Raw genomic sequence first — 56483 nt, forward strand, 5'->3', positions numbered from 1 at the left:
CATGCCCACCGGGCTCAACAACCAGGGGAGCATTGTGAGTGTTGTGTTCCACACGAAATGACGAAGGACCCCGGGCAGCTCAATGGGCCTGTGCTGGGCCTGTACGGCGGGGCGGACACGGGCATTCCGCTGGACACCGTGGAGCAGATGAAGACCGCCCTGAGCGCAGGCAATGCCGCAGCCAAGGCATCGCAGTTCGTGGTCTACCCCGATGCGCCCCATGCCTTCCATGCCGACTACCGGCCCAGCTTCCGCAAGGAGGCGGCCGAAGACGGCTGGAAGCGTTGCCTGGCCTGGTTCGCACAGCACGGCGTGGCCTGATCCAGTGTCCGGGATCGGGTAAAGTCGGGTTTTCCCCGACTGCCCTTTCCCCAATGACTCTCCTCGCAATTCTTGCCGGCACCGTGATGGCAGGTGTCGGCAGCGTCTGGCTGGCCGCCGCACTTGGCCTGGGTGTGCTGGCACGCTACACACAGCACATGCTCAGCCTGGCGGCAGGCGCTTTGCTGGCCACCGCGTTCATGCACCTGCTGCCCGAGGCGTTTGAGAGCGAGGCGAGTGCCCACGAGCTCTTCACGCTGCTGCTTGTAGGCGTGGTGTTCTTCTTTCTGCTGGACAAGGCGGAACTCTGGCACCACGGCCACGAGCATCACCAGGAGGAGCACCCATCCCACGGGCACCACCATCATGGGCATGCGAGCGCTCATGCACATGCAGGGCATCACCACCATCACCATGGCCACGAGCACGGCGCGTTGCGCAGCGGCGGCTGGAGCGTGCTGGCGGGTGACAGCGTGCATGCGTTTGGTGATGGCGTCCTGATCGCGTCAGCCTTTCTGGCGGATGTGCGTCTGGGGGTGGTTGCGTCGCTTGCCGTGCTGGCACACGAGGTGCCGCACCATATGGGGGATCTTGTGGTCCTGCGCGAAACCTCGGGCACCCGCCGCGCCGCGCTCATCAAGGTGTCGCTGGCGGGCACGGTCACGGCGCTGGGCGGTCTGGTGGGCTACGCCCTCGTGACCAGTCTGCAGGACTACATTCCCTACTTTCTGGTGGCTGCGTCCAGCAGTTTTGTCTACGTGGCGCTGGCCGACCTGATTCCCCAGCTCCAGCGCAAACTCAGCCTGCGCCAGACGGTGGCGCAGATCCTCTGGCTGCTCATCGGCATTGGCATGGTGACCCTGGTCAGCGGGGTGGCTCACGCCCACTGAAGCCCGTGCACCGGGTTTGCCGCAGTTCTTTGGGTGTTGCTATAGTTCAAGCAGCGCCTGGGCTCCACAATAGGGTGGCCCGTGCGATCCACAAACCGCACTGCACGCCTTGATGCAAAGACGTCATCTCATGCTGGCTGGAGCTGCCGCCACCGGGTTGGGCTGGTCGGGCTGTTCGCCGCGCTTTGCTCCGCTCACGGTCAGTGCGCATGCCTGGATCGGCTATGAGCCCCTGTTCTACGCCCGGCAAAAAGGGTGGACGGCGGACATCCTGGCGCGCTTGACGGAGGTGCCTGACGCGTCCAGTTCCATGCACGCGCTCGTGGCTGGCCTGGCCGAGTGCGCCGCCCTGACTCTTGACGAAGTCATGCGGGTGCGGGAGTCCGGAGTGGACATGCGGGTGGTCCTGGTGTTCAACGTCTCCGAGGGTGCGGACGTGGTCCTAGTCAAGCCCCACATCACCCGGGCAAGCGACCTGATAGGCCGCACCATCGCCGTTGAAAACGGCGCCCTGGGCGCCCTCATGCTTGCCGAATGCCTCAAGTTCCTGGGCCTTGATGCGGCGCAGGTGCGCGTGCAGACGGTGGGTTACGACGGACATGTGGATGCTTGGGCGATGCCCCAAGTGGATGCGCTGGTGACCTACCAGCCGGTGGCCGCCCGTCTCAATCGCCTTGGTGCAAGAACCATTTTCGACAGCAGCCGCATTCCGGGCCGCATCGTGGATGTCCTGGGTGTGACGGAGCAGGCCCTGCGCCAGCGCCGCGATGACGTTTCGGCGCTGGTGGCGCTGTACTTCAGGGTTGCCGAACTTTGGCGGTCAAACCCGGGTGACGCGATGGCCTGGCTGTCGAAGCGGCTGCACATGGAGCAGGCGGACATTGAGCTGGTGCTCAAAGGCCTCAACCTGCCGGATCTGGGCGGTAACCGCAGACTGCTCGGTGGCAGCGGTGCCGGCCTGCAGCCGCAGGCCCGTTCCCTGGCCGAATTCATGCACGCCAGCGGTTTGCTCAGCAGCCCGCATGACGTGAGCAACCTGTTCGATGATTCCGCCCTGCCGTCGTCTGGGAGCGCCGCATGAAGGGCCGCTGGTCTGCGCTCACTTGGCGCCTGCCCCTGCTGGTGTTGCTGGCGATGGCCTTGACCTTGGTGTTTTCGGTGGGCGTGGGCTGGTGGCAGCAGCGTACCGAGCTGATGACGGAAGCCAGGGTCTACGCGCGTCAGGATGCCGCGCGGCTGGTCCGTACCGCCGAGAAGCTGTGGCCTTCGGACACCACCTACCTGCAGCGTGAGCTGATGTTGTCATCGGCCGAGCGTTCGCATGGCGTGACCCTGCTGCTGGACGCTGACGGCATCGTGCTGTTTGCCGATCGCAGCGAATGGGTGGGGCAGCAGGCAGCCGGGCTGGTGCCCGGTCTTGGTGTGGAGCGCCTGCAGCGCGCGCAGCGCTCGGCCGTGGCGGACGTGCAAGACCTCGATGCAGGTCTGGTGACCGTGCTCATGCCTTTTCAGTTGCCTGCTGCGCCGGGGCAGATCGTCAACCTCAGGCGCGGGGCGGTTTACCTGGAGGTGGACCGGCGTTGGCAACTTTCCGAAATGTTTTGGCGGGAGCTGCTCCTGCGCTGGCCGTCGGCGGTGTTCGGCCTGCTTGCTTCCGTTGCGCTGGCGCTCTGGCTGGGCCTGCGGGTGGGGCGTCCGTTGGCATACCTCTCGCGCGTGGCCCGGCGCGTTGGCAAGGACCAGTACGCGCCAGCCTTGTTCGTCAAGCAGTCTGAATCGCTGCCCCCCGAAATCCGCGAGCTGGCACGCAGCCTGCAGGACATGACCGACCAGTTGCGAGAGACGTCCCACGATCTGGAGACCATGCTGAACACAGGGCACACCCTGATCTGGCTGGCCGACCCGCAAGGGATGGTGACATTCTTCAACACCGCGTGGCTGTCCTTCACCGGGCGCAGCCTGGAGCAGGAACTGGGAGAGGGCTGGATGGACGGGGTGCACCCGGACGACCTGGCCAAGGTTCGCGAGAGTTATTCCCAGGCCATTGCCGCGCGCCAGCCGTTCACGCTCGACTACCGGCTGCGGCACGTCAGCGGCGAGTACCGCTGGGTGCAGGACGATGGCAAACCCCGCTACAACAGCCTGGGCGAGTTCATCGGCTACCTGGGCAACTCCTGGGATGTTTCCGAGAGGAAGCAGACCGAGATGCGGCTGCGCCAGCTTTCCCAGGCGGTGGAGCAAAGCCCGGAGAGCATCGTCATCACCGGACGGGACGGCCGGATCGAATACGTCAACGATTTCTTCGTACAGAACAGTGGTTACTCCCGCGACGAACTGATCGGTCGCAGCCCGGCCATGCTGAGCGCGGACCGCATGGCGCTGATGGCCTACGAAGAGCTTGGGGCCGCCCTGGGCCGCGGCGACATCTGGGAGGGGGAGCTTGTCAACCGGCGCAAGGATGGCACCGAGTACGTGCAACACGCCATCATCAGCCCCATCCGTGACGGCCAGGGCAACGTCACCCACTACCTGGGCGTGCAGCAGGACATCACCGAGCGCAAGAAGACCGAGGCCCGCATCCACACGCTTGCCTATTTCGACAGTCTCACCGGGTTGCCCAACCGCACCTACCTGCTGGAGCAGCTGGAGCAAGTCCTGACCCATGGGGCACCGCACCGCCGGGGGGCGCTGGTGCTGCTCAACATCGACCGCTTCAAGCACGTGAACGATGCGCGCGGCCAGGCCTTTGGCGATGCCCTGCTGATGGCCGTGGGGCAGCGCCTGCAAGCCCTGGCGCCTGCCGACACCGTGCTTGGCCGCCTCTCGGCCGACGAGTTTGGCTTTGTCTGGCCCTGGCCGGTCAAGAGCGTAGCGCCCGCGGTGGACGCCTGGGTGCAGGATCTGCTTGATGCGTTCCACCAGGAGCTGGACGTTCAGGGTGACCATGTGCAGGTCAGTATCAGCGTGGGCGTCAGCTACTTCGATTCCGCCTACGCGGAACAGGTGCTGGACGTGCTGCGCCAGGCCGATACCGCTTTGCACCAGGTGAAGCGAGCGGGGGGCAACGGTCATGCCTTCTACGAGGCGCACATGGCTGAACTCGCCCGCCAGCGCTTCGAGTTGCAGCGGGATCTGCAGCAATGCGTGGAGCGCGGGGAGCTGGCACTGTACCTTCAGCCGCAGGTGGATGCGCAAGGCAAGATCGTTGCCGCCGAGGCCCTTCTGCGCTGGAATCACCCCGAGCGGGGCATCGTCCCGCCCAACCTTTTCATCCCTATCGCAGAGGAAACCGGCCAGATCGTGTCCATGGGCGCTTGGGCGTTGCGCGAGGCGGCACGCCTGATACACGCGTTCGAACGCGCTGGCACGCCGTTGCGCGTGGCTGTGAACGTGAGTCCGCGCCAGTTCTCACACAGCGGTTTTGTAGACATGGTGCGTGAGATGCTGGCGCGTGAGGGAGCGCAGCCGTCCTTGCTGATGATCGAGGTGACCGAAAGCCTCATGATCGGTGAAATGCAGCAGATCGTGGCCAAGATGAACGCTCTGGCAGCGCTCGGGGTCCAGTTCTCGGTGGACGATTTCGGCACCGGGTATTCCAACCTGTCCTACCTGAAGCAGCTGCCCTTGACGGAGCTGAAGGTGGACAAGAGTTTTGTGCAGGACCTCACCACCAACCCGAACGATGCGGCGTTGATCGAGACCATCATCGAGATGTCGCACCACCTCGAATTGAGTGTCGTGGCCGAGGGCGTGGAGACCCAGGCCCAGGCGGAATTCCTTCGCGCGCACGGTTGCGACCTGCTGCAGGGCTACCGTTTCGGTCGACCTACACCGGCGCAGGACTGGTTGCGCTGCGTGCAGGAGGAGGGCGTGTTCCCCGCGCAGGCGGTCAAGGCCTGACGCGAGGCGTCAGCCCCGAGCGCAGGGCATGCCAGCGGTGTTGCACCACTCGCTCCAGCTCCCTGGGAACAGCGTGGTGCGGCCCAGTCCGGCAATCTCCATGGCCAGCAGGTTGGGCACGGCCGTCACGCCGCTGCCGCACTGGTGCACCACGCTTTGCGGCGCCCGTCCGGCCAGCAGTGCGCTGAATTCTGCACGCAGCTGGTCGGCAGGCTTGAAGCGCCCGTCGGGCTGGAAGTTCTCGGTGAACGGGCGGTTCAGCGCGCCAGGAATGTGGCCCGCCACGGGGTCGAGCGGTTCCACGTCGCCACGGAAGCGGGGTGTGGCACGCGCGTCCAGCACCGTCTGGGTTGGGGCACCCAGGCGTTCGCGCACCTGCTGTGCCGACGCCGTCGGGGCCTTGGGCTCCAGGGGGTGAAAATTCCCGGCAGCCGGTGCCGTTGCGGGTTGTCCGCTTTCCAGCGGGGCGCCGCTGGCCGTCCAGGCGGGCAGACCGCCATCAAGCACGGCCACCGCCTCGTGTCCGCACCACTTCAGCATCCACCACAGGCGCCCGCAGACGTTTGCCCCCTGCCGGTCATAGACCACCACCTGCATGTTCTGGTTCAGGCCCAGGGCACGCATCCGGCTGGCAAAGGCGTCGCGGCTGGGCAGGGGGTGGCGGCCACCCGACGCGGCACCGTCTGCCCCGGGGGCAGCGCTCAGGTCGCGGTCCAGGTGCACGTAGATGGCGCCAGGAATGTGCCCCAGGCCATACAGGGTCTCACCGGCGCCAGGGTTGGTCAGGTCGAAGCTGCAGTCGAACACCGCCACAGGAGTGCCACTGGCACGCAGGTGCTGCAACTGCTCGGCGGTGATCAGGGTGGAGTAGGTGGGTTGGGTCATGCGTGCTCCTCGGCAGGCAGCTTGGGGATGGCGCGTTCGCGCAGGAAGGTGGCGGCAACGCCGCTGGCCACGATCAGGGCCATGCCCAGCCAGCCAGCCGCTGGCAGGACGTCGCCAAAGACGGTTATGCTGTAGATGCCCGCGAACGCGATGCCGAAGTACTGCAGGTTGGCCACCACCAGCGTGGCGCCACTGGCGTAGGCGCGCGTCATGCAAAGCTGGCCGAACACCGCCAAAAGACCAATGGGCAGCAGCCACAGGGCCGAAGGCCAGTGCCATGCGCTGGCGCCAACCACGGCCATTCCCGCAAAGCCGACCAGGCTGGCGCCGATGGAGAAGTAGAACACCGTGCGGCTTTCCGGTTCACCCACGCGTGAGAGCGCCGCCACCTGCAAATAGGCGAAGGCCGAGAACAGGCCTGACATCAAACCTGCCAGCCCGCCCGCGACCTGGTTGTCATCGAAGGTGGGGCGCAGCACCAGGGCCACGCCCGCGAAGCCCGCCAGCACCGTCAGGAACAACGGCCCCTGCTGGCGCAACTGAGCCTGACTGCGCTGCAGCAGCAAGCCGCCGCCCAGCAGGAAGGCCGCAATCCAGATGCTGCTCATGTAGTTCAGCGTCATGGAGGTGGCCAGGGGCAGGCTGGCGATCGCATAGAACCAGGTGACCAGCGCGATCACGCCGACCATGCTGCGCCAGACGTGCATCATCGGCACGCTGGTGGCCAGCGAAACGCCACGCGCCCGCGTGAGGCCGACCAGGAATACCGCCCCGATCAGGCCGCGGTAGGCCACGATCTCGAAACTGTTGAAGTGTGCCGAGGCAAACTTGATGCACACCCCCATGCTGGCGAACAGGAAGCCGGCCAGCACCATCCAGAGCGCCTGGATGGTGCGGACTTCGGCAGGCCGGTGGGTGTGTGCCGAGGCGATGGCTCAGCCCTTCAGGTGTTCGCCCAGCCTGGCGCGGTACCACTCGTGGAAGTGCTGCATGCCGTCTTCCATGGGGCTCTGGTAGGGGCCGACCTCGTTAGCGCCACGCTCCAGAAGGGCCTTGCGGCCAGCATCCATGCGCTCGGCGATCTCGTCATCCTCGATGCAGGTCTCCATGTAGGCGGCGCGCTGCGCCTCAATGAATTCCGGCTCGAAGGCCACGATGTCTTCGGGGTAGTAGAACTCCACCATGTTCAGCGTCTTGTCCACGCTGATGGGGTGCAGGGTGGACACGGTGAGCACATGCGGGTACCACTCCACCATGATGTGGGGGTAGTAGGTCAGCCACACGGCACCCTGCTCGGGCAGTTCGCCGTTGCGGTACTGCATCAGCACGTCGTGCCACTTCTGGTACACGGGGCTGCCGCTCTTGCCCATCAGGTTCTGCACGCCCACGGTCTGCACCGAGTACTCGGGCTTGAACTCCCACTTCAGGTCGTCGCAGGTCACGAAGTTGCCCAGTCCGGGGTGGAAGGGCACAACGTGGTAGTCCTCCAGGTAGACCTCGATGAAGGTCTTCCAGTTGTAGTTGCACTCGTGCAGCTCCACGTGGCCCAGCACCATGCCGTCGAAGTTGAGCGTGCTGCGCGGGCCCATGTTGGCCAGATCGGCCTCGATGTCACGGCCGTTGTCTTCGAACAGCATGCCGTTCCACTCGCGCAGCGGGTAGCGCTGCAGGTTCAGGCAGGGGTCTTGCGCAAAATGCGGCGCGCCGATCAGTTCGCCAACGTTACCCATGGCAGAGCCGCCGGAATACGTCCAGCGGTGCAGGGGGCAGACGATGTTGCCGCCCGCGTGGCCGCTCTTGTTTTCGCCAAGGTTGCCGCGGCCCTTGAGCATGACGGCCTGGCGGTGGCGGCAGACGTTGCTGACGAGTTCCACGCCATTGGCGGTGCGCACGAGTGCGCGGCCCTCGCCCTCCTGGGGCAGGGCAAAGTAGTCACCCACGTTGGGTACGGCGTTCATGTGCCCCACATAGCGGGGCCCGCGCTGAAAGATGGTCTCCAGTTCGCGCTGGAACAGCGCCTGGTCGAAGTAACTGGAAACGGGCAATTGGCTTGCGGCCTGCTGCAATTGAAGACTCAAATCAGACATGGTGGTCCTGACCTAAAGACTCCCCCTATGAAGGGGCAGGGAAGCGCTTTAATTGATACGAATGAACGGATCAGCGCGGGAAGGGTGAAACAACTCCCATCGAGTTGAAAAGGGGACCGGGATTGTACCCCGGGGGTGCCAAGACCGCCGGCGGTCCGTGCTAAAGCTTCAGGCGATGCGGTTGAACCACCACAAGGACAACGTCGCCGAGCACAGGGCGAGCAGTGCGCCCAGCAGGGCCAGCAGGCCAGAGACCTCGGTCTCTTTCGTCTCCACGGTCAGGCGCGAGCCCAGCGACTCGTAGACCTGGCGCAGGTTTTCTGCGGTGCCCGCGTAGAAGTATTCGCCCAGCGTGCGCTGGGCAACCTCCTTGAGGGTTTCCTCGTCCAGGCGAACGCGCATGGACCAGCCTTCAAAGCCGATCGTCTCGCCTTCCACGGTACCCACACCCACCGTGTAGATGCGCACGCCGCGTTCGGCGGCCATCTGGGCAGCCTCCAGTGTGTCCACCCCCGTGGTGCGCTGCCCATCGGTGAGCAGGATGATGGCGGCCGAGTTGTAGGAGCCGGGCGGCACCGGCGTGTGCGCCGGGCGGTCGGTGCGCTGGCTGTCGATGGACCTGCCGCGCTGGCTGCTGTTGCCGTACATCATCTCGGACAGGTCTATGCCCGCATCTGGAAACAGTTCGGCCAGCGACACCACGATGGCGCTGCCGATGGCGGTGGCGCGTTGCATCTGGAAGCGGTCGATGGCTGCGACCAGGTCCTCACGGCTCAGGGTGGGCGGCTGCACCACCTGGGCGGTCCCGGCAAAGGCGACGATCCCGACCTTCACATGGCGCGGCAGTTCGGCCAGGAAAGCCTTGGCGGCGTTTTGCGATGCCACCAGGCGGTTGGGTTCCACATCGGTGGCGCGCATGCTGCCCGACACGTCCATGGCCAGGATGATGGTCTGCTGTGTGTTGGGCAGCGTGAGCGTGGCGTAGGGCCGGGCGGCCGCCACCAGCATGCTGGTGATGGCAAGCAGCAGCAGCACCGCTGGCACGTGCCGCCTCCATGCGCTGGTGCCCATGGCCTCCTTCACCAGCGACAGGCTGGCGTAACGCACGGCCATCTGCCGCTTGCGCCGCAGCATCCACAGGTAGACCGCCACGAGCAGTGGAATGGCCAGCAGCAGCCACAGCAGCTGGGGCCACAAAAAGGTCATCAGCGGTTTCATGCCTGTCCTCCCATGGCGCTGAGCGTGCCGGGGGTGCCGGGCGGGCGGCGGCGCCGCATGGCAGCCAGGCGCAGCAGGGCTTCACCGAGGTCGTCTTCCGTGGAAAGCTCCAGCGTGTCCACCCCGGCCAGTGCCAGTCCAGCGCGCAGTGCTGTCTCGCGTTCGGCCGCAAGGCGTGCAAAGCGCTTGCGGAACCCCGCATCGTGGGTGTCCACCCACACCCTTTCGCCGCTTTCCGCATCGCGCAAGGGCAGCATGCCCAGGTCCGGCAGGTCCAGCTCCAGCGGGTCGAACAGCCGCAGCGCCAGCACGTCGTGCTTCAAGGCCAGCTGGCCCAGCGGGTGCTCCCAGCCTGGTGCACTGATGAAGTCGGACACGAGAAACACCGCAGAGCGCCGCTTGCACACCTGTGCGGAAGAGCGCAACCAGTCGGTCAGGCGCGTTTCGGTGGGGGCGTTTTCCTGTTGGGGGGCCTGTCCCGCGTCAATGGCGTGCAACAGGCGCAGCACCTGCTGGCGGCCGCTGCCCGGCGCAATGACGCGCTGGGGCCCGTTGCCATACACCAGTGCCCCCACCCGGTTGCCGTGCCGGGTGAGCAGCCGCGCCAGGACGGCCACGAATTCGACCATCACCTGGTGTTTGCTGCGCGTGGCGGCCCCGAAGGACAGCGACGGGCTGCAGTCCAGAATGAACCAGGCGACCAGGTCACGGTCTTCCAGGAACAGACGAACATGGGGTTGCTGCAGTCTGGCGGTCACGTTCCAGTCGATGCGCCGCACGTCGTCGTGGGGTTGGTATTCGCGCAGGTCTGCCAAGTCCAGGCCGCCACCACGCATGTAGGTGCGGTGGTCGCCCTGCACCAGCCCGTCCAGCCGTCGCAACACCGTCCATTCCAGGCGCCGCAGCAGGGCATCGGCCCCCTCGGCCGCGTACGAAGGCTGCGCTGGTGTCTCCGGCGGGTCGTTGGCGGCAACACGGCGTTTCCACCACATGGCTGTCTCCGGTGTCAGGCGGCCAAGGCCGTGGGTGCGGCCTGTGCTTCGTGTGCCAGGGGTTTTGGCGGCGCGGCAACCCGGGCCATGATCTTCTGCACGACTGCGTCGGCGGTCAGACCTTCCGACAGGCCCTCGTAAGACAGCACCAACCGGTGCCGCAGAACGTCGGGCACCAGATCGGTCATGTCCTCGGGCAAGGCGTATGAGCGCCCTCGAAGCAGGGCCAGCGCGCGCGCGCCTTCAGTGAGCGAAATGGTGGCCCTCGGGCTGGCGCCGAAGGTGATGAACCGCTGGAGTTCGGTCAGGCCATGCTGTGCTGGTCTGCGCGTGGCCGACACCAGCTTCACCGCGTACTGGACCAGCGCCGGGTCCACATACACCTCGCGGCAGCGCGCCTGCAGGGCGGCCAGTTGTTCGGTGCTCGCCACCGGTACCACGTCGATGCGGGGGCCGGTGACCCGCTCCACGATCACAGCTTCCTCCTCGTCGGTGGGGTAGTCCACCAGTACCTTCATCATGAAGCGGTCCACCTGGGCTTCCGGCAGGGGGTAGGTGCCTTCCGTCTCGATGGGGTTCTGCGTCGCCATCACGAGGAAAGGGTCGGGCACGCGGTGCGTCTCTCCGGCGATGGTCACCTGCCGCTCCTGCATGACCTCCAGCAATGCGCTCTGCACCTTGGCTGGCGCACGGTTGATTTCGTCGGCCAGCAGCAGGTTGGTGAACACCGGGCCCAGCGTGGTCCCGAATTCGGCGGTCTTCTGGTTGTAGATGCGCGTGCCCACAAGGTCTGCCGGCACCAGATCGGGGGTGAACTGGATGCGTTTGAACTGCCCGTGCATGGCCTGTGCCAGCGTCTTGATCGTCAAGGTCTTGGCCAGCCCTGGCACGCCCTCCACCAGCAGGTGTCCCTGGGCCAGCATGGCCACCATCACCCGTTCCAGGAAGCGGTCCTGCCCAACCACCACACGTTTCACTTCGTAAAGGATGTGCTCCATCAACTGGGCGGTATCTGCGGGCGGTGTGAACGGGTTCATGGCTTGCCTTTCATGCCTGAAGGGTCAGAACGGTGGGAGGCCAACGGCAGACGCCGCGCTTTCGATCGGCACGGCAAAGCCTATGCCCACAAAGGTGCGTTGCCGGTTTGGGTTGTAGATGGCGGTGACGATCCCGACCACCTCGCCACCCATGGTCACCAGCGGCCCCCCCGAATTGCCTGGGTTGGCTGCCGCGTCGAACTGGATCAGGTTGTCCATCGACTGCTTGCCATCGGGCGACTCGAACGACCGCTGCAGCCCGGAGACCACGCCAGCCGATACCGATGGCCCGATACCGAAGGGAAATCCCACGGCTGCCACGTGGTCGCCGGGGCGAAGGTCGCCTGTGGAGATCAGTGTAGCGGGCAGGAGATCGTCCGGGACTTCGTGTGCCTGCAGCACGGCAAGATCGTGCTCGGGCTGCGCGCCGATCAGGCTCGCCGTCGTTTCCATGCCTTCGTGAAACGTCACCTTCAGCGTCTGCGCACCCGCTGCCACATGGAGGTTGGTCAGGATCACACCCCTGTCGACGATGACCACGCCAGTTCCCACGCCATGCTCGATCTGTTCGCCGCTCTTGGGGTCGGTCACGTAGCCCGTCACCCGCACGACCGACGGCAGCACGGTTTCATAGGCCCGTGCAACCGCTGACGGCAACACCTGTTCGCTCAAGGTGTGAATCACCGCGTCGTCAATCATTCGCTGGGTGACGGCGCGTCCGGTCAATGGCTCGCGCCACAGGTTGAGGAGCAGCAACACCCCCAGCAGTGCCATGCCCGCCCACAGGCTGGCGGGTCGGCCCGCCAGACTCGCGATGCGGTCGCGCCAATGCGGCGTCTGGGTGACCGTGCCTGCCTCAGGCGCGCCCGCCACGGTGGATGATGGCGCGTGCCGTCCGCTGTAAATCGCTGCGCGTCTCATGGCTCGCTGGCCAGAGGGGGGGTGGTCATGCCGCACTCCTCCTGAGGATGGTCGAATGCCCATTGTGGCAGGACGCCCGCAAAATGCCAGTGTCTTTCTCTGGCATGCACGCACTGCAAGCGGGGGCGGCGCGCACGGGCGGGTCAAGCCCGCAGGGAAAAGCCTAAAATCGAACGTTTTCCGACTTTCATCCAGACATGCCCAAGACATCTGCGTCGTCCGGCGCCTTGCCACTGCCCGATACCTACGAAGCTGCCTTGCAGGAGCTGGAGAGTCTGGTTGCCCGCCTGGACGCCGGCCAGCTGCCGCTGGACGAGTTGTTGACGCAGTACCAGCGCGGCGCGGCGCTGCTGCAATTCTGCCGCGCCAAGCTGGACGCTGTCGAGCAGCAGATCCAGGTGCTGGACAACGGCGAGTTCAAGAACTGGACCGGAGGCGCATGATGCAGGCAACGCAGGCAGCGCTCGATTTCCCGGTCTGGGCAGAAGCGCAACTGGCCCGAGTGGAACGGGCGCTGGATGGCTGGGTTCCCGCCGATGCGCCAGCAGGCCTGGGAGACGCCATGCGCTACGCCGTGCTCGACGGCGGCAAGCGCTTGCGTCCGCTGCTCGTGCTGGCAGCGGCGGAGGCCGTTCACGGCAGTTCCCTTCAGGGCAAGGCCGAGTCCGCGGCCTTGCGTGCCGCGTGCGCCCTGGAACTGGTTCACGCCTACTCGCTCGTGCACGACGACATGCCTTGCATGGACAACGACGTGCTGCGCCGAGGCAAACCCACGGTTCACGTGAAGTTCGGCGAGGCCCAGGCCCTGCTGGCAGGTGACGCGCTGCAGGCCCTGGCCTTCGAGTTGCTGACGCCAGCGGATGGCAGCCTTGACGACGCGCAGATGGCCAGTCTGTGCAGGCAGCTGGCGCTGGCCGCCGGGCACCATGGCATGGCCGGTGGCCAGGCCATCGACCTTGCGGGTGTTGGCCAGGTGCTGAGCCAGGCGCAGCTGGAAGAAATGCACCGGCGCAAGACCGGGGCGCTGCTACTGGCCAGTGTGACCATGGGGGCCACCGCCGCAGGCGCGCGTGCCGACACGTTGCCAGCGCTTGCGGCATACGGCCGGGCCCTGGGCCTGGCCTTCCAGGTCGTGGACGACATCCTCGATGTGACCGCTGATTCTGCAACGCTGGGCAAGACCGCAGGCAAGGATGCCGCGGCCGACAAGCCCACTTTCGTTTCCCTCCTGGGGCTGGATGGCGCGCAAGCCTATGCGCAAGGGCTGCTGGACGAGGCGCATGCCTTGCTGGATGCCAGCGGCCTGCCGGACACCCGTGCCCTGCACGCTATCGCCGACTGGGTGGTGCGCCGCACCCATTGATGCCGCGCCGCAACCGAGAACCTGACCAATGAGTGGCCTGCTTTCCACCATCAACTCTCCCGCCGACCTGCGCCGTCTGTCGCGCCAGCAACTGCGTCCACTGGCCGATGAACTGCGCGAATTCCTTCTGCACAGCGTGGCCAGGACGGGCGGTCACCTGAGCTCCAACCTCGGTACGGTGGAGCTCACCGTGGCCCTGCACTACGTATTCAACACCCCGCACGACCGCGTGGTGTGGGACGTTGGCCACCAGACCTACCCGCACAAGATCCTGACGGGGCGGCGTGACCGGATGGGCACCCTGCGCCAGCTCGGTGGCATCAGCGGCTTCCCGCTGCGCAGCGAGAGCGAATACGATGCCTTCGGCACGGCCCACTCGTCCACAAGCATTTCAGCCGCGCTGGGCATGGCGCTGGCTGCCAGGCAGCAGGGGGAGCAGCGTCACTCGATCGCCATCATCGGCGACGGCGCTATGACGGCCGGCATGGCATTCGAGGCGTTGAACAACGCTGGCGTGGCCGATTGCCGCCTGCTCGTCATCCTCAACGACAACGACATGTCCATCAGCCCGCCGGTGGGAGCGCTCAACCGCTACCTGGCGCAACTGATGAGCGGGCGCTTCTATTCGGCCGCCAAGCACGTGGGCAAACAGGTTCTCAGCGTCGCGCCGCCGCTGTTCGAGCTGGCCAAGCGGCTGGAGGAACAGGCCAAGGGCATGGTCGTGCCCGCCACGCTCTTCGAGAAATTCGGTTTCAACTACATCGGCCCCATCGACGGGCACGATCTGGATTCCCTCATCCCCACGTTGCAGAACATCCGGCACCTGGAAGGCCCGCAGTTCCTGCACGTGGTCACCAAAAAAGGGCAGGGCTACAAACTGGCCGAGGCGGACCCCATCGCCTACCATGGTCCCGGCAAGTTCGATCCCAGTGTTGGTCTGCAGAAGCCAGCCAGCCCGGCCAAGCCCACCTTCAGCCAGGTGTTCGGCCAGTGGCTGTGCGATATGGCCGAGCAGGACAAGCGGCTGGTCGGCATCACCCCGGCCATGCGCGAAGGCTCAGGCATGGTGGAGTTTCACCGCCGCTTTCCCGACCGCTATCACGACGTTGGCATCGCCGAGCAGCATGCGGTCACCTTTGCAGGCGGCATGGCTTGCGAGGGCGTGAAGCCGGTGGTTGCCATCTACTCCACCTTCCTCCAGCGCGCTTACGACCAGTTGGTGCACGACGTTGCGTTGCAGAATCTGCCCGTCGTGTTTGCACTGGACCGCGCAGGCATCGTGGGGGCTGATGGCCCGACCCATGCGGGCGCCTACGACATCCCGTTCGTCCGTTGCATCCCCAACATGGCCATGGCGTGCCCGGCAGACGAGGCCGAGTGCTATCGCCTGCTAACCACCGCCTATGGACAGAATCACCCCGTGGCAGTGCGCTACCCGCGCGGCTCCGGGGTGGGCACGCCGCTGCCCGCCAAGCCCGAAAGCCTTCCCTACGGCAAGGGAGAAGTCCGCCGCCAGGGCAAGGGCCTGGCCATCCTGGCGTTTGGCACGTTGCTGTATCCGGCGTTGAAGGCGGGTGATGCCCTCAACGCCACCGTGGTCAACATGCGTTGGGCCAAGCCACTGGATCTGGAGCTGCTGAAACAGGTCGCTGCAGAGCACGAGGCAATCGTGACGGTGGAAGAAGGCGCCATTGCTGGTGGTGCTGGCAGTGCAGTGCTGGAAGCCCTGCAGGCGCAAGGGTTGAGTCTGCCCGTGCTCAACCTGGGTTTGCCCGACCGTTTCATCGAGCATGGCGACCCTGCCAGGCTGTTGTCCATGCTGGGGCTGGATGCCGAAGGCATCGAGGCCAGCGTGCGTGAGCGCTTCGCCGCACTGGTCGGGACAGCAACGCATCCCGTTGTTTTGAATTGAGCCTTGGGGGGCTTGAAAATATTTCAGGCCTAACGCTTCGCGCTCAGGGAAAACCCACCCGGTTCGCGGCGGCACGCTCCGTACAATCTGCTTCACCTTGACGGCGCCACCGCACCTGCGATGCCTGTCAAGCCCATTCGTCGAGATCAAAAACTTCAACCTGGAGTCAAGCAGTAATGGATCGTCGTTCCCTGATCAAAAACGCCGGCGTCGCCGGTATCCTGGCCGCTGGTGCCGCACCTGCCGTACACGCCCAGGCTCAAGTGCGTTGGCGTCTGGCCTCCAGCTTCCCCAAGGCGCTGGACACCATCTACGGCGCTGCCGAGGTTTTTGCCAAGCACGTGAACGCCATGTCCGGCGGCAAATTCCAAGTCACCGTGCACCCCGCAGGTGAACTGGTGCCCGCGTTCGGCGTGGTCGATGCCATCCAGCAAGGCACCATCGAGGCTGCCCACACGGCACCGTACTATTTCTTCGGCAAGGACGACACTTTCGCCCTGGACACCGCCATTCCCTTCGGCCTCAACAGCCGCCAGATGACGGCGTGGCAATACGAAGGCAACGGCATCAAGCTGTTCCGCGAGTTCTACTCTCAGTACAACATCGTCAACTTCCCGATGGGCAACACTGGCGCCCAGATGGGCGGCTGGTTCCGCAAGGAAATCAAGGGCGTGGCCGACCTCAAGGGCCTGAAGATGCGCCTGGGCGGCTTCGTGGGCAAGATCCACGGTGCTCTGGGTGGCGTGCCTCAGAGCATCCCCGCTGGCGAGATCTACCAGGCGCTGGAAAAGGGCACCATCGACGCCGCCGAATGGGTGGGTCCGTACGATGACCAGAAGCTGGGCTTCAACAAAGTGGCCAAGAACTACTACTACCCCGGCTGGTGGGAAGGCGGCCCGCAGCTGACCCTGTACTGCAACACCGCAGCCTACAACGCTCTGTCTGCAGAGAACAAGGCCATCGTCGAGTGCGCTTCTGCCATCGCCCACACTACGATGCAGGCACGTTACGACGTGCTCAACCCCACTGCACTCAAGCAGCTGGTGGCTTCCGGTGTGAAGATCCAGGCCTTCCCCAAGACCGTGATGGACGCCGCGTTCAAGGCTTCCAATGAGCTTTACGCTGACCTCAGCGCCAAGAACCCGAACTGGAAGAAGATCTACACCGATTACGCCAACTTCCGCAAGGACGCCAACCTCTGGTTCCGCTTCACGGAAGCTTCGTTTGATCGCTACATGCAGAGCGCCAAGCTGTAATATCGGTATTTTTGGGATGAGGCCCCGCTTCATGCGGGGCTTTTTTCGTAGCAGACGGAGCAAACATGCCGTTCTTGATGAAACTTTCACGTGCGATCGATGCCTTCAATGAGGCCATCGGGAAGCTGGTCATGTGGCTTATCCTGGCGGCTACGCTGATCAGTGCGGGCAACGCCATCGTTCGAAAGGTTTTCAATACCAGTTCGAACAGCCTTCTGGAGATTCAGTGGTACCTGTTCGCCGCTGTCTTCATGCTGGGTGGAGGCTACGCCTTCCTGCGCAACGCTCACGTTCGCATCGATTTCATCTCCAACAAATTCGGCGCACGCGGCCGCAACTGGGTCGATGTGGTCGGTATCGTCGTTTTCCTGTTCCCCCTGTGCTGGATGATGGGAACCCTTGGCTGGCCGACCTTCGTGCAGGCCTGGGTGTCCGGTGAAATGTCGTCCAACGCCGGCGGCCTGATCCGCTGGCCGGTCTATGGCCTCATTCCCCTTGGTTTTGCCATTCTGTTCCTGCAAGGGATTTCCGAGTTGATCAAGCGCTTCAACTTCCTGTTCTTCGGTGGTGCCGATCCTCTGGCTCACACCGGGCCGAGTGAAACCGAGCTGTTGGCCAAGGAAATCGCCGAGGCCGAACACCAACAGACCGGCTCGGCAGCCGGTTCGCAGCCCCGTCAACACTGAGCGCGACCACCATGATTGAACTCGTTTCTCAGAACTTTGTGCCCGTGATGTTCGCGGGCCTGCTGATCTTCCTGCTGGCTGGTTTCCCCGTCGCGTTCTCGCTGGCGGCCACCGGCCTTTTCTTCGGCCTGATCGGCATGGAGGTGGGGCTGTTCCCACCCAACCTGTTCCAGGCCTTGCCGCTGCGCGTGTTCGGCATCATGCAGAACGACACGTTGCTGGCCATTCCGTTCTTCACGCTCATGGGCATCATCCTGGAGCGAAGCCGCATGGCCGAGGACCTGCTTGAGACCGTCGGTCAGGTTTTTGGCCCCGTGCGGGGCGGTCTGGCGGTGGCGGTGATCATGGTGGGCGCACTGCTGGCGGCAACCACCGGCGTTGTCGCCGCAGCGGTCATCTCCATGGGCCTGATTTCCCTGCCCATCATGCTTCGCTACGGTTACAACCGCACGATTGCCACCGGGGTCATCACCGCGTCGGGCACGCTGGCGCAGGCCGTGCCTCCGTCGCTGGTGCTGATCGTGCTGGCTGACCAGCTGGGCCGTTCCGTGGGCGACATGTACGCCGGTGCGCTGGTTCCCGGGCTCATGCTCGTCGGTCTCTACATTGCTTTCGTTGCGGTGGTGGCCATCGTCAAGCCTGGTTGGGTGCCTGCGTTGCCCCAGGAGGCACGCATCTACACCGAGGACAGCGGCGCCAGCGGACACCGCTCCCTGCTCGTGTTGCTGGCCGTTTGTGCCTTGGCCAGCTATGGCTGGGCCAGCATGCACGAATCGATCATGAACCCTTGGTTGGGCCGCGAGATGGCCGCGCCGAAGGACGAGATCGTGATCATGTCCACGACGGTCGGCTCCTTCCTGGCCCTGGGCCTGGCCCTGCTGAACCGCCTGTTCCGGCTGAACCTGCTGTCCCGTCTGGCGGAGCAGGTGACCTTTGTGCTGATCCCCCCGCTGGTGTTGATCTTCCTGGTGCTTGGAACGATCTTCCTGGGTGTGGCCACGCCAACGGAAGGCGGGGCCATGGGCGCACTGGGTGCGTTGATCATGGCGGGTTCACGCAAGCGGCTGTCCATGCCTCTGCTCAAGCAGGCCCTGGAGAACACCACGAAGCTGTCCATCTTCGTCCTGTTCATCCTGATCGGCTCCACCGTGTTCAGCTTCACGTTCAACGCGGCAGACGGTCACATCTGGGTTGAGCACCTGTTCGACAAGATGCCTGGTGGCGCGCTGGGCTTCCTGATCGTGGTGAACATCCTGGTGTTCATTCTGGGCATGTTCATCGATTTCTTTGAAATCGCGTTCATCGTGATCCCGTTGCTGGCGCCTGTTGCCGACAAGCTGGGCATCGACCTGATCTGGTTCGGCGTCATCATCGCCATGAACCTCCAGACCTCGTTCCTGACCCCGCCGTTCGGTTTTGCGCTGTTCTACCTGCGCAGCGTGGCCGCGCGCAACGACTACACCGACCAGGTGACCAAGCAGCGCATCCCGGCCGTCACCACGACGCAAATCTACAAGGGGTCGATTGCCTTCATCGTCCTGCAGCTGATCATGGTTGCTGTGGTCATCACCAACCCTGGCCTGGTCACCGGCAATATCCAGAAGGCGCAGTCTGTGGACGAGTCCCAGGTGACGGACATGCTGCTCGACATGGCGCCGGCTCACGACCCCAACGGCGAAGAGGACGAGGCGGACGAAGAGTCTTCGACCGAGGAGGGCGATCAGCCCGCCGACGCCGAAGGCGGCGAGTCCGACCCCATGAAGGACCTCATGGAAGACATGAAGAAATCGTCGAAGTGAGGCCTGGCCGTGCGAGTGGATCTTCAGATTCTTGATGCCCGGCTGAAGGAGCAGCCCCCAGCCTACGCCACCGCAGGCAGCGCAGGCCTGGATCTGCGCGCCTGCCTGGACGAGCCCCTGACGTTGCAGCCCAACGCCTGGCAGCTCGTTCCCACAGGCATGGCGATACATCTGGCAGACCCGGGTTTCGCTGCGCTCATCCTGCCCCGTTCAGGGCTGGGCCACAAGCATGGCATTGTGCTGGGCAACCTGGTGGGGCTGATCGACAGCGACTACCAGGGCCAGTTGATGGTCAGCGCCTGGAACCGCAGCGACGTGGCCTTCACCATCCAGCCGATGGAGCGCATTGCGCAACTGGTCGTGGTGCCCGTGGTGCAGGCGCAGTTCAACGTGGTCGACAGCTTTGCCGTAGCCACCGATCGCGGCGCGGGCGGCTACGGTTCCACTGGTCGGGGGTGAACGGGCTGGCCCGGTGCTTCGGGCCGGCCAGCTTGCTCAGCTGCCCAGTTTGAAGAAGCCGGTTCCCAGGGTACCCCGGCCGACCTCGTCGACGGTGGCTTCTCGCACCGCGTGCAGTTTGAGCTTGAGCCGTAACGCGATGCCTGCCAGGGGGTGGTTGGCATCCAGCACCACGTGTTCGGGGTAGATCTCGCTGACGAAATAGACCTTGTCCCCCGGGGCTTTCGATTGGCAGCCCGCTGGCAGTCCTTCGAATGCCATGCCTTCTTCCAGATCCTCCGGGAAAGCCGAGCGGGGTTCCAGGAACAGCAGCTGGTCGTCGAAGTCACCGAAGGCGTGCTCGGGCTCCAGGTGCAGCTCCAGCGAGTCACCCGCGCGGTGTTCCTGCAGTGTCTCTTCGATCTTGGCGAGCAGGTCGCTGCCGCCCACCAGAAACTCCACCGGCTCGTCCAGTTCGTCCAGCACCTCGCCCAACGTGTCTTGCAAGGTCCACGTCAGGGATACGACGCATTGAGGGGTGACGGCCATGTCGTTGTTGCCGCGGTCGGTGGGGTTCACAGAGTGGTTCATTCGTCGGTGAGCGAAGAGTCGCCCGGGTTTTATCAGGGACAATTGTCCCATGACTTCCGTAGCCCATTCAGACACGTCTGCTTCCCTGCCCATTCAGCCTGACCAGCCGCTACAACTGCTGGGAGGGCTCTCTCCCGCGCAGTTCATGCGCCGACACTGGCAGAAGAAACCCCTGCTGATCCGCCAGGCGATACCTGGTTTTCAGCCGCTGCTGGCAAGGAGCGAGTTGTTCGCCCTGGCGGCAAGGGACGACGTCGAGTCGCGTCTCATCACCCGCGAAACCGACGGGTCCTGGCAATTGCGCCATGGCCCCTTTGGCCGTGCGGCGTGCCCCCCGTACAAGCGGCCGGACTGGACGCTGCTGGTCCAGGGGGTCGACCTGCACGTGAATGCGGTGCACGAACTGATGAAGCGTTTTCGCTTTGTCCCGGATGCGCGGCTCGACGATCTCATGATCTCCTGGGCGAGTGAAGGCGGTGGCGTAGGCCCCCATTTCGACAGCTACGACGTGTTCCTGCTCCAGGCCCAGGGCAAGCGCCGGTGGCGTATCGGCCGCCAGAAGGACCTGACGTTGGAAGAGGGCGTTCCCCTCAAGATACTGAGCAACTTCGAGCCCGAGGAAGAGTGGGTGCTGGAGCCGGGCGACATGCTCTACCTGCCGCCGAAGTGGGCACACGACGGCGTGGCCGAGCAGGGCGAGTGCATGACGTACTCGATCGGGTTCCGGGTGCCACAAAGGGGCGGGTTGGCCGGTGAGCTGGCGCTGAGACTGGCCGACGAGTACGAGGACGAAACGCTCTACCGCGACCCCGGCCAGCCAGCGACCGCGCAGCCAGCGCAGATGCCCGAAGGCCTGCTGAGCTTCGCGCAGGAGGGGCTTCAGCGCATGGCGGCCGACCCGATGGCCCTGGCATGCGCGCTGGGGGAGGTGATGACCGAGCCCAAGCCGCGTGTCTGGTTCGAGGAGCCCGCTGGCACCTGGCAGGCTGGTGCCGTCAAGCTGGACCGGCGTACCAGGATGATGTACGACGCCCACCATGTGTTCATCAACGGTGAGGCTTTCCGTGCGGGCGGCCGCGATGCCCGGCTGATGCGTGAGTTGGCGGACCAGCGCTGCCTGCCGGCGTCTGCTGTGCAACGTTCCAGCGCCGGGGCTCAAGCGCTGCTTGCCGACTGGTTCCAGGCCGGTTGGCTGCACCTGGCAACCGATTGATGTTTGCCTCGCCGGGGTGGGTCGTTGCCCCGGATGTTGTCAAAACGAGACAGAAACATCTTGTTGTAAAAAAAATCACGTTCAGGGTTAACCCGAACCATTTTGCGGATTATGATCCGCGCCGAACTGGTGCAAACATCTTCAAAAATGGTGCATCAGTTTCACTGGTGTGGCCCCTCGGGAGGGTGGCGCCGGTGAAGACCAAACAGTCCCGTATACATACCCATCCTTCGCTCAAATGAACAAGTCGCTCGTTATCGCCGCTCTGATGGCTGCTGTGGCACTGGCCGCATGCGGTAAAAAAGAAGAAGCCGCTCCTGCTCCCGCTCCCGCTGTGGAAGCTCCGGCTCCTGCCGCCGCTCCCGCTGCTGACGCTGCTGCTCCCGCCGCTGATGCCGCAGCTCCTGCTGCTGCCCCGGCTGCTGACGCTGCTGCTCCCGCTGCTGAGCAGAAGCCCGAAGAGAAGAAGCAGTAATCTGCTTTCTCTCCAACAAAAAAACCGCCTCACAGAGGCGGTTTTTTTGTGCCCGGTGCACGCCGGCAGGCGGCACCGGGGCTGGGGGATGGCTTACTTCAGGTCGTCGGCAATCACTTGCACGATCCGCTGAGCTGTGGCAGACGTTTCGGGTTGGCCATTTGCGTTCAGGACGGCAACCGTGGTCTGTTCGCCAGCGCTCTTGACGCTGATGCGGTAACGCACAGGCGACGATTCCTTCGCCGTGGAGCTGCCAAACAGGCGGCTGAAGAAGCCGGGCTTCTCGGCGGCTGTGTTGGCGTTCGCCTCGACGTAGCGCACGAAGTAGACGCCCTGCGCGCGGTCGCGGTCTTCCACCGTGAAGCCGGTGCGGTCCAGCGCCAGACCGACACGGCGCCAGGCGCGGTCAAAGCCTTCGTTGATCTGCACCACGGGCTGGTTGTTGACGGTTGCAACCTTTGACGTGGAGGTGGTGGCCCCCGTGGCCAGCAGCGCCTTGGACTGTTCCTGGCTCACGCCAAGCTTGACCATCATGCGGCGCAGGAATTCGGCTTCCAGTTCCACGTCGGCAGGGCGGGGCTGCCACACGGTGCTGTCCTTGCGTTCGCTGGAGTAGACCTCGACCATGCCACGGTGGCTGATGTAGATTTCGGTGCCGCCGTTGGCCGTGCGCTCCAGGCGGGTGCGGAACTTGTCCCGCTCGCCTGTGGAGTACAGGCTGTCAAACACCTTGCCAATGGTGGAACGGATGATGTCCTGCGGCAGTTTGGCGCGGTTTTCGGCCCAATCGGTTTCCATCACGCCCAGGTTTTCCTGATCCAGCGTGAGCAGGAAGCCGTTTTCCTGCCAGAAGTCGCGCACGGGGCTCCACAGCTGGTCGGCAGGGCGGTCCACCACCAGCCAGCGCTGGTTGCCAGCACGTTCGATGCGCACGTCACCCACGCTCACGGCCGCCGTGGCCACTTTCTGGGTGGGCTGGCTCACCTGGTAGCCGGATGCCGTCACGGCGCCGCCAGGAACCACGTAGCGCGATTCGCGGCTGAGCTGCGTCAGGTCGGGCGGGACTTCCAGTGTGTTGACCTGCTTGGCGCTCTTGTAGTCGATCTTGTCTTCCTGCAGTACCGAGCAGCCGGTAGCCAGCAAGGCTGCCATGGCCAGGGCCGACCAGCGGGGAACAGCGTGACGCAGCGTGGAGGTGTGCATAAGTGCGGTGCGCTGAAGAGTGTCTTGTTTCATGGAACAGTCTGGCGTTGACGGGGGGAGGGCGTTGCGGGCAGGTTACAGCAGGTTGGCGGCCTTCAGTGCCTGTTCCAGGGCCGGCTGGTTGCCGCTGGTCATCGGGGTGAGCGGCAGGCGCAGCGCCGGGCCGCTCAGACCCATGCGGGCCATGGCCCACTTCACTGGGATGGGGTTGGGTTCCACGAACAGCTGGCGGTGCACGGGCAGCAGCTGCATCTGGATTTCCATGGCCTTCTTCACGTCACCCGCAATGGCTGCCAGGCACAACTCGTGCATCAGGCGGGGTGCCACGTTGGCGGTCACGCTCACGTTGCCCTGGCCGCCGCACAGCATCAGTGCCACGGCGGTCGGGTCGTCTCCCGAGTAGACGGCGAAGTCTGCCGGGGTTTCCTTGATGAGCCACTGTGCGCGCTCGATGTTGCCCGTGGCTTCCTTGATGCCAACGATGCCGGGAATTTGCGCCAGCCGCAGGACCGTGTCGTGGGCCATGTCGGCCACGCTGCGTCCGGGCACGTTGTAGAGAATGATGGGCAGGTCGCCAGTGGCTTCGGCAATGGCCTTGAAGTGCTGGTACTGGCCTTCCTGGGTGGGCTTGTTGTAGTAGGGCACCACTTGCAGCTGGCAGTCGGCGCCAACTTTCTTGGCAAAGCGGGCCAGTTCGATCGCCTCTGCCGTGGAATTCGCGCCGCAGCCAGCCATGATGGGCTTGCGGCCAGCAGCCTGCTCCACGGACACGCGGATGATTTCGCAGTGTTCCTCGACGGTCACGGTGGGCGATTCGCCCGTGGTGCCGACGACACCGATGCAGTCCGTGCCTTCGGCGATGTGCCAGTCGATCAGCTTTCGCAGTGCGGGGTAGTCCACGCTGCCATCTTCATGCATGGGGGTGACCAGGGCCACGATGCTGCCGGTGATCGGATTCATAGGTCGGTAGTGCTTCGGTTGGATGCAGAGAATTGAATGCGCATTCTACCCAGCGGCGCGCAGGGCATGACGCGGGGGCTGGGAAGGGGTGTCAGCCGCCTCGCGAACAGCGGCTATCCGTTGCACGAAACGCTCCGGATCGGTGAGGAACCCGTCCTCGTATGCCACGGTCCGAAGTTCCGCACATTCGCGCAGCAGTTCGCCGGGTTGCAGCAGAAAGTCGGGCCGTGACGGTTTGCCCACGCTGGCATTGCCGTGGGCAAACGTCTCGTAAATGAGCACACCACCAGGGCCCACGCAGGCCAGGATGCGTGGCCACAGCGGGCGCCACAGGTAATTGGTGACGACCACGGCGTCGAAGGTGCGGCCGTCCAGCGGCCAGGGGCCGTTTTCGATGTCGGCGCACAAATTTGTAACCAGCGGTTGCAGGTCCGACAGGGTGGCCAGGGCTTCGGCGTCGCGGTCGAGCGCTGTCACGTGGCAGCCCTGGCGTACCAGCCAGCGGGTGTGGCGGCCGTGGCCGCAGGCCAGGTCAAGCACGCGCGCACCGCCTGGGCGGTCAGGAATGAGGTGGGACCAGCGGCGCACCCATTCCGAGGGCGCCAGTGCTGCGTGGGGCGGGTGTGTCATTGCGTCAGAAGCAGGACCATAGCTTGTCGGCCAGATCCACGAGGAAGTCGGCACGGGTGTAAAGCCCGAAGACGAGCAGCATCACGCCCAGGGCCAGCGCCCAGACGGTGGCGCGCTGCCAGGTTTTCATGCAGCCGCTCCGGCGGCCACCCGGGTGGGGCCGCGCTGGATGGGGGTTTCACGCACGGGCCAGTTCACCACGGCGGCAAACACACCCAGCGCGATGGAGATGTACCAGACGATGTCGTAGCTGCCGGTGCGGTCGTACAGAAGGCCGCCCAGCCACACCCCCATGAAGCTGCCCACCTGGTGGCTGAAGAACACGAAGCCACCCAGCATGGACAGGTGCGCCACCCCGAAGATCTGCGCCACGATGGCGTTGGTGGGCGGCACGGTGGACAGCCAAAGCAGCCCCATGGCCGCCGCGAAGATGTAGACGCTCCAGGGTGTGAGCGGGGCCAGCAGGAAGAGCGTGATGGCGACCGAGCGCATCAGGTAAATGAACGAGAGGATGCGCCTCTTGGCCAGGCGCTGTCCCAGCACGCCTGCGGCGTAGGTGCCGAACACATTGAACAGGCCGATGATGGCCAATGCGTAGCTGGCCACCTGAGGCGACAGACCGTTGTCCTTGAGGTAGCTGGGCATGTGCACGCCGATGAACACCACCTGGAAGCCGCAGACGAAGTAACCCGCCATCAGCAGCTGGAAGCTGCGGTAGCCGAAGGCTTCGCGCAGGGCCTGGCCGATGGTCTGTTCCCGGTGGGCGGCCCCCGCCGCGCCGCCAAACCCCGGTTCGCGCAGGCCCCAGCCCAGCGGGGCAATCAGCAGCGCGGTGCCGCCCAGAATCAGCAGTGCCTCCTGCCAGCCGAAGTTCGCGATCAGGAAACCTTCCACCGGCACCATGAGGAACTGGCCGAACGAGCCTGCAGCGGCGGCCATGCCCATGGCCCAGGAACGTTTTTCAGCGGGAATTTGCCGCCCGATGACGCCATAGATGATGGCGTAGGTGGTGCCCGCCTGCGCCGCGCCGATGAGCACGCCCGCAGTGAGTGCGAACAGCAGCGACGACGTGGACAAGGCCATGCCGGCCAGGCCCGCTGCGTACAGCAGCGCGCCGCCCAGCAGCACGCGGTAGCCGCCGAAGCGGTCGGCCAACATGCCCGCGAAAATGCCGAACAGGCCCCAGGACAGGTTCTGGATGGCCATGGCGAAGGCGAAGGTCTCGCGCGTCCAGCCCTGGGCCTGGGTAATGGGCTGCAGCCACAGGCCAAAGCCGTGGCGGATACCCATGGACAGCGTGACGATGGCAGCACCGCAGGCCAGCACCTGCAGGGCAGAAAGTTTGGGGGTATTCGAGGACATCCCGAGACTGTAGCGAATTTGCGGGGCGTCTGCCTGTCGCCTGCGGGCGGTGCCGGGCTATCTACAATGCCACGCCATGGCAGAGAAATCCCTTTTCCCCGGCGAGGCAGGCAACGCCTACGCCGAAGGTTCCATCCGGGTGCTCAAGGGCTTGGAGCCCGTCAAGCAGCGCCCGGGCATGTACACCCGCACCGATAACCCGCTGCACATCGTCCAGGAAGTGCTGGACAACGCCGCCGACGAGGCGCTGGCGGGCTTCGGCAAGCGCATACGCGTCACCCTGCACGCCGACGGTTCGGTGAGCGTTGAAGACGACGGGCGTGGCATCCCCCACGGTATCCACCCTGAAGAGAACGCCCCCGTGCTGGAACTGGTGTTCACCCGCCTGCACGCGGGCGGCAAGTTCGACAAGGGCAAGGGCGGGGCGTACAGCTTTTCGGGTGGCTTGCATGGCGTGGGCGTGAGCGTGACCAACGCCCTGGCCACCCGCCTGGAGGTGACCAGCTACCGCGACGGTCACGTGGCCCGCATGGTGTTTGCTGGTGGCGACGTGGTGGAGCCCCTGAGCCGCCGCCTGGCAGGCGAAGGTGACCGCAAGCAGGGCACCAGCGTGCGCGTGTGGCCCGATGCGAAATACTTTGAGTCACCCAATTTGCCGTCAGGCGAACTGGTGCACCTGCTGCGAAGCAAGGCCGTGCTGATGCCGGGTGTGACGGTGAGCCTGGCCAACGAAAAGACCAAAGACACCCAGACCTGGCAGTACAAGGGCGGCCTGCGCGACTACCTGCAGCAGACGCTCAACGGCGAGCCGGTGATCCCGTTGTTCGAGGGCGAGGGCTATGCCGACTCAGGCCACGAAAGTTTTGCCGAAGGTGAGGGCGCAGCCTGGGCGGTGGCTTTCACCGAGGACGGCCAGCCGGTGCGCGAGAGTTACGTCAACCTCATACCTACCAGTGCGGGCGGCACGCACGACAGCGGCCTGCGCGACGGCCTGTTCCAGGCCGTCAAGAGCTTCATTGAACTGCATGCTTTGCTGCCCAAGGGCGTGAAGCTGCTGCCTGAGGACGTGTTTGCCCGGGCCAGTTACGTTCTGAGCGCCAAGGTGCTGGACCCGCAGTTCCAGGGCCAGATCAAGGAGCGGCTGAATTCGCGCGACGCCGTGCGGCTGGTGAGCAACTTCGTGCGCCCGGCGCTGGAGCTGTGGCTGAACCACCACGTGGAGTACGGCAAGAAGCTGGCGGAGCTGGCCATCAAGGCTGCGCAAAGCCGCCAGAAGGCTGGCCAGAAGGTGGAGAAGCGCAAGGGCAGCGGCGTGGCCGTGTTGCCCGGCAAGCTGACCGACTGCGAAAGCCGCGACATTGCTCACAACGAACTCTTCCTGGTAGAGGGCGACTCCGCCGGGGGCAGCGCCAAGATGGGCCGGGACAAGGAATGCCAGGCCATCCTGCCGCTGCGCGGCAAGGTGCTCAACACCTGGGAGGTGGAGCGCGATCGCCTGTTCGCCAACACCGAGATCCACGATATTGCCGTGGCCATCGGCGTGGACCCGCACGGCCCCAACGACACACCCGACCTGAGCGGCCTGCGTTACGGCAAGGTGTGCATCTTGAGCGACGCCGATGTGGACGGCTCACACATCCAGGTGCTGCTGCTGACGCTGTTCTTCCGTCACTTCCCCAAGCTGATCGAGGCCGGGCACGTGTACGTGGCGCGCCCGCCGCTGTTCCGCGTGGACGTGCCAGCGCGCGGCAAGAAGCCCGCCACCAAGGCCTATGCGCTGGACGAAGGTGAGTTGACGGCCATTCTGGACAAGTGCGCCAAGGACGGCGTGCCGCGCGAGAAGTGCCAGATCAGCCGCTTCAAGGGCCTGGGCGAGATGAACGCCGAGCAGCTGTGGGACACCACGCTCAACCCCGACACCCGCCGCCTGCTGCCCGTGCAGCTGGGCGACCTGGACTTTGCGGCGACCGAAGCCCGCATCACCCAGCTCATGGGCAAGGGGGAGGCCGCCTCGCGCCGCGAGTTGATGGAGTTGCACGGCGACGCCGTGGAAATTGACGTGTGAGCGTCAACCCACAGTCAGCTTTTCTGTGCAGTTGATCATCCAGCGGATGCCGAACTTGTCGCAAAGGCTGCCGTAATAGGCACCCCAGAACATGTCCTGCATGGGCAGCTCTACCTTGCCACCCGCCGACAGGCCATTGAACAGCCGGTCAGCTTCGTCGCGTGAGTCGGGCTCCAGGTTGATGTAGACGTTGTTGCCCGGCGTGACGGCAAAGCCCATGGAGGGTGGGGCGTCGGTGCCCATGAGCACATGTTCACCCATGATGGTGAGCTCGATGTGCATCACCAGGTTGCGGTCCTCCTCGGGCAAGGGCGGCTGGCCTGGCACGGCAGGCATGTCGCTGAAGCGGTGGATGGGCCCGTCGAAATCGCCACCGAAGACCGAGCGGTAGAACAGGAAAGCCTGCTCTGTTTCGCGGGCAAAGTTGAGGTAAGTGCTGACCCTGGCCATGGTGATTGCCTCCTTGTTGAAATGTTGGGTCCGCTCCCTCTGCTCCCACTGATGCAATGGTAAGCCAACCCACCATGGAACGTGTGCAATGGTGCCAGCCATGGCGTGGCACCGTGGCCATCAGCCATGGCCCCTGTAAGGGTTTAGCGCAGTTCGTCCTGCAGCCGCTGCTGCAGGCTCTCCATCAGATCGTCCTCGCCCACTTCGATCTGCCGGTCTTCGCTTCTGCTGTGGAGCGTGATGCGGTAGCGGAAAAAATCTGCCGAGCGCGGGGCTGGTTGAGTGGCGCCGGCCCTTGCCTGGAACAAGGCCTCTACTGCGCTCAACTCGTCAGGGCTGAGTTCGCGGCAGTGCATTTGCGCCCGGCAACGCAGCCGCGACCCTGGCAGCCCCACCCCCGCCAGACCGCCCAGTTTCTCAATCTCCAGTTCGTCGTCGGGATTCATCCGTCTACAGCTCCACCTTCTGCCAGCCAGCGTCCACCGCAGCGGCAACCTTGGCGTGGCGGGGGTACAGCTGCTCTGCGAGCTGGCGCGTGCGCGCCGCGAACTGCGGCATGGTCATGCCCGGGTTTGCGCCAGACATGGTCAGCGCAGCGTACCAGACCCGGCCAATGCGTTCCCAGCTTTTTCCACCAAGGGCCATGCACGCGGTGGCGAAGGCCAGGTTCGGCGGGCCGCTGCTGTAATGCGGGTCCATGCCGGGGGTGATCTGTGAATACCGCGTAGGCTGCGGTGCCAGCGCAGACTCGTCGGCTGGGTTGGCCATGTTGCGCAGGCACGTGTAGCCCCTCTCCCTTGCGACGGGGCCGATGATGTCCGCCGCGATCAGCCAGTCTGCCTCTGCCGCTTGTTGTTTCGCTGCCCATTGGCGAAACATGGTGCCGAAGCAGTCGGACATGCTTTCGTTCAGCCCGCCGGCGTCGCCGCTGTAGGCGAGCCGCAGGCTGTGTTGCGTGATGCCGTGGGCGAGTTCGTGGGCTATCACGTCGTTTGCCGCGGTGAAGTCGATGAACAGCTTGCCGTCACCATCGCCGTAGATCATCTGGCTGCCGTTCCACATGGCATTGTTGTAATTCCGGCCGTAGTGGATGGACGACACCAAGGCCATGCCCGCGTTGTCTATCGAATTGCGGCCGAACACGGTCCTGTAGAACTTGGCGACGGCCTTGGTCTCGGTGAAGCAGCGCTTGGCGGTGTCGTCGCCCGAGGACAGGGGGCGGTCGACCGGAGTGCCAGGCAGGGTTCGTGTGTTTTTGCAGTCGTAGATCCTTACCGCAGGGGACGCGGCCAACCGGGGGCTTTCGACACCAGTGAACGGCGCCAGGCCGGTGAGTTCGGCGTACTGCAAGCGCAAGCCGCGCAACGCTTCGCTGACTTGCGCAGAGTCCCAGGCGGCCTTGCGCAGACTGGTTTCAAGCTGTTCGTCGCCCGCAAAGCGGTCGAGAACTTCCTTGGGAACGATGGAGCAAAGGCAAAGAGCCATCTGGGCAACCTCCAGTGTGGTGCCCGCCACCCATGGGCGGGTTGGCCCCCCAGCCTCTCTTGCCGGAATGCTACTACCGTTGATATTGCCTGGATACCCTGGTTTTGTTACAGCCAGCGGCGCACACGCGCCATGTAGTGGCTGAATTCTTCGCCAAACTGTTGAAGCAGGAAGCGTTCTTCGGGCTTGATTTGCAGTTCGGTAAGGTACACGCAGAACCCAATGGTGATGAGCGCGCCCAGCAGGCTGGCCGCCCATGCCGCGACACCCGCCAGCATCAAGGCCATGCCCAGGTACATGGGGTTGCGCGTGAAGCGGTAGACGCCATGCGTGACCACGCTTGTGGACTTGGCGGGGTAGCGTGGGTCCAGTGTGGTGTGCTGCAAGCGGAACTGCAAGGCCGCCCACAGCATGACGCAAAGCCCCGCCAAGAACAGCACCACCGCCAGGGCCTTGTGCCCCGCAAACGGCCAGTTGAAGGCGGGCAGCCAAGCACCCGCCGCCACGGAAAGCGCCATGCCAATGGCCGTGAGCAGGAGCGGGGGAATTTTGAGTTCGAGGGAAGGCATGGGTGAGGCCAATCTTACGGGTGGGCCAGGAAAAACTCCCAGATCACGTCGTTGGCCACCAAAGCCTGGGAAGGCGGCTCCTTGCCACGGCGTTGCGCCTGTGTGCCTGGCCAGGAGTGGCCGCCATCGTCCACCACGCAAAGTTGTACCGACGCGTTACCTGCGCAACCTGAATACACCTCGCAATAGGCACCTGGCTTTTCCAACACACGGCGCGGCGCAGGCTGGCAGCGGTTGCGCTGTACCCAGCGCGCAATGGTCTCGGGCACCGAGACAAAGTCCATCACCTTGCTGTCGTCGCGAAAGGCGTCTTTGCCTGCGCCGCCGTTGAACAGCACATGCGTGTCGTTCTTGGCGTGGATGTGAAGCACCGGGATGGGACGCACGGGCTGGCAGGTGCCCATTGCCTCAGTGCCTGCTACCGATGCCACTGCCGCGAACACATCGGCAGCATCGCAAGCCAGGCGGTGCGCCATCATGCCGCCGTTGGACATGCCGATGGCATAAATGCGTGCCGGGTTCAGCTGGAGCCGGGCGCCCAATTGCGCCACCACGGCACGCAAAAAGCCCACGTCGTCCACCTGGCGGTCGCGCGCGTCGCCACAGCAGGCCCCTGCGTTCCAGGTGGCGAACTTACCCCCAGGGAGCTTGCTGTAGCCGTTGGGGAAGGCAACCACAAAGCCTGCGCTGTCGGACTTGGCGATGAGCCCGTAACGGTCGCCATTGGCCATGTAATCGGCAAAACCACCGCCGCCGTGCAAGGCCAGCACCAAGGGGGCGGCCTGTGTGGGGTTTGAACGGGCGGGCACGTGCACAACCACCGTGCGCTTTTGGCCTTGGTGCGTGACTTGGAGCGTGTGCGTGCCAGCAGGCAGCGGTGCCGTTGTTGGTGCCTCGCTGGCTGCGCGCCGTTGAACAAGGCGTTCGCGCAGGCTGGGGCCGTCCTGGGCTGCAACGGGCAGAGTGGCACCATGGATGCACACGAATACCAGGGAAGCCACCAGCCGCGCGATCATGGGCCGTTTCCTTTCAACATTTGTATGCGGTTGATCGAGCGCTGCAGAGGTGTGGCTGTTGGCAACCTTCACCTATTCGGGCAAATGACAGACGGCTTCAATGTTGTTGCCTTCGGGGTCAATGACGAATGCGCCGTAGTAGTTCGCATGGTAGTCCGGGCGCAGCCCGGGGGCTCCGTTGTCTTTACCTCCGGCAGCAATGGCTGCTTCGTAGAAGGCATCCACTTGCGCACGGCTTGCCGCACGCCAAGCAAGGTGGCAACCAGACGTTGCAGCTGGGCCACCATAAGGCGATGGTCCGTCAATGAACCACACATCGGCCTTCTTGCCGTCTGGCTCGGACGCGTCTGGGTAAGCCAGGCCCAGAATGTTCGATCCGTAGGCGCCTTCGAAGCAGATGCTGTAACCCAGTGGCGCGAGTGCGGCGCAGTAAAACGCCTTGGCACGGGCAATGTCTTTCACGCGAAATGTCATGTGGTCCAGCATGGGATGGCTCCTGAAGTTGACTTGGTGTGCAGGATGCTAACACTGAACTGTATAAAAAAACAGTTATTTTTGCTGGGATGCCTGCATGGTCACCCTGGAAGGACGCTCGGAACCTGTGTGGACACAGGCGTTGCATTGGCCAACGAGTTCGCGCGCGTCTGCTGTACTGGTGCCCAGTCAGAACTCGTCGGGGGGTAAGGCTCGGCTGGGGCGCATCCCCAAACGCGGGGATGCCTATCTGAGAACTTTGCTGACCCAGGGGGCCAAATCGGTGGTCATGAGTGCGGCCAAGCGATCCGACCATACCAGCCAGTGGGTGCTGCAGAGTCACACTCCACAGCCAGTTTCCTTTACCACTTGCGACGGGTTTGATCGACCATCATTGCCAAACGGGTTCCTCCCACACCGCGACACGCCGATAACTCTTCCGGCTCAATGAATACCTGTTCAGCAGCCATTTGTAGCGTGTGGCGCAGCGGTGACGCAGATTCCATGTCGGCACGGACCACAACAGAGTCCACTCCAGATGCCGGATATACGACTGCAGGTGCTTTACCCATGGGGTCCAAATTGATCAGGCTCTTGCTGTTGTGGGGGAGTCCATATAGGAGGGGGCAGGCGTCATCGCCGCAACTGCGCAAGAGAAGGGACTTCGCCATCTAGCAGGGCAGATAGCAACAGGCTCGTCTCTTGAAACATGTAGGGCACGTTCTTATCCGACGACATGATGCCGTCAAAATACGTTCCGTAGGCCACAAGCATCATGTCGACGAAGTCGTTCCGTAATTTCTCGGCGCTTAGCTCGCCGAACCCACCCTGTGCAAACCTCCTTAGACTGAGAAGGTACATTGCGAAAGTGACCCTGAACATGAATGTGTTCGGAAGTTCTTCGTACGTTGGTCGTTTGAGCGTAAGCGGAGAGTCCTGAAACATCATCCCCGTCATCTCGATAACGGTCCTAACGAGTTTATCGATCAGTTCGGGTGTGTACTCCTCTTTGGCACGCAGGACAGCGCGCTCCTCTTTCGTGTATCGACTTCCAAGCACCTCTATTGCGCCACGAATGTTCTTGGCTTCGTCACGCATCTTGTCTTGGTGCTCATTTGCAGAGCGGCCAAGACTACGAATCTGGTCCTGAAAACGAGCGTCACCTGCCTCGGCCGCTCGCAGATGGCGTACGTACAGCGGGAATCCGCGAGTTTGATCTTCGTCCACTAGGCGACGCTGCAGGCCCTTACGCCGTCCGGTCAAGGCGCAAACCTTGGCGGATCCCTTCAGGATCAGGACCTGGTGCGGGAACTCCGATAGGACCGACATGGACTTGAAGATGCTCTTGAGCGGGTCGCCCTTATATGCCTCCATCAATACGAAGTCAGGAAGAACGGCGATGTTTTCAGGGGACCTTGCGAGAAACGCCCGTAGGGTCTCGGTTTGAAGCTGGTTACTGTCAATGACGCGCTTCATGACGCCTAACGCCAAAGTTCAGGGGCGCCCGCTTGGCGTGACGGAAGCGAACACTGGTGGAGGTGTCCCCTGCAACGCACAGTTAGGCAGGGTAGCGAAGACACGGCGTCGCATTTGCATGTTGAAGCCACTCTGGCATATCAGTCCGCAGTGTTTGCACTTTTGAGTCGGTGTACTGCGCGAACAAGAGCCTCAAAGTCTGGGGAGTGCTCCCTTGAAGGGGAAAAGGACGGAACGTAAACGTTGAAGTCGCAGGGGGAAACCTCCAGGGTGATCCATGGTTTCACTGCTAAAGGCTGCCCTGTGCCATTGTTGATTGACCACTCTTCGTTCTGGAGCTCGAAGAAGTACATGACTTGTCCCTTCTCCGTGACCCATTCTGTTTTAGTTTTGGCGCCAACTGCTCGGGCTACAGGCTCTAGCTCGGTCCGTAGCTTCCTCAATTGCGCGCGAACCTGTAGGAAGCGCCATCCAGGAAAAGCGGCGAAGAAAAGACCAGCGCCAAGGATGAGCAAGCCAACTATGGTGCCCACGACGTATTCCAGAAGACTGCTCATGTGCTAAATACCCTGGAAATTCTCTATCTACTTCCGTACCGAAGGGGCTTAAGGTTTGAAGGCAGTGTTGCATTGCTTACAAACGGCCTCAACATCAACGCCCCCCTTAACCGTTGCTGAGAAGTTCCCATCAATCTTGTCGACGGAGCGATGTGGATTTCTTATGTAAGGGTGGCCATCTTCTGAGACGTGAAATACGCCGATTTGCCTACAATTCGGGCACACAACGTCATATGCGTATCTGTCTCTTGCAGCCATGGAGCCCCCCTGTTTGTGATGCCTAACGTACAGTCTGCACCCATTCGGGTGCAGACTCAAAACCAACATAAACGGTGTATAGCACGGCATCTCCCTGTGGAAAACCAAAGATAGGCACCCACGATGATGCCGAACATGGCAGCGATATACACCGCTCTGCCACCTGTAGCGGCGCAGGCGCTGTAGAACTACTTTGGTCGTCAGCTTGCCTTGCTCGGATAACAATGGGGCATTTTTACCACATTTGGCCCTGCGGCGGCGATTTGCTGACTTTGTGTTCCATCAAGTATTGCGGATTTGTCTCTGCACGCCATAGCTCCGCAGCGCAGCGTCTATTTGTGAGGCCTCGGTCGTCTCTGCAGGATAGAACCGGTAGCTGGGTGCGATGATCGCCTCCACCGCCTTGGCCCGAATCACAAAAACACTGCGGATCGGAAACCGGTCACCAGCTATTTTTTGCAATGGTTCGGCCCAACGGGCAAATTCCGCATCCGCCGGGGTAATGTCCCGCGCCGTGCCAAGCACCTTGTAGCCCTTTTGCGCGAACACGTCCACAAAGCTCAGGCAAACCTGGGCGTTGGCACGGATGTTCTTGGCAGACGTGGGCGAGGCTATGTTGGCCACGACCACGTGCTCGTCGTCCACAACGGCAAACAATTCCTTGGGTGACACGTTTGGTTGACCGGTTGCGCTGGCGGTGGCCAGCCAGCAGAGCACGCTGCGTTCGGCCATGGCTTTGTGGTCGGGGGTGAGCAGGTTTGGCATGGTGTTTCAGTGTAGGTCTGGCACTCATGGACAATAAGGCATGAGCTTCGATTTACTGCCTCCATCCGACACTCAGCCCACCGAACCCCTGGGCGACCCCGACAGCTTGGCCGCCTACGCGCAGCGGGCCTACCTGGAATACGCTTTGAGCGTGGTGAAGGGCCGCGCGCTGCCCGATGTGTGCGACGGCCAGAAGCCCGTGCAGCGGCGCATCCTCTACGCCATGCAGCGCATGGGCCTGGGCTATGGCGGGCCCAACAGCAACACGCCCGCCAAGCCTGTGAAGAGTGCCCGCGTGGTGGGTGACGTGCTGGGCCGCTTCCACCCCCATGGCGACCAGGCCGCCTACGACGCGCTGGTGCGCATGGCGCAGGACTTTGCGCAGCGCTACCCGCTCATCGACGGGCAGGGCAACTTTGGCAGCCGCGACGGTGACGGCGCCGCTGCCATGCGCTACACCGAGGCCCGGCTGGCCAAGATCAGCACGCTGCTGCTGGACGAGATTGACCAGGGCACGGTGGACTTCATTCCCAACTACGACGGCTCCACCGAAGAGCCGAAGCAGTTGCCCGCGCGCCTGCCTTTTGTGCTGTTGAATGGCGCCAGCGGCATCGCCGTGGGCATGGCCACCGAGATTCCCAGCCACAACCTGCGCGAGGTGGCCGACGCCTGTGTGGCGCTGGTCAAAACCCCGAAGCTGACCGACGAAGAGCTGTTTGCCCTGCTGCCGGGGCCGGACTACCCGGGTGGCGGTCAGATCATCAGCCCGGCGGGCGACATTCACGACGCCTACCGCACCGGGCGCGGCAGCCTGAAGGTGCGCGCCCGCTGGAAGATTGAAGACCTGGCGCGCGGCCAGTGGCAACTGGTGGTGACGGAGCTGCCACCGGGCGTGAGCAGCCAGAAGGTGCTGGAAGAGATTGAAGAGCTGACCAACCCCAAGGTGAAGGCGGGCAAGAAGGCGCTGACGCAGGAGCAGACGCAGCTCAAGGCCAGTATCTTGGCGGTGCTGGACGGCGTGCGCGACGAATCCAGCAAGGACGCGCCGGTGCGCCTGGTGTTCGAGCCTAAGAGCAGTCGCATCGAGCAGCAGGAGCTGATCACCGCGCTGCTGGCGCACACCAGCCTGGAAACGTCTGCCCCCATCAACCTGACCATGGTGGGCCTGGACGGCAAGCCCGTGCCCAAGAGCATGCGGCAGATGCTGGAAGAGTGGATTGCCTTCCGCCAGACGACCATCACCCGCCGTTCGCAGCACCGCCTGGGCAAGGTGCTGGACCGCATCCACATCCTTGAAGGGCGGCAGATTGTGCTGCTCAACATCGACGAGGTGATTGCCATCATCCGCGCGAGCGACGAGCCCAAGGCCGCGCTGATGGCGCGCTTCAACCTGAGCGACCGGCAGGCCGAGGACATTCTGGAAATCCGCTTGCGCCAGTTGGCGCGGCTGGAGGCCATCAAGATCGAGCAGGAACTGAAGGAATTGCGCGAAGAGCAAGGCAAGCTGGAAGACATTCTGGGCAACCCCAACAGCCTGCGCCGCCTGATGGTGAAAGAGATTGAGGCCGACGCCAAGACCTTTGGCGACGAGCGTCGCACGCTGATCCAGGCCGAGAAGAAGGCGGTGGCCGAGATCAAGGTGGTGGACGAGCCGGTGACGGTAGTGGTGTCTGCCAAGGGCTGGGTGCGCGCACGCACCGGTCACGGGCACGACGCGGGTGGCTTTGCCTTCAAGGCGGGTGACGGCCTGTACGGCACCTTTGAATGCCGCACCGTGGACACGCTGATTGTGTTTGGCAGCAATGGCCGCGTGTACAGCGTGCCCGTGGCCAGCCTGCCGGGCGCGCGCGGTGACGGCCAGCCCATTACCACATTGATTGACCTGGAAGCGGGCACACAGCCGGTGCACTACTTTGCGGGCGCGGCAGGCACCACACTTTTGTTGAGCGGTTCGGGCGGCTACGGCTTCCTGGCCACGGTGGACGACATGGTGAGCCGCCAGAAGGCGGGCAAGGCTTTTGTGACGTTGAACGAAGGCGAAACCCTGTGCGCCCCGGCGCTGGCAAGCGGCGGCATGGTGGTGCGCCTGGCGGGGCAGGAAGGCGGCGTGATCGCCCCGCCCACGGCACCCGAAGGTGGCGAGGCCGAAACCGCTTTGGCCCCGGCCACACATGTGTGCTGCGTGTCGGCGGGCGGGCGCATTCTGACGTTCGAGATGGCCGAGCTGAAGCTGCAGCCCAAAGGTGGGCGCGGCCTGATGCTATTGAGCTTGGACGGCAAGGACACGCTGGCCGGTGCGGCTGCCTACACGCGCAGCGTGCGCATTGAAGGCATTGGCCGTGGCGGGAAGCTGCGCGACGAGACGTTGGAGATCCGCAGTCTGAACAACGCCCGTGCCGCGCGCGGGCGCAAGGGCAAGGACGCGACGTTTGGCTTCAAACCCGCGCGCGTGGTGCGGCTGGTGTAAACGTTCAGGAGCAAGGCATGGCAGACCCAAGGCGGGGGTGGGGAAGGCTTGTTGGCGTGTGCATTGCGCTGGGTGCGGCTTGCGCTGGCGTGGCGGCGCAGAACCTGCCCATGATCGATACCCACAGCCATTTCCAGGCGGGCAAGGACCGGAACTTTCCAGCGGCGCTGACCCGTGCCCTGCAGGAGATGGATCAGGTGGGCATTGTCCGCACCCTGCTGATGCCGCCGCCGCTGCCAAAGGACCAGGGCCCCATGTACTACGACATTGAGGACCTGCAGTTTGCAGCGCGCGAGGCGCAGGGCCGGGTGGCGTTGCTGGGCGGCAGTTCGCTGAATGTGATGATTCATAGCGTGGCGCCGCAGGACGTGACGGAGGCCGTGAAAGCCCGTTTTGCAGCCCGGGCGAAGGCCATTCTGGACCAGGGGGCAGTGGGCCTGGGCGAAATTGCCATCCACCACGTTTCCATACCCGCCATGGGGCCGCAGCACGCCTACGAACTCATCGCTGCGGACCACCCGCTGTTGCTGTTGTTGGCGGACCTGGCAGCGGAGCGGGATGTGCCCATAGACCTGCACATGGACCTGGTGCCGGAGGACATGCCCTTGCCTGCAGTACTGCGCCCCAACCCGCTGAACCCGGACACCTTGCCCGCGAACGCTGAAGCGTTCAAGCGCCTGTTGCGGCACAACCCGAACACCCGTTTCGTGTGGTCGCACGTGGGGTTTGAGCCCCTGCTGACGCGAAGCCCGGAGGTGGTGCGTGCCTGGCTGCAGGAGTTTCCCAGGCTGTACATGAGTTTTCGGCTCAACCGTGGGGCGCCCAGCCCGGCCGCAGCGCTTTCACCCGACGGAAGGCTCAAGCCCAATTGGGTCAACCTGATCAGCTCTTTCCCCGACCGTTTTTTGCTGGGAAGCGATTCGTTTTACGACGCCACGGGTGTGGCCCGTGGTGGCGGAGAGCAGGGGTCGAATCAGGGCCTGCGAGGGCTGCGCGCCCTGGCGAACGCTCTGCCACCGGCGGTGGCGGAGGCAGTGGCTTCGGGCAACGCGGTGCGGCTATACAAGCTGGCACCGCTTGCCAGCGGCAAGTGACGTCTTGTCGCCAGGGGGTTACCAGTTCGCCTCGCGCTCGGGTGTGGCGCGGATGCGGTGGATGGTGAGGTCGGCACCGTCGAATTCTTCTTCCTGCGTCAGGCGCAGGCCCAGCGCGGCCTTGAGCACGCCGTAAACCACGAAGCCGCCCGCGAGGGCCCACAGCACGCCCATGGCCGTGCCGATGAGTTGTGCGCCGAAGCTGACCCCACCCAAGCCTCCAAAAGCCTGTTGACCAAAGATGCCAGCCGCGACACCGCCCCAGGCGCCGCACAGGCCGTGCAGGGGCCAGACGCCGAGCACGTCGTCGATCTTCCAGCGGTTTTGCGTGAGGGTGAACAGCGAGACGAACAGAGCGCCAGCCACGCCGCCCACGACCAACGCGCCCAGCGGGTGCATGAGGTCGGACCCGGCGCACACGGCCACCAGGCCCGCCAGGGGGCCGTTGTGTACGAAGCCCGGGTCGTTCTTGCCCATGACCAGCGCCATCAGCGTGCCGCCCACCATGGCCATCAGGGAGTTGACCGCCACCAGGCCCGAGATCTTGTCCAGGGTCTGCGCGCTCATCACGTTGAAGCCGAACCAGCCGACCGTGAGAATCCACGCCCCCAGGGCCAGGAAGGGGATGTTGGACGGCGGGTGGGCGCTGATGGCGCCGTCTTTGCGGTAGCGGTTGGAGCGTGGCCCCAGCAGCATGACGGCCCCCAGGGCCAGCCAACCGCCCACGGCGTGAACCACCACCGAGCCAGCGAAGTCGTGGAAGGCGGCGCCCGTGAGTGATTCCAGCCAAGCCTGCACACCGAAGTGGCTGTTCCAGACGATGCCTTCAAAGAAGGGATAGACAAAGCCGACGATGACGGCGGTGGCTACCAGTTGCGGCCAGAACTTGGAGCGTTCGGCGATGCCGCCGGAGATGATGGCCGGGATGGCGGCGGCAAAGGTCAGCAGGAAGAAGAACTTGACCAGTTCGTAGCCGTTGCGTTGCGCCAGGAATTCGGCGCCCACGAAGAAGTGGGTGCCATAGGCCACGCCGTAGCCCACGGCGAAGTACACGACCGTGGAGACGGAGAAGTCCACCAGGATCTTGACCAGGGCGTTGACCTGGTTCTTCTGGCGCACGGTGCCGAGCTCCAGAAACGCGAAGCCAGCGTGCATGGCCAGGACCATGATGCCGCCCAGAAGAATAAAGAGGGTGTCTGCGCCCTGTTTTAGTGCTTCCATGCTTGTCTTTGGTGAATTGAGTACGGTTTTGATGCGTTAAAGGGCCTGGATGGCCCTTGCACCAAAGACAAGCAGGAATCGCGCCAATACGATGCGTAGCGCACCAATATTGGCATGGGAGGCGGCGAATCAGGCCAGTTCGGCCATGAGTTCGATTTCCACGCAGGCACCCAGGGGCAGCTGGGCCACGCCGAACGCACTGCGGGCATGTGCACCAACCTGGGGGCCGAAGACCTGGCCCAGCAGCTCCGAGCAGCCGTTGGTGACCAGGTGCTGTTCGGTGTAGGTGTTGGTGGAGTTGACCAGGCTGAGCACCTTGACGATGCGCTTGACGCCGTTGAGGTCGGTGCCAGCGGCGACGCAGGCGGCGTGCAGCGTGCCCATCAGATCCACGGCCACGGCGCGCGCGGCGGCCTTGCCTTCCTCGGTGGTCATGGTCAGGCCCAGTTGGCCGACCCAGGGCTTGCCGTCCTGCTTGGCGATGTGGCCGCTGAGCAGCACGAGCTTGCCTGTCTGCACGAAGGGCACGTAGGCGGCGGCGGGCACGGCCACGGGCGGCAGCTCGATGTTCAGGGACTTGAGGGTGTCGTAGACGGACATGGGTTTCTCCGGAAGACTGTGGGTGTGAACCCCTGGGAGGGGCGCGGAATCAGCGTGCCATTCTAGAGACCGGGTGGCAGGCGCTGGGCGTGTGGAGCGGATGGCTGGCACGGCATCAGCCGAATTCATTCCGCAGTGATGGCGCTGAATTCGTCGGCGGGGGCGACAGTGACGGCCACCGACAAGGTGTGGCTGCCCCCGCCCTGGATGACGCCGCGCAGGGGTGAGATGTCGCCGAAGTCGCGGCCGACGGTGAGCGTGACGTAGTCGTCGCCGGGGCGGTTGCGCCCGCAGCGGTCGTTGGTGGGGTCGAAGTCGTACCATTGGCTGCCCACGGGCACGGAGACCCAGGCATGCGAGGCGTCGGCGCCGATGAGCCGGGGCTGGCCCGGCGGCGGTTGGGTGAGCAGGTAGCCGCTGACGTAGCGCGCAGGCAGCCCCAGGCTGCGCAGGCAGCCGATCATGATGTGGGCGAAGTCCTGGCACACGCCCTTTCGCTGGTCGAGGGCCTGGAGTGCGGGGGTGTGGACTTCGGTGCTGGCGGTCTCGTACTGCAGTTCGCGGTGGATCTTGGCCATCAGGTCGTGGCAGGCGTCTAGGAAAGGGCGGCGGGCCGCGAACAGGGGGCGTGCGAAGTCGGCAAAGGCGTCGTCTCGTTGCGCGTAGGGTGACGGGAAGACGAACTCGCTGGCCGCTTTGAAAGGTGCCTGCGCGCGGTATTGCATATGTTCGCGAACGGCCTCCCACGGAGGGCTGTCGTCCAGCTCGGCCGGTGGCTGGGTTTCGACGAGGCTGTCGGCCGTGACGCTGAGCATCTCGTGCGGGCTTTGCAGGGCGAAGAAGGTGCGCCAGTTGCCGAAGGCATCTCGGCTGTCTTCGCGGTGAGCAGGTTCTGGCGTGATGGTGAGACTGTGCGCCAGCACCACCTGGTCGGGCAGCTCCAGCGGACGCAGGTGCGCCAGGTGCTGAGCCAGCACCACCGGGGCCTGGTAGTCGTACTGGGTGTGGTGCAGAACGCGAAGCTGCATGCTCAGGTTGCCATCAGGCTGCGCGCCACGCGGTCGGCGTGGCTGAAGTAGCGGTGGCCCAGCCGGTCTGACAGGGTGTAGGCGGAACTTTCGCAGGCCTGCACCAGTTCCAGCAACGCCAGGTAGCTGTTTTGCTTTCCTGCACTGCCGCCCATGGCGCCACTCAGGGCGATGAGGTCCCAGGCGAGCGGATCGGGCATGCCGGTGAGCAGGTCACTGGCGGGGCTGCCGTCGGCGTGCGGCAGCTTGGCCACGCGTGCGCGCAGGGTGGACAGTACCCAGGCCAGCGAGCGCGGGTTGTCGCGGTGGGTGACGAGCATGTCGAGCAGCGCCACCAGATCGCGCCGCTGCTGGTAGTGCGCGTGGAAGGTGATGGTGGAGTCGAACAGGGCAATGACGGCTTCGAAGCCGCTGTCCTCGAACACGCAGCCGGTTTCCAGGCCCATTTCCAGGGCGTTGGCCAGCGTGGCCAGGCGTTCGATGTGGCGGCCGATGCTGAGCATGCGCCAGCCGTCGTCGCGCATCATGCGGTCGGTCTGCGCGCCGGTGATGGCGGAAAGCAGTTCGCTGGCTTCTTCCAGGGCTTCCAGCACTTCTTGCGAGACGATGTCGCCTTCGCTGCTGAGACCCTGGCACTGGGCGGTGAATTCGGCGTCCAGGCGCTCGATGAGGTTGCGCTGCTCCTGCGAGAGGCGTTCGCGCACGTTGCTGGCGGCCTGGCGCAGCGAGCGCAGGTTGAAGCCCACGCTGCTGGCCCCCGAGTCGGCGGCCAGCATGGCGATGAGCGAGCGCTCGAACACGCGGGGTGAGAGCTGGGCGTCGGGCACGTCGGGCAGCACCAGACCGTTGTACTTGGCGCAGGCAGACAGCCAGGCGAGCAGTTCGGGCGAGCCTTGTTCCTCGCCCTGCAGGCAGCGCAGGGCAATGCGTGCCAGGCGCACGGTGTTGTCGGCGCGCTCGGTGTAGCGGCCCAGCCAGAAGAGGTTTTCTGCCGCGCGGCTGGTGATGTGGCGTTGCTGCAGCGCCATGCTGAGCGTGCTGGGGGCGCTTTGCAGCAGGCTGGTGCGGTCCACCTCACCGTGGGTGAGCACCCAGCAGTCGGCGCTGCTGCCGCCACGTTGCATGGAGGCGATCTGCTGCCCGCTGGGGGCCAGGCGCACCATGCCGCCCGGCAGCACGCGCCAGGACTGCGCGCCGTCTGCCAGGGCGAACACGCGCAGCATGGCGGGGCGGGGGGCGATGTCGCCGCCGCGCCAGGTGGGGTTCTGCGACAGGGGCAGGTAGGACTGCAGGGTGTGATCGTCGGGCTGGCGCACGATGCGCCCGGTGAGCTGGTCAACCCCCGAAGGCGACAGAAGGGGGCCGATGACTGCCTCGCTGCCCAGGCGGGGGTAGGTGCTCTTGATGACGCCCTGCTTGAGCATGGGCAGCGCGGACTGCAGGCTGGCGGCTTCGCCACACCACCAGGTGGACAGCGAAGGCAGGGCCAGCGGCTCGCCCAGCAGGTGTTCGCTGATGGCGGGCAGGAAGCCCAGCATGGCACTGGATTCGAGCGGGGCCGAGCCCGGCGCGTTGGCCAGCAGCAGGTTGCCCGCGCGAACCGCCTGCATCAGGCCGGGCACGCCCAGGGCCGAATCGGCGCGCAGTTCCAGCGGATCCAGCCACTCGTCGTCCATGCGCTTGATGAGCACGTCAACGGGTTCCAGGCCGTGCAGCGTCTTGAGGTAGAGGCGACGGTCGCGCACCGTGAGGTCACTGCCTTCGACCAGGTTGAGGCCAAGGTAGCGCGCCAGGTAGGCGTGCTCGAAATAGGTTTCGTTGTAAGGGCCGGGCGTCAGCAGGGCGACCCTTGCATCACGCCCCTTGGGCGACAGGTTGGCCAGCCCCTGCATGAGGGCCTTGTAGCTGCCAGCCAGGCGCTGCACGCGCATGTCTGCAAAGGCGGTGGGGAACTGCCGCGCGATGGCGATGCGGTTTTCCAGCAGGTAGCCCAGGCCCGAAGGGGCCTGTGTGCGGTGCGACACGACCCACCACTGCCCATCAGGGCCATGGGCCAGGTCGAAGGCGGCAATGTGCAGCCAGGTGCCGCCGGGTGGCTCGATGCCCTGCATGGCGCGCAGGTAGCCGGGGTGGCCCAGCGTGAGCGCTGGCGGCAGCAGCGCCTGCTTGAGCAGCTCGCGCGGGCCGTACATGTCGGCCATGATGCGGTTGAGCAGACGCGTGCGCTGCAGCACACCGGCTTCGATGCGGGCCCAGTCCTCGGGGCTCACGATCATGGGGAAGAGGTCCAGCGCCCAGGGGCGTTGCTGGCTGTGTTCGTCGGCGTAGACGTTGTAGGTGACGCCGTTGTCGCGCAACTGCTGTGCCAGGCTTTGCTGGCGGCGATTGAGGTCGCCAAAGCCGTCGAAGCCCAGGTGATCGAAGAAGGTGGCCCAATGCGGCGCCAGACCCTCTGCGCCGATGGGAGCAGCGCGCAATTCGTCCAGGTGCCCCGGGGTGGCAGGCGCGGCGAGCGATGCCGCCAACGCTGCTGCGCTGGTGGCGTGCATGTCGTTGTCGAACAGGGGCACGGCGGGGTCGTTCACGGTTGGCAGTATGCCTCAAGCGCCCCGGCGGCGCCCTGCCGCCTGGGGGCTTGACGGCAGGAGCGGCAGGGGCATGGGCGCCCCTTTTCAGCGCCGCAGGTCGAGCGTGAAGGGGAATTCCCGGCTGGGCGTCACGGGCTCGGCCGTGAGTTTGCCGGGCGTGTGTCCCATCTGGAAGAAGCGTGAGAGGCGGCGGCTTTCGGCTTCGTAGGCGTTGACTGGGAAGGTGTCGTAATTGCGCCCGCCGGGGTGAGCCACGTGGTACTGGCAGCCGCCCAGGGAGCGGTTCATCCAGGTGTCCACGATGTCGAAGGTGAGCGGCGCGTGCACGCCGATGGTGGGGTGCAGCGACGAGGGCGGGTTCCAGGCCTTGTAGCGCACGCCAGCCACGTGTTCGCCTGCCGTGCCGGTGCTTTGCAGCGGCAGCGCGCGGCCGTTGACGGTGATTACATAGCGGCTGTCGTTGTAGCCGCTGACACGCACTTCCAGCCGTTCCAGGGACGAATCGACGTAGCGCACGGTGCCGCCGATGGCGCCTTCTTCACCCATGACGTGCCAGGGCTCCAGGGCATTGCGCAAGGTGAGTTCGATGCCGCGTGCGGCGACCTGGCCCACCAGCGGGAAGCGGAATTCGAAATGCGGTTCGAACCAGGCCATCTGGAAGGGGTAACCGTGGTTGGCCAGGTCGGCCAGCACGTCTTCAAAGTCCATGCGCACGAAGGTGGGCAGCAGGAAGCGGTCGTGCAGCTCGGTGCCCCAGCGGGTGAGCTTGCCGTGCCAGGGCTGGTTCCAGAACCGGGCCACCAGGGCGCGCAGCAGCAGTTGCTGGGCAATGCTCATGCGGGCGTGGGGCGGCATCTCGAAAGCGCGCAGCTCCAGCAGACCCAGGCGGCCGGTGCTGCTGTCGGGCGAGTAGAGCTTGTCGATGCAGAACTCGCTGCGGTGGGTGTTGCCGGTAACGTCGATGAGGATGTTGCGCAGCGTTCGGTCCACCAGCCAGGGGGGCATGTAGGGTGATGAGCCCCCACGCTCGCTTCGTTCGCTGCCCCCCGAGGGGGCGTTCGCACCTTGGGGCGGCCCGGCGGTGCTCAGGCCCCCGGTAGGGTAGAGCCCTCTCATTCGTTCAATCTGGTTGAGTGCGATTTCCAGTTCGTAGAGCTGGTCGTTGCGGGCCTCGTCCACACGGGGGGCCTGGCTGGTGGGGCCGATGAAGAGCCCGCTGAACAGGTAGCTCAACGACGGATGGTTGTGCCAGTAGGCGATGAGGCTGGCCAGCAGCTCGGGCTTGCGCAGGAAGGGCGAATCTGCCGGGGTGGCGCCGCCCAGAACGAAGTGGTTGCCGCCGCCGGTGCCGGTGTGGCGGCCATCGGTCATGAACTTTTCGGCGCACAGGTGGGTGTGGTGCGCGGCGTCGTAGAGGAATTCGGTGTGTTCCACCAGCTCGCCCCAGTTGTGGGCGGGGTGGATGTTGACCTCGATGACGCCGGGGTCGGGGGTGACCTGCAGCATTTTCAGGCGCGGGTCGCGCGGCGGGGGGTAGCCTTCCAGCACCACCTTGACACCGAGCTTTTCGGCGGTGGCTTCGATGGCGGCGAGCAGGTCGAGGTAGTCTTCCAGCCGGGCCAGTGGCGGCATGAAGACGTAGAGGTGGCTGCTGGCGCCGCCGTGGCGCGTTTCGGCCTTGGGGCCGTTGGCGCGTTGCGGGTCGCGGGCTTCCACGCAGAGTGCGGTGCGCGTGAGCCACGCGGCCGATTCGCCTCGGGTAGGGTAGCGTGCGCTCATGGGCTGCGCGGGGGCTGCGCCGGGCACGCCCAGACCAGCCGGGTCACCTTGCCAAACCGGGGTCTCGTCGCCGTGCGCGCCAAATTCGCTGCTCTGCATGGAAACGGTGCCGCCTTCGGCGAAGCCGCCGCCCACCTGGTGCGGCGCGTACTGGCGCTTGAAGGCGGCGCCTTCGGGCAGGGCGTCGCGCGTGGCGGAGGGGTCCTGTTCGATGTGGTACGGGTAGTCGGACGCGGACACCCAGGGCAGGGAGTCCAGCGGCAGGCGGTAGCCCATGGGGGAGTCGCCGGGCACCAGGTACATGCGCTCGTCGCGGAAGAACCAGGGACCGGTGCTCCAGCGGGTGCTGGTGGCGCCCATGCCGCTGCGCAGGCCCTTCTTGCCGCCGTTGGGCACGGCGTGGGCCTGCAGGGGCAGCACGTAGCCCACCGTGGCCTCCAAGCCTTGGCTGAACACGCGGCGCAGGCGCACGCGTTCCAGCTCATCGCCCAGCTTGGCGTCGAACGGGTCCACGTTGACGGGCAGCTTGCGTTCGCGCCAGAGGTAGTACCAGGTGTCCTCGAAGCCCGCGGTGATGTACTGGGTGGACAGGCCCAGCTTGCGTGCCAGCGCCTGGGTGAAGCGCTGCGCGTCGTCGGCGGTGTAGTGGGCCTCGTCGCGCTCGTCGGCGAACAGGCTGGGGTTGTGCCACACCGTTTCGCCATCGGCACGCCAGAACAGCGACAGCGCCCAGCGCGGCAACTGCTCACCCGGGTACCACTTGCCCTGGCCCAGGTGAACGAAGCCACCCGCACCGTATTGCTGGCGCAGGCGGTGCAGCAGTTCGGTGGCGTAGTTGCGCTTGGTGGGGCCCAGGGCGTCGGTGTTCCATTCAGCGGCGTCACGGTCGCGCGTGGCCACGAAGGTAGGCTCGCCGCCCATGGTCAGGCGCACGTCGCCCTTCACCAGGTCCTGGTCCACCTGCTCGCCCAGGGCCTGGATGGCGGCCCATTGTTCATCGGTGTAGGGCTTGGTCACGCGGGGCGACTCGTACACGCGGGTGACCTGCATGTGGTGTTCGAACGAGACCTCGCATTCGTCCAGCGCGCCATCGATGGGCGCGGCGCTGGAGGGCTGCGGCGTGCAGGCCAGCGGAATGTGCCCTTCACCCGCCAGCAGCCCGGAGGTCGGGTCCAGCCCAATCCACCCTGCGCCGGGCAGGAAGACTTCGCACCAGGCATGCAGGTCGGTGAAGTCGGCTTCGGGGCCGCTGGGGCCGTCCACCGCCTTCACGTCAGGTGTGAGCTGGATGAGGTAGCCCGAGACGAAGCGCGCCGCCAGTCCAAGGTGGCGCAGCATCTGCACCAGCAGCCAGCCGGTGTCGCGGCAGGAGCCGCTGGCCTTGGTCAGCGTTTCCTCCGGCGTCTGCACGCCCGGCTCCATGCGGATGGTGTAGGCAATGTCCTTTTGCAGCTGCTGGTTGATGGCCACCAGGAAGTCGATGGTGCGCTGTTTGCTCGTGTCCACGCGGTCCAGGTAGGCCTGCAGCAGCGGGGTGGGTTTTTCCTTGACGAGGTAGGGCGCCAGCTCGGCCTGCAGGCCAGAGGCGTAGGTGAAGGGGTACTGTTCGGCAGACGGTTCGAGGAAGAAGTCGAACGGGTTGTAAACCGCCATTTCCACCACCAGGTCCACGGTGACCTTGAACTCGCGCATGGGCTCGGGAAAGACGAGGCGTGCCTGGTAATTGGCGAACGGATCCTGCTGCCAGTTGATGAAGTGCAGGGCGGGTTCGATCTTCTGCGAATACGACAGCACCTTGGTGCGGCTGTGCGGTGCGGGGCGCAAACGCACCACCTGAGGGCCGAGCTTGACGAGGCGGTCGTACCGATAATGGGTGACGTGATTCAGAGCGACATGGATGGCCATGTGGGGTCTTTCAGGGTCGGGACATCAGGGAGAAAAACGATGCTTGCGCGACCGTTCTGCCGGGTGGTGATGTCCATCCTAGCAAGGAGTGCGCCACCCGGTGTGAAAGTGTGGCGCAACAAGACGGAGCAGGGCCGGTGGGCGCGCACCGGCTGACCGCGCTGCTGCTGGCTACCGTGATGGGTGCCTGGCTGCAACTGCAGCAGGCCAGCTTGTGGCCGTTTTGGGCTTATGCCGTGTGCATGGCGCTGGGCGCGGCGGCGCTGGTCCTGGGCTGGCACCGGACACCGTGGCTCGCGGCATGTCTGGTGGCATGCGCTGCCGCCGCCTTGCTGTTTGGCCTGACGGGTGCCCGCGCTGTGTGGCAGGCCAACCAGGTGCTTGCGCCCCGGTTGCAGGGGCAGGACATTGAACTGACAGGTGCCGTGGCCAGCCTGCCGCGCCGGGGCGAGCAGGGCTGGGCGTTCGAGTTCGAGGTGCACAGCGCTCGCAGCCAAGGCCGTGACGTGAATGTGCCGCAGCTGGTGCGGCTTTCGTGGCGCGCGGTGGAGGGTGAGCCGGAGGCAGCGAAGGTGCGGCCCGGGCAACACTGGCGCTGGACCGTGCGTTTGCGGCGCCCGCATGGCCTGTCCAACCCCCACGGCTTTGACACTGAGCTGTGGCTGTGGGAGCAGGGTGTAGGGGCCACCGGTTACGTCAAGACCGGGCGCAAGACCGCGCCACCGCAGTTGCTGGCGCAGACCTGGGCACATCCGGTGGAACAGGCACGCCAGTGGGCGCGCGATGCCTTGCTGGCCCGCGTGAAAGATGAGCGCGCCGCAGGTGTCATGGTGGCCTTGCTGGCGGGCGACCAGGCGTCGATTGCGCCGCAAGACTGGGATACCTTCCGCCTGACGGGCATTGCACACTTGGTGAGTGTGTCGGGCACCCACGTGACGATGTTCGCCACCCTGGCGGTCTGGCTGGTGGGCGGCCTGTGGCGCGGGCTGGCCAGGGTGCGGCCAGCGCTGCTGTGGCGCGTACCCGTGCCATTGGCCGCTGGAGTGGGCGGCGTGGCGCTGGCCACGCTGTACGCGTTGTTTGCGGGGTGGGGTGTGCCTGCGCAGCGCACGGTGCTGATGCTGGCCACCGTGATGGCCCTGCGGTTGAGTGCCCGCGGCTGGCCGTGGCCCATGGTGTGGCTGCTGGCCATGAACGTGGTGGTGTGCCTGGACCCCTGGGCCCTGCTGCAGCCGGGTTTCTGGCTGAGCTTCGTGGCGGTGGGGGTGCTGTTTGCGTCTGCCTGGAGCGTGGTGGAGGGTGCGGGTGGCTGGCGCACCCGGCTGTGGGAGCTGCTGCGCACGCAGGCTGTGGTGACCGTGGCGTTGGCACCCCTGACGCTGCTGCTGTTTGGCCAGGTGTCGCTTGTGGGCCTGCTGGCGAATCTGGTGGCCATACCCTGGGTGACACTGCTCGTCACGCCATTGGCCATGCTGGGGGTGTTGCTGCCCTGGTTGTGGACGCTGGACGCCTGGGCCGTGCAAGCCATGCTGCATGTGTTGGAGGCCATGGCCGCCTGGCCGGGTGCGGCCATGGAGCGCGCTGCCTTGCCCCAAGTATTGGCCTTGTTGGCCGTGGCCGGCGGCGTGTTGCTGGTGTTGCGTTTGCCGTGGGGCTGGCGCGCATGGGGTGCTTTGCTGGCCTGGCCTGCGCTGGTGTACCAGCCGCCGCGCGCCCCGCAGGGCGGCTACGAAGCGCTGGCCGCCGACGTGGGGCAGGGCAGCGCCATCATCGTGCGCACAGCCTCGCACACACTGCTGTTCGACACCGGTCCGCCCATGGGCGGGCAAGCCGATACTGCGCAGCGCGTGCTGCTGCCCTGGTTGCGTGCTCTGGGCGACCGCCCCGACATGGTGGTGATCAGCCACGACGACATCGACCACAGTGGTGGCCTGCCCAGCCTGGCCAAGGCCTACCCACGGGCCGAATTTCGTGCTTCTTTTGACACGGGCGAACGCACGCCCGCACCCGCCGTGCCATGCTTGGCGGGTGAGCGCTGGGTGTGGGACGGCGTGCCCTTCGAATTCCTGCACCCGCAGGCGGGGGACGAGGCGCTGGGTTGGTCGGACAACGCCTTGTCTTGCGTGCTGCTGGTGGGCGAGGGGGAAACCGCCACGCTGCTGACGGGCGACATTCCCATGGCGCAGGAGACACACCTGGCATTGCAGCGGCCGGACTTGCGTGCGGCCTGGCTGGTGGCGGCGCATCACGGCAGCAAGACGTCCTCTGGCCCGGTGTGGCTCAACACCGTGCAGCCCAGGTGGGCCATCGTGCAGGCGGGCTACCGCAACCGCTACGGACACCCTGCGCCCGAGGTGCTGCGCCGTTTCGAGGCCCGGGGAATCGAGTGGGTAAACACGGCAGATTGCGGCGCGGCCACCTGGCGCAGCTGGGTGCCAGCAAAGCCTGCGTGCCACCGCGACGCCGCCCGGCGTTATTGGAGCGACCGGCCCGCCAGCGGCGGCAGCGAGGACGACGCTGGCGAGTAGCCCGTCCACTCGCTGGCATCCATCAGATACATGCCGACGCGAGCCTGCTTTGCGTGGTGCTTGGCCATGGCGGCGGCAGAGGCCACTTCCTCGGCGCGCTGGAAGCGGCCCGGAGCCACGGCCAGAACGCCCGCGCTCAAGGTGGTGCAGGGGTGGAAACGCTCGATGCCGTGGCGGTCCTCGGCCAGGATGCCGCCCGAAGCCCGGGCGGTCTCGTCGAACAGCGCGAGTGCGCGGCGGTTGAACTGCGCCACCGCCGATTCGATGCGCTCCACCCAGTCCATGCTCTGCATCAGCAAAACGAAGTCATCCCCGCCCACGTGGCCCAGGAAGTCGCGGCGCGGGTCGCAGGCCGCGGCCAGGCATTCGGCCTGCAGGCGGATCATCTCGTCGCCGCGCCAGTAGCCGTAATGGTCGTTGTAGGCCTTGAAGTGGTTGAGGTCGGCGTAGCAGGCCACGAAGTCCTGGCCGTTCTCCAGCAGACGTTCGATGTGCAGGGTAATGGGCACATTGCCCGGCAGGAAGGTGAGGGGGTTGGCGTGGCGCGCGGCCTCTATGCGGGCCTCTGTGACGGTACGCACCAACTGCTCCCCCGTGCCCAGGCCGAGGTAGCGGCCCCCCTCGGTGATCACGTAGCCCTCGGTGAGGTAGCGCTGGTCGGTGGAGGTGAGCACCCGGGTGAGCTGTTCAATGGGGGTGTGTACGTCGACCAGCAGCGGGTTGAGGTTGGCGTGCAGCGTGCAGGGGCGGCGGCCGTAGAGGTCGCGGAAGTAGAGCCGGAGGTAGAGGTCCTGCACTGTCTTGCGCGAAATGAGGCCGATGGGCGTTTCCCCATCCACGAGTGCCACGGCGTGCAGATCCGGCCGTTGGTTGAACAGGGCAGCAGCCTCGTCGTGCGAAGCCTGTGCCTTCAGGGCTGGTGCGTCGATCAGCAGCGCCTGTGCCGTCAGGCCGCGGTTGCAGGCATGGCGGGCCTCGGGCAGCACGGCGATTTCGCGGCTGCGCAGAACCTCGTGCACCTCTTGGGAAACGGCGTCGGCGGCATTCGGCTGCGGGCGGCCCAGGAAATAGCCCTGCACGTAGTGCAGCCCCAGGTCGCGCAGCACCATCAGTTCGTCGGCATCTTCCACTCCCTCCGCAATCAGGCGCGAGCCGAAACTGTCTGACAGTTGCTGGATGGCCCGCAGCGTCTGCAGCTTGTGGCTGCTCTGGTGCACGTTCTTGATGAAGTACTTGTCGATCTTGACGAATTCCGGGCGCAGCTCCGACCACAGCCGCAGGCTGGAGCGGCCGTCGCCGAAGTCGTCGAGCGCGAGCGACCCGCCACTGCGGCGCAGCAGAGAGAGTGCTTCCTGTATGGCTTGCACGTCCTGCACGCGCTCGTGCTCGGTCAGCTCCACCACCACGCAGGAAAGGGGCAGCCCCGCCGAACGCGCCTGGCGGAACACTCGCTCCAGGCCGTCCTTCATGAGCGCCTGTATCAGGGCCTCGGCGCTGAGGTTGACGAAAAGCCAACCACGCCCGGCACTGCGCCCCCAGTGCTGCAGGGCCAGGCGCAGGCATTCGAGTTCCAGCTCTATGGTGTGGCCTTCGTGCCGTGCGGCGCTGAAGAGCGCATCGGGGCTGTTCCACGGGCAGTGGGCGGGTGTGCGGATGAGCGCCTCATGACCGAAGACCTTGCCACCCGCCGTTTCCACGATGGGCTGGAAGTGGGGCAGCAGCAGGTCGCGCCCCAGCAGGGCGCGCACGCTGGGTGCGTCGGCACCGTGGGGCATGGGAAGGATCTGGGCGGTCTGGGGCATGAGCGGTGTTGGCGAATGAGGTCTGAGCGTATGTCGGTCTTGTGACGCTTCTGTGACGCCCGCCCTGGGTGCCGCCCTGGCCCGCTAATTGCTAAGATGGTGTCGAGCCCCAAAAACAGCGAGCCCCGTATGAGCCGACCGACCTTCGACGAGATGTACGCTGCCCCGCAGCAGGTGCGAGAACACTACCTTTCCTACGCTCGCTGGCTCGCCCAGCAACCCGACGAGCTGATGGCTGCACGCCGGGAAGAAGCCGAGATGATCTTCCGCCGTGTCGGCATCACCTTCGCCGTGTATGGCGACAAGGACGAGGACGGCGCAGGCACCGAGCGCCTGATTCCCTTCGATCTGATCCCGCGCGTGATCCCCGCCCATGAATGGCGCAGCATGGAAAAGGGCCTGACCCAGCGTGTCAACGCCCTGAACCGCTTCATCCACGACATCTACCATGGGCAGGAGATCCTCAAGGCGGGCATCGTGCCGCGCGAGCAGATCGAGAACAACGCGCAGTTCCGTCGCGAGATGGTGGGGGTCGACGTGCCCGGCGGTGTCTATTCACACATTGCGGGCATCGACATCGTGCGTGCCCCGGTGCCCGGTGGGCAGGGCGAGGCTGAGTACTACGTGCTGGAAGACAACCTGCGCGTGCCCAGCGGCGTGAGCTACATGCTGGAAGACCGCAAGATGATGATGCGGCTCTTCCCGGAACTGTTCAGCCAGAACCGCGTGGCACCCGTGGCCCACTACCCCGACCTGCTGCTGGAGACGCTGCGCGCAGTGAGCCCGGCGCACACCGCCGAGCCCACCGTGGTGGTGCTCACCCCCGGCATGTACAACAGCGCCTACTTTGAACATGCCTTCCTGGCGCAGCAGATGGGCGTGGAGCTGGTGGAGGGGCAGGACCTGTTCGTGCGCGACGGCTTCGTCTACATGCGCACCACGCGCGGGCCGAAGCGGGTGGACGTGATCTACCGACGTGTGGACGATGACTTCCTCGACCCTTTGGCGTTCCGGCCCGATTCCACGCTGGGCTGTGCCGGGCTGCTGGACGTGTACCGCAAGGGCAACGTCACGCTGTGCAACGCCATTGGCACCGGGGTGGCGGACGACAAATCCATCTACCCCTACGTGCCGCAGATGATCGAGTTCTACCTGGGCGAAAAACCCATCCTGAAAAACGTGCCCACCTACATGGGCCGCAACCCGGACGATCTGAAGTACATCCTGGCCAACCTGAAGGACCTGGTGGTGAAGGAAGTGCACGGCGCTGGCGGCTACGGCATGCTGGTGGGGCCCGCCGCCACCCAGGCCGAGATCGAGTCCTTCCGCCAGGCACTGCTGGCCAAGCCCGATGGGTACATTGCCCAGCCCACGCTGAGCCTGTCCACCTGCCCCACCTATGTGGAGTCTGGCGTGGCGCCGCGCCACATCGACCTGCGGCCCTTCGTGCTCAGCGGCAAGGAAGTGCAGATGGTGCCGGGCGGCCTGACGCGCGTGGCATTAAAAGAAGGCTCACTCGTCGTCAACTCGTCACAGGGCGGCGGTACGAAAGACACCTGGATTCTGGAAGCCTGAGGGTACACGAATATGCTGTCGAGAACCGCTGATCACCTGTTCTGGATGTCGCGCTACACCGAGCGCGCCGAAAACACCGCCCGCATCCTGGATGTGAACTACCAGACTTCCCTGCTGCCGCAGTCGGCCGCCGTGGCCCAGGTGGGTTGGGAGGGGTTGCTGCGCATCAGCGAACTGATGCCCGCCTACCAGTACCAGTACGGTGAAATCGCGCCCAAGGATGTGTTGCACTTCATGGTGCGCGACGAGTCCAACCCGTCGAGCATCGTGTCGTGCCTGCGCGCTGCCCGCGAGAACGCCCGAGCCGTGCGCGGTGTGCTGACCACCGAGCTGTGGGAAACCCAGAACCAGACGTGGTTGGAGTTGCAGCGCCTGCTCAAGAGCCGATCGTTCGAAAAGGACCCGTCGGAATTCTTTGAGTGGGTGAAGTTCCGCTCGCACCTGTCGCGTGGGGTGGCCATTGGCACCATGCTGCGCGACGAGGCCTTTCACTTCTACCGCATGGGCACCTTCCTGGAGCGTGCAGACAACACGGCGCGGCTCATCGACGTGAAGTTCCACGCGGTGGAGTCAGACTTCTACGGCACAGCCAGCGAGGCGGACCAGGAGCTGGACTTCTACCACTGGAGCGCGATTCTGCGCAGCGTGAGCGCCTTCGAGGTGTACCGCAAGGTGTACCGTACGGTGATCACGCCCGAGCGCGTTGCGGAGCTGATGATCCTTCGCGCCGACATGCCGCGCAGCCTGCTGGCCTGCATGAACGAGGTGGTGGTGAACCTGGCGGCGGTGAGCAACGACACGTCTGCCGAGACCGAGCGCCATGCGGGCAAGCTGCGTTCCGAACTGGAATACGCGCGCATCGACGAAATCCTGGCCACCGGCCTGCACGCCTTCCTCACGCAGTTCCTGGACCGCGTGAACGAACTGGGCGGACGGATCAGCCAGAACTTCCTGATGCCCGTGGCCGCGTGAGCCCGGCCCCCGGCGGGGCCTCGGTGGCGCCCTGGCGGCAAGGCCAGACGAGGGTGATACCCCCGTCTGAGGGCAGCACGCTGGAGAGGGGGGTGCATGCGCCCCCCGCGCACCACTCGTAGTCTGCGGTGTATGGCGAGCGTGACAGCGGCAGCCATGCCGGGTGCTGCTGCCTGGGGGTGTATGCGTACCAGCCGTCAACCCAGCGCGCGTCGTCTGGCGGCTCCATGCCTGCGGCAGACCCCTTGATGCGTGCCTGCAATGCCCTTAGCACCGGCTGGCCGTCCTGGCCGTCCTGGCCGGTCTCGATCGCGTAGTCCTCCTCCCAGCGGGAACGTTCGATCGAGTGGACCCAGGCCAGGGTGAAGCTCTGCACGGGCAGGAACACCGGGCGCTCCAGTGTGGCTGCCAGTGCCAGACAGACGCCCAGCAGGCTCATGGCAACCCCCGCCTCATCCGGTCAGCGCAGCGCGGCAGCCTGGCCCAGCGTGCCCTTGCGCCTTGCATTCCACACATGCCACGCCACGAACACCGAAACACAGCCCAGCCCGATCTCGTCGGTCACCGGCAGCGCGGCCACGAGGAAGCTGGCTGCGCCAATGGCAACGAGCCGTTCGGTCCAGTTCAGCGGGGCGAACAGGTAGCCAATAGCACCCGCGCCCCACATGGCGATGGCCACCAGCGCCTTGAAAACAATCCAAGACACGTCGATCCAGTCGCCCGACTGCAGCATCAGCGCGGGGCTGTAGACCGCCATGTACGGCACGATGAAGCCCGCAATGGCCACGCGGATGGCGTGCAGGCTGATCTTCAGGCCTTTTTCGCGGGCGATCGGTGCTGCGGCAAATGCAGCCAGCGCGACGGGTGGGGTCAGGTCGGCCATGATCCCGAAGTAGAAGACGAACATGTGTGACACGATCAGCGGCACACCCAGTTCGAGCAGCACCGGCGCGGCCAGCGAGCTGGTGATGATGTAGTTGGGAATGGTGGGAATGCCCATGCCCAGGATCAGGCAAGTCAGCATGGTCAGGAACAGGGCCAGCAGCAGGCTTTCACGGCCGACGGCGATGATGTGACCGCCCATCTCGGCGGCAACACCCGTGAGGTTGATGACGCCGATGATCACACCCACCAGGGCGCAGGCGACAGCCACCGGCAGGGCATGCCGTGCGCCGTCGACCAGGGCGCGCACGGCCAGCGAGCGCGTGTCCCCGCCCACCCGGCGGATGAAAGTCAGTGCGATGAGCACGGCCGAGATGACGAAGAAGGTCATGACGCCGAACTTGAGGAAGCCCGCGCAGGCCAGACCGAGCAGGACCCAGAACAGGCCGCGCAGCGCCAGGCCCTTGACGCCGGTCATGACCGCGGCGCCGAAGATCAGGATGACCGTAAGAGCCAGGCCGACGCTGCCCGAGAACAGCGGCGTGTAGCCCGAGAACAGCAGGAAGACCAGGCCAGCCAGCGGCAGCAGCAGGTACCAGCGCTCACGCACTGCCGTCCAGGGGTTGGGGCACTCTTCTTTCGGCAGACCCACCAGTCCGCGGCGCCCGGCTTCCAGATGGACCATCCAGAAGGCTGTGACGAAATACAGGATGGCCGGGATCAGCGCCGCCTTCACGATCTCGATGTACGGAACGTTGATCGTCTCGGCCATGATGAAGGCGACGGCG

Annotated in this window: 48 protein-coding genes and 2 pseudogenes (1 of these 50 running past the window's edge); 20 read left to right on the forward strand and 30 right to left on the reverse strand. The window is 64.9% G+C overall.

The features are described from left to right. Nucleotides 1–75: 75 nt before the first annotated feature. The 4 genes and pseudogenes from ACYVHH_RS15015 to ACYVHH_RS15030 all read left to right on the forward strand — a co-directional run. Nucleotides 76–321, forward strand: a pseudogene (locus ACYVHH_RS15015) (dienelactone hydrolase family protein); the annotation flags it as partial. 53 nt (nt 322–374) lie between these two features. After that, nucleotides 375–1211: a ZIP family metal transporter gene (locus ACYVHH_RS15020; RefSeq protein ID WP_460566009.1), complete on the forward strand. Its 837-nt coding sequence runs from the start codon at nt 375–377 to the stop codon at nt 1209–1211. Nucleotides 1212–1323: 112 nt separating this feature from the next. Beyond that, the gene (locus ACYVHH_RS15025; protein WP_460566010.1) at nt 1324–2292 is read left to right on the forward strand and encodes an ABC transporter substrate-binding protein; all 969 of its coding nucleotides are present in this window, start codon (nt 1324–1326) and stop codon (nt 2290–2292) included. Next, nucleotides 2289–5111: a bifunctional diguanylate cyclase/phosphodiesterase gene (locus ACYVHH_RS15030; protein ID WP_460566011.1), complete on the forward strand. Its 2823-nt coding sequence runs from the start codon at nt 2289–2291 to the stop codon at nt 5109–5111. The genes ACYVHH_RS15025 and ACYVHH_RS15030 overlap by 4 nt, the downstream gene beginning before the upstream one ends. Before the next feature lie 9 nt (nt 5112–5120). On the opposite strand, the gene ACYVHH_RS15035 is transcribed toward ACYVHH_RS15030, so the two are convergent. The 7 genes from ACYVHH_RS15035 to ACYVHH_RS15065 form a co-directional block, all read right to left on the reverse strand. Beyond that, a complete protein-coding gene (locus ACYVHH_RS15035; RefSeq protein ID WP_460566012.1) occupies nt 5121–5996 on the reverse strand; it encodes a sulfurtransferase in 876 nt (291 codons plus the stop codon). After that, nucleotides 5993–6886, reverse strand: a complete 894-nt coding sequence (locus tag ACYVHH_RS15040) for a DMT family transporter (RefSeq protein ID WP_460566063.1) — start codon at nt 6884–6886, stop codon at nt 5993–5995. The genes ACYVHH_RS15035 and ACYVHH_RS15040 overlap by 4 nt, the downstream gene beginning before the upstream one ends. 45 nt (nt 6887–6931) lie before the next feature. Further along, nucleotides 6932–8083 carry an aromatic ring-hydroxylating oxygenase subunit alpha gene (locus ACYVHH_RS15045; protein ID WP_460566013.1) on the reverse strand — a complete coding sequence of 384 codons (1152 nt, stop codon included), beginning with the start codon at nt 8081–8083 and terminating at the stop codon, nt 6932–6934. A 168-nt stretch (nt 8084–8251) separates the two neighbouring features. After that, a complete protein-coding gene (locus tag ACYVHH_RS15050) occupies nt 8252–9289 on the reverse strand; it encodes a VWA domain-containing protein (RefSeq protein ID WP_460566014.1) in 1038 nt (345 codons plus the stop codon). 8 nt (nt 9290–9297) lie between these two features. Next, nucleotides 9298–10293: a DUF58 domain-containing protein gene (locus tag ACYVHH_RS15055; RefSeq protein ID WP_460566015.1), complete on the reverse strand. Its 996-nt coding sequence runs from the start codon at nt 10291–10293 to the stop codon at nt 9298–9300. A 14-nt stretch (nt 10294–10307) separates the two neighbouring features. Next, entirely contained in the window at nt 10308–11330 is a 1023-nt protein-coding gene (locus tag ACYVHH_RS15060; protein ID WP_460566016.1) for an AAA family ATPase, read from the reverse strand. A 24-nt stretch (nt 11331–11354) separates the two neighbouring features. Next, nucleotides 11355–12251 carry a S1C family serine protease gene (locus tag ACYVHH_RS15065; protein ID WP_460566017.1) on the reverse strand — a complete coding sequence of 299 codons (897 nt, stop codon included), beginning with the start codon at nt 12249–12251 and terminating at the stop codon, nt 11355–11357. Nucleotides 12252–12448: 197 nt separating this feature from the next. Here ACYVHH_RS15065 and xseB point away from each other — a divergent pair, with 197 nt between their 5' ends. The 7 genes from xseB (at nt 12449) to dut (ending at nt 19726) form a co-directional block, all read left to right on the forward strand. Next, nucleotides 12449–12694, forward strand: a complete 246-nt coding sequence (xseB, locus tag ACYVHH_RS15070) for an exodeoxyribonuclease VII small subunit (protein ID WP_460566018.1) — start codon at nt 12449–12451, stop codon at nt 12692–12694. Continuing rightward, complete coding sequence (locus tag ACYVHH_RS15075; RefSeq protein WP_460566019.1) at nt 12691–13614, forward strand: polyprenyl synthetase family protein; 924 nt, start codon at nt 12691–12693, stop codon at nt 13612–13614. The genes xseB and ACYVHH_RS15075 overlap by 4 nt, the downstream gene beginning before the upstream one ends. Nucleotides 13615–13642: 28 nt before the next feature. Next, nucleotides 13643–15526, forward strand: coding sequence for a 1-deoxy-D-xylulose-5-phosphate synthase (gene dxs, locus ACYVHH_RS15080; RefSeq protein WP_460566020.1), 1884 nt, complete (start codon nt 13643–13645; stop codon nt 15524–15526). 176 nt (nt 15527–15702) lie between these two features. Beyond that, a complete protein-coding gene (locus ACYVHH_RS15085; protein WP_460566021.1) occupies nt 15703–16782 on the forward strand; it encodes a TRAP transporter substrate-binding protein in 1080 nt (359 codons plus the stop codon). Between the two features lie 65 nt (nt 16783–16847). Next, nucleotides 16848–17468 (forward strand): TRAP transporter small permease subunit, encoded by a 621-nt coding sequence (locus tag ACYVHH_RS15090; protein WP_460566022.1) that lies wholly within the window; start codon nt 16848–16850, stop codon nt 17466–17468. Nucleotides 17469–17479: 11 nt separating this feature from the next. Next, complete coding sequence (locus ACYVHH_RS15095; protein ID WP_460566023.1) at nt 17480–19267, forward strand: TRAP transporter large permease; 1788 nt, start codon at nt 17480–17482, stop codon at nt 19265–19267. A 9-nt stretch (nt 19268–19276) separates the two neighbouring features. Further along, nucleotides 19277–19726 carry a dUTP diphosphatase gene (dut, locus tag ACYVHH_RS15100; protein ID WP_460566024.1) on the forward strand — a complete coding sequence of 150 codons (450 nt, stop codon included), beginning with the start codon at nt 19277–19279 and terminating at the stop codon, nt 19724–19726. Between the two features lie 36 nt (nt 19727–19762). Here dut and ACYVHH_RS15105 read toward each other — a convergent pair whose 3' ends face one another. Further along, nucleotides 19763–20254: an FKBP-type peptidyl-prolyl cis-trans isomerase gene (locus tag ACYVHH_RS15105; RefSeq protein WP_460566064.1), complete on the reverse strand. Its 492-nt coding sequence runs from the start codon at nt 20252–20254 to the stop codon at nt 19763–19765. Nucleotides 20255–20387: 133 nt separating this feature from the next. Here ACYVHH_RS15105 and ACYVHH_RS15110 point away from each other — a divergent pair, with 133 nt between their 5' ends. Together ACYVHH_RS15110 and ACYVHH_RS15115 are read left to right on the forward strand one after the other, a co-directional pair. Then, nucleotides 20388–21509 (forward strand): JmjC domain-containing protein, encoded by a 1122-nt coding sequence (locus ACYVHH_RS15110; protein ID WP_460566065.1) that lies wholly within the window; start codon nt 20388–20390, stop codon nt 21507–21509. Nucleotides 21510–21747: 238 nt separating this feature from the next. Next, on the forward strand, nt 21748–21984 hold the full coding sequence (locus tag ACYVHH_RS15115) for a hypothetical protein (protein ID WP_460566025.1): 237 nt from the start codon (nt 21748–21750) through the stop codon (nt 21982–21984). A 93-nt stretch (nt 21985–22077) separates the two neighbouring features. Here the strand turns inward: ACYVHH_RS15115 and bamC are convergent, their stop codons facing one another. From bamC to ACYVHH_RS15140, 5 genes are all read right to left on the reverse strand, one after another. Continuing rightward, entirely contained in the window at nt 22078–23187 is a 1110-nt protein-coding gene (gene bamC / locus ACYVHH_RS15120) for an outer membrane protein assembly factor BamC (protein WP_460566066.1), read from the reverse strand. Nucleotides 23188–23262: 75 nt separating this feature from the next. After that, nucleotides 23263–24147 (reverse strand): 4-hydroxy-tetrahydrodipicolinate synthase, encoded by an 885-nt coding sequence (gene dapA, locus ACYVHH_RS15125; RefSeq protein WP_460566026.1) that lies wholly within the window; start codon nt 24145–24147, stop codon nt 23263–23265. Nucleotides 24148–24192: 45 nt separating this feature from the next. Then, nucleotides 24193–24777: a class I SAM-dependent methyltransferase gene (locus ACYVHH_RS15130; RefSeq protein ID WP_460566027.1), complete on the reverse strand. Its 585-nt coding sequence runs from the start codon at nt 24775–24777 to the stop codon at nt 24193–24195. Nucleotides 24778–24781: 4 nt separating this feature from the next. Continuing rightward, the gene (locus ACYVHH_RS15135) at nt 24782–24907 is read right to left on the reverse strand and encodes a hypothetical protein (RefSeq protein ID WP_460566028.1); all 126 of its coding nucleotides are present in this window, start codon (nt 24905–24907) and stop codon (nt 24782–24784) included. Next, complete coding sequence (locus tag ACYVHH_RS15140; RefSeq protein WP_460566029.1) at nt 24904–26139, reverse strand: MFS transporter; 1236 nt, start codon at nt 26137–26139, stop codon at nt 24904–24906. The genes ACYVHH_RS15135 and ACYVHH_RS15140 overlap by 4 nt, the downstream gene beginning before the upstream one ends. Nucleotides 26140–26215: 76 nt before the next feature. Here ACYVHH_RS15140 and ACYVHH_RS15145 point away from each other — a divergent pair, with 76 nt between their 5' ends. Beyond that, a complete protein-coding gene (locus tag ACYVHH_RS15145) occupies nt 26216–28204 on the forward strand; it encodes a DNA topoisomerase IV subunit B (protein WP_460566030.1) in 1989 nt (662 codons plus the stop codon). Between the two features lie 3 nt (nt 28205–28207). Here ACYVHH_RS15145 and ACYVHH_RS15150 read toward each other — a convergent pair whose 3' ends face one another. From ACYVHH_RS15150 to ACYVHH_RS15175, 6 genes are all read right to left on the reverse strand, one after another. Beyond that, on the reverse strand, nt 28208–28654 hold the full coding sequence (locus ACYVHH_RS15150; RefSeq protein WP_460566031.1) for a VOC family protein: 447 nt from the start codon (nt 28652–28654) through the stop codon (nt 28208–28210). Nucleotides 28655–28797: 143 nt separating this feature from the next. Continuing rightward, complete coding sequence (locus ACYVHH_RS15155) at nt 28798–29100, reverse strand: protealysin inhibitor emfourin (protein ID WP_460566032.1); 303 nt, start codon at nt 29098–29100, stop codon at nt 28798–28800. A gap of 4 nt (nt 29101–29104) precedes the next feature. Beyond that, nucleotides 29105–30139 carry a M4 family metallopeptidase gene (locus ACYVHH_RS15160; RefSeq protein WP_460566033.1) on the reverse strand — a complete coding sequence of 345 codons (1035 nt, stop codon included), beginning with the start codon at nt 30137–30139 and terminating at the stop codon, nt 29105–29107. A 107-nt stretch (nt 30140–30246) separates the two neighbouring features. Continuing rightward, nucleotides 30247–30708 (reverse strand): methyltransferase family protein, encoded by a 462-nt coding sequence (locus ACYVHH_RS15165; RefSeq protein WP_460566034.1) that lies wholly within the window; start codon nt 30706–30708, stop codon nt 30247–30249. 14 nt (nt 30709–30722) lie between these two features. Further along, complete coding sequence (locus ACYVHH_RS15170; protein WP_460566035.1) at nt 30723–31724, reverse strand: CE1 family esterase; 1002 nt, start codon at nt 31722–31724, stop codon at nt 30723–30725. Between the two features lie 72 nt (nt 31725–31796). Further along, nucleotides 31797–32210: a VOC family protein gene (locus ACYVHH_RS15175; protein ID WP_460566036.1), complete on the reverse strand. Its 414-nt coding sequence runs from the start codon at nt 32208–32210 to the stop codon at nt 31797–31799. Nucleotides 32211–32376: 166 nt separating this feature from the next. On the opposite strand from ACYVHH_RS15175, the pseudogene ACYVHH_RS15180 reads away from it, so the two are divergent. Beyond that, nucleotides 32377–32529: pseudogene (locus tag ACYVHH_RS15180) on the forward strand (transposase); the annotation flags it as partial. 302 nt (nt 32530–32831) lie between these two features. Here ACYVHH_RS15180 and ACYVHH_RS15185 read toward each other — a convergent pair. From ACYVHH_RS15185 to ACYVHH_RS15195, 3 genes are all read right to left on the reverse strand, one after another. Beyond that, nucleotides 32832–33674: a hypothetical protein gene (locus tag ACYVHH_RS15185; protein WP_460566037.1), complete on the reverse strand. Its 843-nt coding sequence runs from the start codon at nt 33672–33674 to the stop codon at nt 32832–32834. Between the two features lie 140 nt (nt 33675–33814). Then, nucleotides 33815–34231, reverse strand: coding sequence for a hypothetical protein (locus tag ACYVHH_RS15190; protein ID WP_460566038.1), 417 nt, complete (start codon nt 34229–34231; stop codon nt 33815–33817). A gap of 540 nt (nt 34232–34771) precedes the next feature. Next, entirely contained in the window at nt 34772–35254 is a 483-nt protein-coding gene (locus ACYVHH_RS15195) for a pyridoxamine 5'-phosphate oxidase family protein (RefSeq protein WP_460566039.1), read from the reverse strand. 40 nt (nt 35255–35294) lie between these two features. On the opposite strand from ACYVHH_RS15195, the gene parC reads away from it, so the two are divergent. Both parC and ACYVHH_RS15205 read left to right on the forward strand, forming a co-directional pair. After that, the gene (parC, locus tag ACYVHH_RS15200; protein WP_460566040.1) at nt 35295–37721 is read left to right on the forward strand and encodes a DNA topoisomerase IV subunit A; all 2427 of its coding nucleotides are present in this window, start codon (nt 35295–35297) and stop codon (nt 37719–37721) included. 17 nt (nt 37722–37738) lie between these two features. Beyond that, on the forward strand, nt 37739–38815 hold the full coding sequence (locus ACYVHH_RS15205) for an amidohydrolase family protein (protein ID WP_460566041.1): 1077 nt from the start codon (nt 37739–37741) through the stop codon (nt 38813–38815). Nucleotides 38816–38833: 18 nt separating this feature from the next. Here the strand turns inward: ACYVHH_RS15205 and ACYVHH_RS15210 are convergent, their stop codons facing one another. From ACYVHH_RS15210 to ACYVHH_RS15230, 5 genes are all read right to left on the reverse strand, one after another. Further along, entirely contained in the window at nt 38834–40036 is a 1203-nt protein-coding gene (locus ACYVHH_RS15210) for an ammonium transporter (RefSeq protein WP_460566042.1), read from the reverse strand. A 129-nt stretch (nt 40037–40165) separates the two neighbouring features. Further along, nucleotides 40166–40636, reverse strand: coding sequence for a RidA family protein (locus ACYVHH_RS15215; RefSeq protein ID WP_460566043.1), 471 nt, complete (start codon nt 40634–40636; stop codon nt 40166–40168). Between the two features lie 125 nt (nt 40637–40761). Continuing rightward, nucleotides 40762–41664, reverse strand: a complete 903-nt coding sequence (locus tag ACYVHH_RS15220; protein ID WP_460566044.1) for a transglutaminase family protein — start codon at nt 41662–41664, stop codon at nt 40762–40764. Between the two features lie 2 nt (nt 41665–41666). Further along, entirely contained in the window at nt 41667–44213 is a 2547-nt protein-coding gene (locus ACYVHH_RS15225) for a circularly permuted type 2 ATP-grasp protein (protein ID WP_460566067.1), read from the reverse strand. A 123-nt stretch (nt 44214–44336) separates the two neighbouring features. Continuing rightward, a complete protein-coding gene (locus ACYVHH_RS15230; RefSeq protein WP_460566045.1) occupies nt 44337–47936 on the reverse strand; it encodes a transglutaminase family protein in 3600 nt (1199 codons plus the stop codon). Between the two features lie 110 nt (nt 47937–48046). On the opposite strand from ACYVHH_RS15230, the gene ACYVHH_RS15235 reads away from it, so the two are divergent. Continuing rightward, entirely contained in the window at nt 48047–50464 is a 2418-nt protein-coding gene (locus ACYVHH_RS15235; RefSeq protein WP_460566046.1) for a DNA internalization-related competence protein ComEC/Rec2, read from the forward strand. On the opposite strand, the gene ACYVHH_RS15240 is transcribed toward ACYVHH_RS15235, so the two are convergent. After that, nucleotides 50410–52266 carry an EAL domain-containing protein gene (locus tag ACYVHH_RS15240; RefSeq protein ID WP_460566047.1) on the reverse strand — a complete coding sequence of 619 codons (1857 nt, stop codon included), beginning with the start codon at nt 52264–52266 and terminating at the stop codon, nt 50410–50412. The genes ACYVHH_RS15235 and ACYVHH_RS15240 overlap by 55 nt on opposite strands. A gap of 129 nt (nt 52267–52395) precedes the next feature. Between ACYVHH_RS15240 and ACYVHH_RS15245 the strand changes: the two genes are divergently transcribed. Further along, on the forward strand, nt 52396–53841 hold the full coding sequence (locus tag ACYVHH_RS15245; RefSeq protein ID WP_460566048.1) for a circularly permuted type 2 ATP-grasp protein: 1446 nt from the start codon (nt 52396–52398) through the stop codon (nt 53839–53841). Nucleotides 53842–53853: 12 nt separating this feature from the next. Further along, the gene (locus ACYVHH_RS15250) at nt 53854–54813 is read left to right on the forward strand and encodes an alpha-E domain-containing protein (RefSeq protein WP_460566049.1); all 960 of its coding nucleotides are present in this window, start codon (nt 53854–53856) and stop codon (nt 54811–54813) included. Here the strand turns inward: ACYVHH_RS15250 and ACYVHH_RS15255 are convergent. Together ACYVHH_RS15255 and ACYVHH_RS15260 are read right to left on the reverse strand one after the other, a co-directional pair. Continuing rightward, nucleotides 54779–55252, reverse strand: a complete 474-nt coding sequence (locus ACYVHH_RS15255) for a DUF1850 domain-containing protein (RefSeq protein WP_460566050.1) — start codon at nt 55250–55252, stop codon at nt 54779–54781. The two genes, ACYVHH_RS15250 and ACYVHH_RS15255, sit on opposite strands and share 35 nt — an antisense overlap. A 21-nt stretch (nt 55253–55273) precedes the next feature. Further along, nucleotides 55274–56483 carry the 3' portion of a TRAP transporter permease gene (locus tag ACYVHH_RS15260; protein ID WP_460566051.1) on the reverse strand. 839 nt of this gene lie beyond the right edge of the window, so the window shows 1210 of its 2049 coding nt (coding positions 840–2049); its start codon lies off the right edge, out of view; it ends in the stop codon at nt 55274–55276.

The sequence above is a fragment of the Hydrogenophaga aquatica genome, assembly GCF_054780915.1.

Coding starts and splice junctions, on each gene's coding strand:
- ACYVHH_RS15020 (WP_460566009.1), top strand. CDS start 375: ATGACTCTCCTCGCAATTCTTGCCGGCACCGTGATGGCAGGTGTCGGC.
- ACYVHH_RS15025 (WP_460566010.1), top strand. CDS start 1,324: ATGCAAAGACGTCATCTCATGCTGGCTGGAGCTGCCGCCACCGGGTTG.
- ACYVHH_RS15030 (WP_460566011.1), top strand. CDS start 2,289: ATGAAGGGCCGCTGGTCTGCGCTCACTTGGCGCCTGCCCCTGCTGGTG.
- ACYVHH_RS15035 (WP_460566012.1), bottom strand. CDS start 5,996: ATGACCCAACCCACCTACTCCACCCTGATCACCGCCGAGCAGTTGCAG.
- ACYVHH_RS15045 (WP_460566013.1), bottom strand. CDS start 8,083: ATGTCTGATTTGAGTCTTCAATTGCAGCAGGCCGCAAGCCAATTGCCC.
- ACYVHH_RS15050 (WP_460566014.1), bottom strand. CDS start 9,289: ATGACCTTTTTGTGGCCCCAGCTGCTGTGGCTGCTGCTGGCCATTCCA.
- ACYVHH_RS15055 (WP_460566015.1), bottom strand. CDS start 10,293: ATGTGGTGGAAACGCCGTGTTGCCGCCAACGACCCGCCGGAGACACCA.
- ACYVHH_RS15060 (WP_460566016.1), bottom strand. CDS start 11,330: ATGAACCCGTTCACACCGCCCGCAGATACCGCCCAGTTGATGGAGCAC.
- ACYVHH_RS15065 (WP_460566017.1), bottom strand. CDS start 12,251: ATGAGACGCGCAGCGATTTACAGCGGACGGCACGCGCCATCATCCACC.
- xseB (WP_460566018.1), top strand. CDS start 12,449: ATGCCCAAGACATCTGCGTCGTCCGGCGCCTTGCCACTGCCCGATACC.
- ACYVHH_RS15075 (WP_460566019.1), top strand. CDS start 12,691: ATGATGCAGGCAACGCAGGCAGCGCTCGATTTCCCGGTCTGGGCAGAA.
- dxs (WP_460566020.1), top strand. CDS start 13,643: ATGAGTGGCCTGCTTTCCACCATCAACTCTCCCGCCGACCTGCGCCGT.
- ACYVHH_RS15085 (WP_460566021.1), top strand. CDS start 15,703: ATGGATCGTCGTTCCCTGATCAAAAACGCCGGCGTCGCCGGTATCCTG.
- ACYVHH_RS15090 (WP_460566022.1), top strand. CDS start 16,848: ATGCCGTTCTTGATGAAACTTTCACGTGCGATCGATGCCTTCAATGAG.
- ACYVHH_RS15095 (WP_460566023.1), top strand. CDS start 17,480: ATGATTGAACTCGTTTCTCAGAACTTTGTGCCCGTGATGTTCGCGGGC.
- ACYVHH_RS15105 (WP_460566064.1), bottom strand. CDS start 20,254: ATGGCCGTCACCCCTCAATGCGTCGTATCCCTGACGTGGACCTTGCAA.
- ACYVHH_RS15115 (WP_460566025.1), top strand. CDS start 21,748: ATGAACAAGTCGCTCGTTATCGCCGCTCTGATGGCTGCTGTGGCACTG.
- bamC (WP_460566066.1), bottom strand. CDS start 23,187: ATGCACACCTCCACGCTGCGTCACGCTGTTCCCCGCTGGTCGGCCCTG.
- dapA (WP_460566026.1), bottom strand. CDS start 24,147: ATGAATCCGATCACCGGCAGCATCGTGGCCCTGGTCACCCCCATGCAT.
- ACYVHH_RS15130 (WP_460566027.1), bottom strand. CDS start 24,777: ATGACACACCCGCCCCACGCAGCACTGGCGCCCTCGGAATGGGTGCGC.
- ACYVHH_RS15135 (WP_460566028.1), bottom strand. CDS start 24,907: ATGAAAACCTGGCAGCGCGCCACCGTCTGGGCGCTGGCCCTGGGCGTG.
- ACYVHH_RS15140 (WP_460566029.1), bottom strand. CDS start 26,139: ATGTCCTCGAATACCCCCAAACTTTCTGCCCTGCAGGTGCTGGCCTGC.
- ACYVHH_RS15145 (WP_460566030.1), top strand. CDS start 26,216: ATGGCAGAGAAATCCCTTTTCCCCGGCGAGGCAGGCAACGCCTACGCC.
- ACYVHH_RS15150 (WP_460566031.1), bottom strand. CDS start 28,654: ATGGCCAGGGTCAGCACTTACCTCAACTTTGCCCGCGAAACAGAGCAG.
- ACYVHH_RS15155 (WP_460566032.1), bottom strand. CDS start 29,100: ATGAATCCCGACGACGAACTGGAGATTGAGAAACTGGGCGGTCTGGCG.
- ACYVHH_RS15160 (WP_460566033.1), bottom strand. CDS start 30,139: ATGGCTCTTTGCCTTTGCTCCATCGTTCCCAAGGAAGTTCTCGACCGC.
- ACYVHH_RS15165 (WP_460566034.1), bottom strand. CDS start 30,708: ATGCCTTCCCTCGAACTCAAAATTCCCCCGCTCCTGCTCACGGCCATT.
- ACYVHH_RS15170 (WP_460566035.1), bottom strand. CDS start 31,724: ATGATCGCGCGGCTGGTGGCTTCCCTGGTATTCGTGTGCATCCATGGT.
- ACYVHH_RS15175 (WP_460566036.1), bottom strand. CDS start 32,210: ATGCTGGACCACATGACATTTCGCGTGAAAGACATTGCCCGTGCCAAG.
- ACYVHH_RS15185 (WP_460566037.1), bottom strand. CDS start 33,674: ATGAAGCGCGTCATTGACAGTAACCAGCTTCAAACCGAGACCCTACGG.
- ACYVHH_RS15190 (WP_460566038.1), bottom strand. CDS start 34,231: ATGAGCAGTCTTCTGGAATACGTCGTGGGCACCATAGTTGGCTTGCTC.
- ACYVHH_RS15195 (WP_460566039.1), bottom strand. CDS start 35,254: ATGCCAAACCTGCTCACCCCCGACCACAAAGCCATGGCCGAACGCAGC.
- parC (WP_460566040.1), top strand. CDS start 35,295: ATGAGCTTCGATTTACTGCCTCCATCCGACACTCAGCCCACCGAACCC.
- ACYVHH_RS15205 (WP_460566041.1), top strand. CDS start 37,739: ATGGCAGACCCAAGGCGGGGGTGGGGAAGGCTTGTTGGCGTGTGCATT.
- ACYVHH_RS15210 (WP_460566042.1), bottom strand. CDS start 40,036: ATGGAAGCACTAAAACAGGGCGCAGACACCCTCTTTATTCTTCTGGGC.
- ACYVHH_RS15215 (WP_460566043.1), bottom strand. CDS start 40,636: ATGTCCGTCTACGACACCCTCAAGTCCCTGAACATCGAGCTGCCGCCC.
- ACYVHH_RS15220 (WP_460566044.1), bottom strand. CDS start 41,664: ATGCAGCTTCGCGTTCTGCACCACACCCAGTACGACTACCAGGCCCCG.
- ACYVHH_RS15225 (WP_460566067.1), bottom strand. CDS start 44,213: ATGCACGCCACCAGCGCAGCAGCGTTGGCGGCATCGCTCGCCGCGCCT.
- ACYVHH_RS15230 (WP_460566045.1), bottom strand. CDS start 47,936: ATGGCCATCCATGTCGCTCTGAATCACGTCACCCATTATCGGTACGAC.
- ACYVHH_RS15240 (WP_460566047.1), bottom strand. CDS start 52,266: ATGCCCCAGACCGCCCAGATCCTTCCCATGCCCCACGGTGCCGACGCA.
- ACYVHH_RS15245 (WP_460566048.1), top strand. CDS start 52,396: ATGAGCCGACCGACCTTCGACGAGATGTACGCTGCCCCGCAGCAGGTG.
- ACYVHH_RS15250 (WP_460566049.1), top strand. CDS start 53,854: ATGCTGTCGAGAACCGCTGATCACCTGTTCTGGATGTCGCGCTACACC.
- ACYVHH_RS15255 (WP_460566050.1), bottom strand. CDS start 55,252: ATGAGCCTGCTGGGCGTCTGTCTGGCACTGGCAGCCACACTGGAGCGC.